Source organism: Maribacter luteus (genome assembly GCF_009674825.1).
Classification (GTDB): Bacteria; Bacteroidota; Bacteroidia; order Flavobacteriales; family Flavobacteriaceae; genus Maribacter_A; species Maribacter_A luteus.
In genome coordinates, this window is record NZ_WKJH01000021.1 from 115,344 (window position 1) to 159,033 (window position 43,690).

General features: G+C 40.5%; 37 protein-coding genes and 2 tRNA genes (1 of these 39 running past the window's edge). 19 read left to right on the plus strand and 20 right to left on the minus strand.

Annotated elements, in window-relative coordinates; genetic code table 11:
- Nucleotides 1–2,219, plus strand: partial view of a phosphoenolpyruvate carboxylase gene (locus GJ691_RS12725; protein ID WP_154367458.1) — the 3' portion only. The gene continues 553 nt to the left of window position 1, outside the view; 2,219 of the gene's 2,772 nt are visible here — the last part of the coding sequence; the start codon falls outside the window, past its left edge; its stop codon occupies nucleotides 2,217–2,219.
- A gap of 35 nt (nucleotides 2,220–2,254) precedes the next feature.
- Here GJ691_RS12725 and GJ691_RS12730 read toward each other — a convergent pair whose 3' ends face one another.
- From GJ691_RS12730 to folE, 6 genes are all read right to left on the minus strand, one after another.
- Nucleotides 2,255–2,782 carry a GNAT family N-acetyltransferase gene (locus GJ691_RS12730; RefSeq protein WP_154367460.1) on the minus strand — a complete coding sequence of 176 codons (528 nt, stop codon included), beginning with the start codon at nucleotides 2,780–2,782 and terminating at the stop codon, nucleotides 2,255–2,257.
- A gap of 4 nt (nucleotides 2,783–2,786) precedes the next feature.
- Nucleotides 2,787–3,281: a DUF192 domain-containing protein gene (locus tag GJ691_RS12735; RefSeq protein ID WP_425481743.1), complete on the minus strand. Its 495-nt coding sequence runs from the start codon at nucleotides 3,279–3,281 to the stop codon at nucleotides 2,787–2,789.
- 32 nt (nucleotides 3,282–3,313) lie between these two features.
- Nucleotides 3,314–4,276, minus strand: coding sequence for a prolipoprotein diacylglyceryl transferase (gene lgt, locus GJ691_RS12740; protein ID WP_154367464.1), 963 nt, complete (start codon nucleotides 4,274–4,276; stop codon nucleotides 3,314–3,316).
- A 242-nt stretch (nucleotides 4,277–4,518) separates the two neighbouring features.
- Nucleotides 4,519–4,758: a membrane protein insertion efficiency factor YidD gene (yidD, locus tag GJ691_RS12745; RefSeq protein ID WP_154367466.1), complete on the minus strand. Its 240-nt coding sequence runs from the start codon at nucleotides 4,756–4,758 to the stop codon at nucleotides 4,519–4,521.
- A 36-nt stretch (nucleotides 4,759–4,794) separates the two neighbouring features.
- Nucleotides 4,795–6,276 (minus strand): cysteine--tRNA ligase, encoded by a 1,482-nt coding sequence (cysS, locus tag GJ691_RS12750; protein WP_154367468.1) that lies wholly within the window; start codon nucleotides 6,274–6,276, stop codon nucleotides 4,795–4,797.
- Nucleotides 6,277–6,291: 15 nt separating this feature from the next.
- The gene (gene folE, locus GJ691_RS12755) at nucleotides 6,292–6,972 is read right to left on the minus strand and encodes a GTP cyclohydrolase I FolE (RefSeq protein WP_154367470.1); all 681 of its coding nucleotides are present in this window, start codon (nucleotides 6,970–6,972) and stop codon (nucleotides 6,292–6,294) included.
- A gap of 133 nt (nucleotides 6,973–7,105) precedes the next feature.
- On the opposite strand from folE, the gene GJ691_RS12760 reads away from it, so the two are divergent.
- Nucleotides 7,106–8,914 (plus strand): T9SS type B sorting domain-containing protein, encoded by a 1,809-nt coding sequence (locus GJ691_RS12760; RefSeq protein WP_154367472.1) that lies wholly within the window; start codon nucleotides 7,106–7,108, stop codon nucleotides 8,912–8,914.
- Between the two features lie 127 nt (nucleotides 8,915–9,041).
- Nucleotides 9,042–10,460: a T9SS type B sorting domain-containing protein gene (locus GJ691_RS12765; RefSeq protein WP_154367474.1), complete on the plus strand. Its 1,419-nt coding sequence runs from the start codon at nucleotides 9,042–9,044 to the stop codon at nucleotides 10,458–10,460.
- Nucleotides 10,461–10,540: 80 nt separating this feature from the next.
- Here the strand turns inward: GJ691_RS12765 and GJ691_RS12770 are convergent, their stop codons facing one another.
- Nucleotides 10,541–12,046 carry an OmpP1/FadL family transporter gene (locus GJ691_RS12770; protein ID WP_154367476.1) on the minus strand — a complete coding sequence of 502 codons (1,506 nt, stop codon included), beginning with the start codon at nucleotides 12,044–12,046 and terminating at the stop codon, nucleotides 10,541–10,543.
- Nucleotides 12,047–12,085: 39 nt separating this feature from the next.
- On the minus strand, nucleotides 12,086–13,411 hold the full coding sequence (locus tag GJ691_RS12775) for a hypothetical protein (RefSeq protein WP_154367478.1): 1,326 nt from the start codon (nucleotides 13,409–13,411) through the stop codon (nucleotides 12,086–12,088).
- Between the two features lie 95 nt (nucleotides 13,412–13,506).
- Here GJ691_RS12775 and proS point away from each other — a divergent pair, with 95 nt between their 5' ends.
- The 4 genes from proS (at nucleotide 13,507) to rpsT (ending at nucleotide 15,649) form a co-directional block, all read left to right on the plus strand.
- Nucleotides 13,507–14,982, plus strand: a complete 1,476-nt coding sequence (gene proS / locus GJ691_RS12780) for a proline--tRNA ligase (RefSeq protein ID WP_154367480.1) — start codon at nucleotides 13,507–13,509, stop codon at nucleotides 14,980–14,982.
- A gap of 167 nt (nucleotides 14,983–15,149) precedes the next feature.
- Nucleotides 15,150–15,221 (plus strand) — tRNA-Glu (locus GJ691_RS12785).
- Between the two features lie 59 nt (nucleotides 15,222–15,280).
- A tRNA-Glu gene (locus tag GJ691_RS12790) sits at nucleotides 15,281–15,355 on the plus strand.
- Between the two features lie 42 nt (nucleotides 15,356–15,397).
- A complete protein-coding gene (rpsT, locus tag GJ691_RS12795; RefSeq protein ID WP_154367482.1) occupies nucleotides 15,398–15,649 on the plus strand; it encodes a 30S ribosomal protein S20 in 252 nt (83 codons plus the stop codon).
- Between the two features lie 767 nt (nucleotides 15,650–16,416).
- On the opposite strand, the gene GJ691_RS12800 is transcribed toward rpsT, so the two are convergent.
- The 5 genes from GJ691_RS12800 to rho all read right to left on the minus strand — a co-directional run bounded on the left by GJ691_RS12800 (nucleotide 16,417) and on the right by rho (nucleotide 21,216).
- On the minus strand, nucleotides 16,417–17,094 hold the full coding sequence (locus GJ691_RS12800; RefSeq protein WP_154367483.1) for a hypothetical protein: 678 nt from the start codon (nucleotides 17,092–17,094) through the stop codon (nucleotides 16,417–16,419).
- Between the two features lie 12 nt (nucleotides 17,095–17,106).
- Complete coding sequence (locus GJ691_RS12805; protein ID WP_154367485.1) at nucleotides 17,107–17,862, minus strand: hypothetical protein; 756 nt, start codon at nucleotides 17,860–17,862, stop codon at nucleotides 17,107–17,109.
- A gap of 123 nt (nucleotides 17,863–17,985) precedes the next feature.
- On the minus strand, nucleotides 17,986–18,675 hold the full coding sequence (locus GJ691_RS12810) for a hypothetical protein (protein ID WP_154367487.1): 690 nt from the start codon (nucleotides 18,673–18,675) through the stop codon (nucleotides 17,986–17,988).
- A gap of 3 nt (nucleotides 18,676–18,678) precedes the next feature.
- Complete coding sequence (locus GJ691_RS12815; RefSeq protein ID WP_154367489.1) at nucleotides 18,679–19,362, minus strand: hypothetical protein; 684 nt, start codon at nucleotides 19,360–19,362, stop codon at nucleotides 18,679–18,681.
- A gap of 210 nt (nucleotides 19,363–19,572) precedes the next feature.
- Nucleotides 19,573–21,216, minus strand: a complete 1,644-nt coding sequence (gene rho / locus GJ691_RS12820) for a transcription termination factor Rho (protein ID WP_154367492.1) — start codon at nucleotides 21,214–21,216, stop codon at nucleotides 19,573–19,575.
- Nucleotides 21,217–21,408: 192 nt separating this feature from the next.
- Between rho and GJ691_RS12825 the strand changes: the two genes are divergently transcribed.
- Nucleotides 21,409–21,819 (plus strand): DUF4293 domain-containing protein, encoded by a 411-nt coding sequence (locus tag GJ691_RS12825; protein ID WP_154367494.1) that lies wholly within the window; start codon nucleotides 21,409–21,411, stop codon nucleotides 21,817–21,819.
- Nucleotides 21,820–21,913: 94 nt separating this feature from the next.
- On the opposite strand, the gene GJ691_RS12830 is transcribed toward GJ691_RS12825, so the two are convergent.
- The gene (locus tag GJ691_RS12830) at nucleotides 21,914–22,408 is read right to left on the minus strand and encodes a metallophosphoesterase family protein (RefSeq protein WP_154367496.1); all 495 of its coding nucleotides are present in this window, start codon (nucleotides 22,406–22,408) and stop codon (nucleotides 21,914–21,916) included.
- Nucleotides 22,409–22,499: 91 nt separating this feature from the next.
- Between GJ691_RS12830 and truA the strand changes: the two genes are divergently transcribed.
- Together truA and GJ691_RS12840 are read left to right on the plus strand one after the other, a co-directional pair.
- Nucleotides 22,500–23,246 carry a tRNA pseudouridine(38-40) synthase TruA gene (truA, locus tag GJ691_RS12835; protein ID WP_154367498.1) on the plus strand — a complete coding sequence of 249 codons (747 nt, stop codon included), beginning with the start codon at nucleotides 22,500–22,502 and terminating at the stop codon, nucleotides 23,244–23,246.
- Entirely contained in the window at nucleotides 23,243–25,009 is a 1,767-nt protein-coding gene (locus GJ691_RS12840; RefSeq protein WP_154367499.1) for an ABC transporter ATP-binding protein, read from the plus strand. Before truA ends, GJ691_RS12840 begins: the two co-directional genes overlap by 4 nt.
- On the opposite strand, the gene cdaA is transcribed toward GJ691_RS12840, so the two are convergent.
- On the minus strand, nucleotides 25,006–25,791 hold the full coding sequence (cdaA, locus tag GJ691_RS12845) for a diadenylate cyclase CdaA (RefSeq protein ID WP_154367501.1): 786 nt from the start codon (nucleotides 25,789–25,791) through the stop codon (nucleotides 25,006–25,008). The two genes, GJ691_RS12840 and cdaA, sit on opposite strands and share 4 nt — an antisense overlap.
- Before the next feature lie 57 nt (nucleotides 25,792–25,848).
- The gene (folP, locus tag GJ691_RS12850; protein WP_154367503.1) at nucleotides 25,849–26,670 is read right to left on the minus strand and encodes a dihydropteroate synthase; all 822 of its coding nucleotides are present in this window, start codon (nucleotides 26,668–26,670) and stop codon (nucleotides 25,849–25,851) included.
- 115 nt (nucleotides 26,671–26,785) lie between these two features.
- On the opposite strand from folP, the gene GJ691_RS12855 reads away from it, so the two are divergent.
- From GJ691_RS12855 to GJ691_RS12890, 8 genes are all read left to right on the plus strand, one after another.
- Nucleotides 26,786–27,331, plus strand: a complete 546-nt coding sequence (locus GJ691_RS12855; protein ID WP_154367505.1) for a DUF1599 domain-containing protein — start codon at nucleotides 26,786–26,788, stop codon at nucleotides 27,329–27,331.
- Nucleotides 27,328–28,422 carry a BT_3928 family protein gene (locus GJ691_RS12860; protein ID WP_154367507.1) on the plus strand — a complete coding sequence of 365 codons (1,095 nt, stop codon included), beginning with the start codon at nucleotides 27,328–27,330 and terminating at the stop codon, nucleotides 28,420–28,422. Before GJ691_RS12855 ends, GJ691_RS12860 begins: the two co-directional genes overlap by 4 nt.
- 15 nt (nucleotides 28,423–28,437) lie before the next feature.
- Nucleotides 28,438–28,962 carry a TlpA family protein disulfide reductase gene (locus GJ691_RS12865; protein ID WP_154367509.1) on the plus strand — a complete coding sequence of 175 codons (525 nt, stop codon included), beginning with the start codon at nucleotides 28,438–28,440 and terminating at the stop codon, nucleotides 28,960–28,962.
- Complete coding sequence (tpiA, locus tag GJ691_RS12870) at nucleotides 28,959–29,708, plus strand: triose-phosphate isomerase (protein ID WP_154367511.1); 750 nt, start codon at nucleotides 28,959–28,961, stop codon at nucleotides 29,706–29,708. Before GJ691_RS12865 ends, tpiA begins: the two co-directional genes overlap by 4 nt.
- Before the next feature lie 75 nt (nucleotides 29,709–29,783).
- Nucleotides 29,784–30,620, plus strand: coding sequence for a 50S ribosomal protein L11 methyltransferase (prmA, locus tag GJ691_RS12875; RefSeq protein ID WP_154367513.1), 837 nt, complete (start codon nucleotides 29,784–29,786; stop codon nucleotides 30,618–30,620).
- A gap of 32 nt (nucleotides 30,621–30,652) precedes the next feature.
- Complete coding sequence (locus GJ691_RS12880; RefSeq protein ID WP_154367515.1) at nucleotides 30,653–30,928, plus strand: ATP-dependent Clp protease adaptor ClpS; 276 nt, start codon at nucleotides 30,653–30,655, stop codon at nucleotides 30,926–30,928.
- Nucleotides 30,929–31,094: 166 nt separating this feature from the next.
- Nucleotides 31,095–32,717 (plus strand): MFS transporter, encoded by a 1,623-nt coding sequence (locus tag GJ691_RS12885; protein WP_154367517.1) that lies wholly within the window; start codon nucleotides 31,095–31,097, stop codon nucleotides 32,715–32,717.
- Nucleotides 32,718–32,824: 107 nt separating this feature from the next.
- Nucleotides 32,825–35,260, plus strand: coding sequence for a glycoside hydrolase family 94 protein (locus GJ691_RS12890; protein ID WP_154367519.1), 2,436 nt, complete (start codon nucleotides 32,825–32,827; stop codon nucleotides 35,258–35,260).
- A gap of 1 nt (nucleotide 35,261) precedes the next feature.
- Here GJ691_RS12890 and GJ691_RS12895 read toward each other — a convergent pair whose 3' ends face one another.
- From GJ691_RS12895 to GJ691_RS12905, 3 genes are all read right to left on the minus strand, one after another.
- Nucleotides 35,262–35,675, minus strand: coding sequence for a DUF6691 family protein (locus tag GJ691_RS12895; RefSeq protein WP_154367521.1), 414 nt, complete (start codon nucleotides 35,673–35,675; stop codon nucleotides 35,262–35,264).
- Nucleotides 35,672–36,238, minus strand: a complete 567-nt coding sequence (locus GJ691_RS12900) for a YeeE/YedE family protein (protein ID WP_154367523.1) — start codon at nucleotides 36,236–36,238, stop codon at nucleotides 35,672–35,674. The genes GJ691_RS12895 and GJ691_RS12900 overlap by 4 nt, the downstream gene beginning before the upstream one ends.
- A 106-nt stretch (nucleotides 36,239–36,344) precedes the next feature.
- A complete protein-coding gene (locus GJ691_RS12905; protein WP_154367525.1) occupies nucleotides 36,345–36,896 on the minus strand; it encodes a hypothetical protein in 552 nt (183 codons plus the stop codon).
- 1,336 nt (nucleotides 36,897–38,232) lie between these two features.
- Between GJ691_RS12905 and GJ691_RS12910 the strand changes: the two genes are divergently transcribed.
- Nucleotides 38,233–40,035 (plus strand): M61 family metallopeptidase, encoded by a 1,803-nt coding sequence (locus tag GJ691_RS12910; protein ID WP_154367528.1) that lies wholly within the window; start codon nucleotides 38,233–38,235, stop codon nucleotides 40,033–40,035.
- A 49-nt stretch (nucleotides 40,036–40,084) separates the two neighbouring features.
- On the opposite strand, the gene GJ691_RS12915 is transcribed toward GJ691_RS12910, so the two are convergent.
- Nucleotides 40,085–42,388 carry a TolB family protein gene (locus GJ691_RS12915; RefSeq protein WP_154367529.1) on the minus strand — a complete coding sequence of 768 codons (2,304 nt, stop codon included), beginning with the start codon at nucleotides 42,386–42,388 and terminating at the stop codon, nucleotides 40,085–40,087.
- Between the last annotated feature and the right edge of the window lie 1,302 nt (nucleotides 42,389–43,690).

Below are 43,690 nucleotides of genomic sequence, written 5' to 3' on the forward strand. Positions count from 1 at the left end.
TATATTTGGAAAAACCCGATGTAGAATCGGAATTGAGAAATATTGTACATTATTTGGTCAATGTATTTCCCGAGGTCATTCCCATCATTGATCAGCGATTAGTACAGGCTGCTCAGATATTGGACATGAATAAGGGAGCAATACAAAGCAGCCATGCCTATCCTAAGATTACTTTTGGTAACTGGGTGGGTGGTGATCGTGACGGCCATCCTTTGGTGACAGCAGATGTAACCCAGAATACTTTACTGCACTTACGGCTCAATGCTTTTGTGGTCATAAGCAGAAAACTAAACGAGTTGGTTAGGCGACTTAGTTTTAGTATTCCTTTGGAGGGTTGCTCCAAACCTTACCAAACCCGTGTCCTAGAGATGGTTTCTGAATTGGGAGACGAAAGAGGAAATAGGGTTTTGGGAAGAAATACAGGGGAAGCGTTTAGGCAAATTATTTCTTTGATGTTGGCGAAATTGCCAGTAGACACAGAACGTGGCCATGCGACCAAATTATCCAATACCAAAGGGGCCTATATACATTCTTCCCAGTTAAGATCCGATCTAGGGTTGTTGCAAAATGAATTGTTAAGTTATGGGGCTAAATCAGTCGCATATGAAGATGTGACTTCCGCTTTGCGTATTGTCGAGGTTTTCGGTTTTCATCTTGCTGCATTGGATATACGTCAAAACAGTACATTTCATGATAAGGCCATAGAGCAGTTACTGAAAGCGGCCCATTGGGAGCAAAGTTCTTTTAGTGAATGGAATGAAGAAAAGAGGACTGCCTTTTTGTTAAAGGAGCTACAGCATGCCAGGCCGTTTGTACACTTTAAAACCCCATTGGATAAGGAGGCCAAAGCGGTTATGGAATGTTATAGAACCATTGAGGAGCATACGGCAACTTATGGTTTTAACTGTATAGGGTCGTTTATCGTAAGTATGACGCGTTCTTTCTCTGATCTAATGACCGTTTATCTCTTGGCCAAGGAAGCCGGACTCACATTTATGTCAGACGATGGATTGGTTTCTAAAATGCACGTGGTGCCGCTTTTGGAAACGATAGAAGATTTAAAGAACGGTCCCGTTATTCTGGCGGAATACTTTTTGAACCCGATTGTTCAGCGTTCTCTAAAATACCAACAAGAGCAACAAGGACTGTCTAGACCTATGCAACAGATCATGATAGGCTATAGTGACAGTAATAAGGATGGAGGTATCATGTCCAGTAATTGGCAGTTGTACAAAGCCCAATACAAATTAGCACAGTTAGGGGAAGAGTATAATATAGACATTCGGTTCTTTCATGGTAAGGGTGGATCTATAAGTAGGGGTTCGGGTCCTACGCATTATTTTATCAAGGCACTTCCTTTTAAATCGCCAAATGGTAATATGCGACTGACAGAGCAAGGGGAGACCATTGCCCAGAAATATGCGCACAAGATGAATGCGGCCTTCAATTTGGAGTTGTTGGTAGCAAATACATTGACTAAAACATTAATGGATAATAATAGTGAGCGTAGCTATCATGAAAATGCAACTATTATCGAGTGGTTGGCCCAAGAGAGTAAAAACCAATATGCAAATCTTATAAATTCTGAAGGTTTTATAGAATATTTTAGGACCGCCACACCTATAGATGCTATTGAAACCAGTAAAATCGGTTCTAGGCCATCAAAAAGGACCGGCGCCAATACCTTGGCAGATTTAAGGGCCATACCTTGGGTGTTTTCTTGGAGCCAGGCGAGCTACCATATGACGAGTTGGTACGGATTGGGGTCGGCCTTGGAAAAATTGAAGACCACAAAGCCATCAGAATATGAAGAGCTTAAAAAAGCCCTGGAAACAGATGCATTTCTTAAATATGTATTTACGAATGTTGACAGTAGTCTTGTTGCAACCGATGAGAAAACGATGGAAATGTATTCTGAATTGGTGCCCAATGCGGAATTAAAGAATAAGTTTTTATCAAAATTCTTGGCAGAGTTGAAATTGATGCATTTTTATATGGATGACCTTACGGGTAAACGAATAGAGGAAAGGAGAAAGGATCTTTACTATTCCAATCACCTAAGGGCTCCTCTGATGGATAGGTTGCATAAAAAGCAGATAGAACTTTTAGGCAAATGGAGGGTAGAAAAAACTGAAAACCCGGAAGCGGCCCAAAAGACCCAGATAGAACTGATGTTGACTATCAATGCCATAGCAGGCGCCAATCGAAATACCGGTTGATCAATGGCTGGATTATTCTTTAAATGTTGAAGCCATTAAGCTTTTTCTACGGTTACCCTGTATATATGAACGGGATTGTCTTTGTAGGTAGTTGTCTTGTCCAATAACATGCCGTTTTTAAGTGCTACTTGTTGGGATGGCTTGTTATCTATATGAATGATCGATATCAATGACTTGGCCAAGTTATGCTCAAAGGCGAAAGATTTGCATTTTATTGCGGCCTCGGTCGCATAGCCCATGTTTCTAAAAGGTCGGAGTAAAGAATACCCGATTTCTAGCTCTTCAATATCATCAACGGTTTGTGTAAGGAGTCCGCATTGCCCAATAAAAGTTCCATTCTCTTTTAGGATAAGGGCGTTCATGTCTCCTAGATTGTTCCTGTAACGATAGAAGGCTTTCTCAAACCAATTTTCACAGGCCTGCACGGGGTTCTTTATTTCTTCGGACCAATATTGAAAACTTGATGGGTCTGAATAGTATGGGAGCCAAAGGTCAAAATCTGAAGGCAATAATTTTCTATAGGTCAATCTTTCAGATGTCTCTCCATGTAAAAGATAATCCATTAGTTTAATCTTTCGTGAACTCGACCCTATCGCCAACCTCTAATAACCATTCTTCCGCAAGACCGGCATTGATTTCCAATGCATATTTTACGGGCACCTGGGATGGCAAGGTTTTTTCGTCAAAAGGTTGGGCATTTTCCTGAAAACTGGCAATCTTCATATTCTCACCGATAAATACGATATCCAAACCGATTTCGGTGTTTTTCATATGAAAGTAATGTTGTCTCACATCAGGAAATATAAATAACATTCCATGGTTTTTGGCCATACTTTTTCGGTACATGAGACCGGTTTCGGTCTCATAATCCGTTTCGGCGATTTCTATGTCCAAATTGGTTAGGACAGAATCGGTCTGCGCTTTGTAAATGGTCAACGTACCCTCTTTGGTAAAAGAGATTTTTTCTGTTTTAATGGTTTTTTTGGTTTCTTCCTTGCAGGAAACGAAAAATACCGAGATACTTAAGAAAAGCAGTAATAAGAGGCTGTGTTTTTTCATCATACAATGTTTGTAAAGGCCAGGTTGAATACCGACTATGAATTTTTGGCACTAGGTCTCAACATAAAATAAAGACCGATTATAATGAAAGGAATGCTTAACCATTGCCCTGTGGATAATAGGCCTAGTGTTTCCTCAAAACCACCCTGACTTTTCTTAACAAATTCTACAAAGAACCTTATGGTCCATAGTATAACCAGGAACAGTCCAAAAAGATATCCCAATTTATCCTTTTTATCGGTTTTCCAATAAAGGAAGTATAATAGGATAAAGAGGAAAATATAACACACCCCTTCGTACAATTGGGCAGGATGTCTATACGGAATCTGATTTAGGTACTCGGCAAATTCAGCTTTATGTGCAATAGCGTCATAAGCGGCATTCACCGTTTTTTCTTTGGTAACGGCCATGGCTTTCTGCGGGTGCATGTCATCGGAATCCCGAATGAACTTGGTGGCGAAAATGAAGGATTCATCGGTAACTTTGCCATTGATCTCTGAATTGAAAAAGTTGCCCAAACGAACAAAAAAAGCTCCGATGGATACGGGTATTACCAATCGGTCCAAAATCCAAAGTAATTTGAATTCAGGAAATTTTCTCGTGTACAAGTACATACCTATGATAACCCCTATTGCAGCCCCATGGCTTGCCAATCCTGTGAAACCAGTAAATTCATAACCATTTATGATCCCGAACAGGGTGCTGCCTGCACTTTCTCGAATGGGTAAAAGTATTTCCGCTATATGATTTTTATAATATGGCCAATCGTAGAAAAAAACGTGCCCTAAACGCGCACCGAGCATTGTGGCCAAAACGGTATGTATGAAAAGCGAATCAAGCTGTTCAACGGACTTTTTTTCGTTGGAGAAAATACGTTTCATGATGAACCACCCCACTGCAAAGGCGATAATCCATAATAAATTGTAATATTTTATCTGAAGGAAACCGATTTTGAACAAAGTATCGTTCGGATTCCAAATGAGGCCTAAAAAGTGCATATGTAAAATTTGAAAAGCTAAGATAATAAAATAGATGGGCTAGACCGCTACGCTTTTAGAAAATAGATATAAGACTGATATTATCATATTAAATTTTTTCCATTTTTGTTATGAGAGTTCTAATTGTTTTCAATTAAGTACTCAAAATAAATCGGGTTACTTTTTTAGGTTGTCCTCAGAAGGAGAGGGTAATTCAGGGTTTTCATATTGGTGCTTGGAACTTGATTTTGGGATTTGTCTTTTTATGGTACGGGGTCGTAACCTTTACCGCCCCATGGGTGACAACTGAAGATTCGTTTTAATGCCAGCCATCCACCTTTGAACAAACCATGCTTTTGTAAGGCTTCTACGGTGTATTGGGAACAGGTAGGGGAGTATCGGCATGTTGCCGGAGTATAAGGGGATATGGCATATTGGTAAAATCGCACCAATAATATAAAAGGGGCAATCAGAATTTTTTTTAAAGTAATTTTCGATGCCATATCCTTATGAAATCGGATTTATTCCTTGTTAAGTGTTCAGGATACGCTGAACGTAGTCCCTTCTTTGCCGTCTTTCAACTGAATTCCCATGGCCGACAACTGGTCACGTATTTTATCGGAAGTCGAAAAATCCCTATTGCTTCGGGCTTCGTTTCGTAGTTCGATCAATAATTCAACAACACCTTGTAGTTTGTTCGAATCTTGGTTACTTTCCGTTTTATGTTCCAAGCCCAATACATCAAATATGAAATCGCTCATGGTTTGTTGTAAAAGGTCTTTGTCAGTTGAGGTTATCTTTTCTTTTCCTTCTTTGATCAGATTGATGTGTTTTACCCCCTCGAATAAATGTGCGATTAGAATAGGTGTATTAAAATCGTCATTCATGGCGTCATAACATTTCTGTCTCCATCCGGGAACATCGAAATCGGATATTGTGTCGGTTTCAAGATTCTTAAGGTTGTCAAAAGCATCCATTAATCTATGGTATCCTTTCTCGGAGGCTAATAGCGCATCATTGCTTAAGTCCAAAATACTGGTATAGTGGGCCTGCATCATGAAAAACCGGACTACGGAGGGCGAGAAAGGTTTACTTAATATGGTGTTTTCCCCTGAGAAAATTTCCCCAGGTAGTATATTGTTCCCCGTGGATTTTGCCATTTTCTTTCCGTTCATGGTCAGCATATTGGCATGTAACCAATAGTTGACGGGAGAATGGCCATTACTGGCTTCGGCCTGGGCAATTTCGCATTCATGATGTGGGAATTTCAAATCCATTCCACCACCATGGATATCGAAGGTTTCCCCAAGATATTTTGTGCTCATTGCCGTACATTCCAAATGCCATCCTGGAAAACCGTCTCCCCATGGGGAAGGCCAGCGCATAATATGTTGCGGCTCGGCTTTTTTCCAAAGGGCAAAATCCTGAGGATTTTTTTTCTCGCTCTGTGCGGCCAATTCCCGGGTATTGGCAATCATGTCTTCCAATTTCCTGCCACTCAATTTTCCATACTCAAATGTGTCATTGAATTTTTTAACATCAAAATAAACGGAACCGTTGATTTCATAGGCATATCCTTTTTCAAGAATTTCTTTTATGATTTCCAACTGTTCTATAATGTGGCCGGTTGCCGTGGGTTCGATACTTGGTGGTAAAAAATTGAATTGATCCAAGATGTAATGAAAGTCAACGGTATAACGTTGTACGACTTCCATTGGTTCAATTTTCTCCAATCTTGCCTTTTTTGCAATCTTATCCTCACCTTCATCCGCATCATCTACCAAATGACCTGCGTCGGTAATGTTACGAACATAGCGGACCTTATAGCCTAAATGACGCAAATACCTGAAAATCATGTCGAAGGACATAAAAGTTCGGCAGTTGCCCAAATGTACATTACTATAAACTGTTGGGCCACAGACATACATGCCTACATGACCTTCGTTTATGGGTTTGAATATTTCCTTTTTACCACTAAGTGAATTGGTGATCTTTAGGGTTTGTTCCTGGTACAATTGCATTTTGGCGAAAGAAGATTAAAACTTTGTTTCTAGATTCAAGTATTCCAAAAATTCGCTTCGAAGGGCTTCGTTTTTGAATTTACCTCCGTATTCCGCGGTTACGGTACTACTTTCTATATCCCTGATTCCTCTGGAATTTACACATAAATGTTTGGCATCGATAACGCAGGCCACGTCTTCAGTATTCAAAACCCTTTGGAGTTCCCGAACTATCTGAATGGTAAGACGTTCCTGTACTTGCGGCCGTTTTGCATAATAGTCTACAATACGGTTCATTTTTGAAAGTCCAACAACATTGCCATTACTGATGTAGGCTACATGCGCCCTACCGACTATGGGCAATAAATGGTGTTCACAAGTAGAATACAGTGTAATGTTCTTTTCAACCAACATTTCACCATACTTATATTTATTGTCAAAGGTAGAGGAGTTGGGTTTTTTCTTCGGGTCTAGCCCACTGAAAATTTCCTTTACGAACATTTTGGCTACCCGGTTAGGGGTGCCCATTAGACTATCGTCTTCCAGGTCAAGGCCTAAAGTGAGCATTATCTCTCGTACGTTGGTCCTTATTCGTTCCATCTTTTCATCATCACTCAATACAAACGCATCCTCACGTAGTGGAGTGTCCTCGGCAGAAGAAACATGGTCGTTTCCCATTTCCTCATATTGCTCTTCCAATGTGCTGTCAATTTTCATTTAAAAAACTTTAAAGAACGGCAAAGATATACATTATATGGCACTTTATAGTTGTATTGACCTAATACACAACATAAATTAGTGTTAAGGGAAATTGCCGGTTATTTTTATGTTCTAGTAGCTTAAACGATGTATGAAGCATAAGGGTATTTGGATTTGTTTAACCTTCATGTTGGGGATTTCCCGTGCTTTCGCGCAGGTAGCTCCCGATTGTGGCAACGCCGTGCCTATTTGTAATAGTACTCCCATAAATGGGGGTACTCAAGGATTTGGGGTCGATGATTTTAATGGGGCCAGAAAGACCGGATGCCTTGAAGCAACTACTACTGGGGCTATAGAATCGAATTCTGCTTGGTATCGTTTTAGGACTGGGGCCTCGGGCCAGTTGGGTTTTAATATTGGCTTTGATGATTCGGAAGACTGGGATTTTGCTTTGTATAAAACGAATGATTGTAATGCTTTGGGTGAACCCGTTCGTTGTAATTTTTTTGATAATAAAGATGAAGATTCCTTTATGGGCGTGGGGGAGGATCCAACCGGTTCCGTAGCAAATCTCCAGTATGAGGATTGGCTCCAGGTAGAAGCGGGGGAGGACTACTATTTAATGATCAATAATTTCAGTAATAACAATTCAGGGTTTTCAATCCAGTTTTCCGGTAGTATTTTTGTAACGAATCCTTATGATGCTTTGGATTGTTCCATAATCAGTAACTTATTGGGGCCTCCCGTGGCTGCCTGTGAAAATGATATCATTACTTTGGACGCTTCTGCCGCAACGGCGGTTAACTACGATTGGTTTCAAGATGTAGGTAGTGGTTTCCAGGCTATTGTAGGTGAACATGGTTCTTTGCTCGAGGTGGTTTCCAATGGTACATATAGGGTCAATGCTGCACTTTCGGACGGTAGCTCAATTGTCAGTGATGTGCAAGTGAGCTTTTCGGCCAATCCTGTTGCGTTTCCCGTAGCCGACGATTCATCATGCTCAGGGGCAACGACCTATGACCTTTCACAAAAGGATATTGAGGTTTTGGGAACCCAGGATCCTTCAGCGTTTATTGTGAGTTACCACACGACCTTGGCTGATGCCGTTAATGGCATTGATTTTTTGCCTAAATCCTTGGAAACAGATAATAGTTCACAGACCATTTATGTGCGGGTCACCTCTTTAAGCAATCCCAAATGTTACGATGCGTCAAAATATTTTCAGTTGACCAATCTTGAATCCCCTGTGATGGATTTTGATACAGAGGTTTTTCTGTGTAATGGAAACCCAAGTATCGTTATAGGGGAAACCACACCTCCAGACCCAAACTATACCTATTTGTGGGATACAGGGGAGACTTCATCCAGTCTTGAGGTTTCTCAAGAAGGGACTTATTTGCTAACGGCAACTAATTCACAGGGAGGATTGTCCTGTAGTGATTCTAGGACTATTGTAGTTGCTAGGTCGGTAACACCTGTAATAACCAATGTGTTGATCGAAGATTTGCAAGCCAATAATAAAGTAACAGTTTTAACGAATGTCACTGAAAATATAGAGTTTCAGTTAGATGAGGGGGATTTTCAAACATCTAATGTTTTTGTCGATGTTTTACCTGGTCCGCATACGATAACCATTAATGATATTAATGGCTGTGGAATGGTTTCCGAGGAGATTGTTGTGGTCGGATTTCAGAAATTCTTTACTCCAAACGGCGATGGTAAAAACGATTATTGGAATATATTGGAGATTTCGGAACTAGAAAACCCTATTGTGAGTATCTACGACCGCTTTGGTAAATTGGTGAAAGTGCTTAATGCAAATACTATAGGATGGGATGGTACATACAATGGGAAAGCACTGCCCTCATCTGATTATTGGTTTAAATTGAGTTATACGGATTCTAGTGGGGAACGGTCCTTCGCAAAATATATCAATAATCACTTTTCTCTTAAAAGGTAGATGCTTGTTAAATGATAATATCCCTGTATTTTATCGATTAACGACATAAAATTCCGTCAAAATATAATAAAATAGGGGTGCTAGAGTTATACTAGTTGTTACTGGTACAATGTTAGCCCCATTTTCTATGCGAACACTCATTTTTGTTTTCTGTTGTTTATTCCTGTCTTATACGGGTTTGAACGCCCAAAACTCCCCGGATTGTAGAAGCGCCATTCCCGTTTGTGCGGATGGGGAACCTATAATGCCTTTTGTGGATGGTAGTGGTGATATCGATGATTTTGATCCCGATGTGATTCGGCAAAGTGGTTGTTTGGAAAAAGGAAGTGTCAGTTCTGCCAATATTGAAAACAACACTTCATGGTTTGTTTTTAGGGCCGGTACCGGTGGTCAAGTCGGTTTTGATATCGAAGCTTTGCCCATTGGAGGAACGGGAACACCTACTGCTGAGTGGGATTTTGCCGTTTATGGTCCTGATGTTGATTGTGCAAGTATCAGTAATGGTACGGCTCAACCAATTCGATGTAACTACGAAGTAAACAATACCAATTTTACGGGTATAGGAGTTAATCCCGAAAACGGCGTTGCCGGAGGCCCCTTTGTAAAAGGTAGCCAGAATACCTATGATGAATGGTTGGATGTAATTCCAGGTGAAATCTATTATATTCTTATCAATAATTTCAATACAAATTTTGATGGTGATCCCGAACAGTTTTCATTGACCTTTACGGGTAGTTCTGTAGATGCAGATCAAGACAACGTACTGGATTGCACCCTTCGGGATGAATTTTTGGGATTGGATATCGTTGCCTGTGAGGGTGATCCGGATATAACCTTGAGTGCCCTTAATTCTCCGGCTGGGCCAGATATAACCAATGTGACATGGACTGTGGATTATGAAGATGATGGTGTAGTGGATGCTACTTTGGCAGATGGCCCTTCGGAAACGGAACTAACGGTTACAAGCCCTAATTCCGGACGTTATTTCGTTGAAATCCAAACCTCTTTGGCAACGGTCATAACCGATGATATATTGATTACCTATTATGGCACCCCGGTTTTGGATGAAGTAATCATACTTGATGATTTGGCCGATAGTAATAATGTAGAGATCGTTGTTATTGGTGACGGTGACTATGAATATGCGATTAACGGTGGTGAATTTCAAGAAAACCCTGTTTTCAATGATGTACCCCCAGGAATTAATTCGGTGATCATTAATGATCTAAATGGTTGTGGAACTACCGAACCGATTGATTTTTTAGTTGTAGGTTATCCTAAATTCTTTACGCCAAATAACGATACGTATAATGATTATTGGAATGTTAAGGGGATAGAGACACTTATAGACCCGGTTGTACATATATTCGATCGTTATGGTAAATTGATAAAACAGTTAGATGCGTCGACCATAGGATGGGACGGAACTTTTAATGGTAAACCCATGCCTTCATCCGATTATTGGTTTAAAATGGATTATTCACGGGATGAGGAAGGTGTTATTGTGGCTAGGACCTTGCGTACGCATTTTACATTGAAAAGATAAAACGCTTTTTACGGATATAAAAAATGCCCTGACGTTCAGTCAGGGCATTTTTGTTTGATAGTGTCTTAATTTATGCTTGGCTAAAAATTCAAAGTGTAACTTAAGGTGATATTTGTATTTTGTTTGTTGATAAGGGCCGGGGTGGGTAGGCCGGTATCGAACAACTGTAGATTATAATCACGTTCGGTCCTGTTATAAGCAAGGTCTAAACGACTGCCTCCGAAATTATAACCAATACCTCCTGAGTAAGCATTTAAATCACCGATATTGTTGCCGTCGGCATACGGACTCTGTTCAAAACGGTAGCCAGCTCTAAGGCTAACACGTTCTATGCGATATTCACCACCCAGCCTAAAAGAGGAAACCCCGTCGAGGTTATTGGCGATTTCTGAATTTACAGTTGAAAAACTGGAATCGCTGGTAGGGCGCAATTCGGCTTGGGACATGTCTTGGTAGTCGTAATCAAAACTAAGAAGTCCGTCCCTACCGAAAATTAAAGCCACACTACCTGTTAATTTAGCCGGCGTCTTAATGGTATATTCTTCAAAAAGATTAATGATGTCATGGTTGATAAAGTTGATTTCACTATCCGCCAAATCAGAATTGATCCGTTGCGATAAATCATCGGTTAATCGATACCATGTAGGGGATTGGTAGCTACCACCGACCCGTATATTCTGGTTTACCTTGGCAATTGCCCCCAAATTAAATGAGAATCCAGAGCCTTCTGTATGTAAAAAGTTTGAAAAATCCGTTCGTTGAATGGCAGATCCCGAATCATAACCGGTTTCCCTGATTTCGTCGAATTGATCATAGAAAACCGTATGGAAATTCAAGGAAGCACCTAAGTAAAGGTTATTTTGGTATTGGGTGGCGAAATTTAAATTGAATTTACTGTTGTAACCAGAAGTGTATCTAGCATAATCTTGATTAACGTTACTATATGAAGCATTTCTAATATAGTCGGTAGTAGTATCATCTTCACCCACGGGATCAATAATACCGCCATAATACCCTAAAAACGCCTGTTGATCGGTAAATCCTTGATACGCACCAATATCCAAATATGCATTTTCTATATATTCCCCATCTTGTATTAATATGGAGTTAAATGGTACTACACCATCAGCATAATTCAAAAAGTAGTTATCTATACCTTGGTCACTTGTACCTGATATCCTATACTCGTCATCAAAACTCTGTACCATGTCATAATTAATGGCAAGGGCCATTTTTTTCCAATCGGAATCATTCCTGCTTTTAAAAACGAAAACACCTCCCACTTGGTTCAGGTTGAAATTGTTTTCATTTGCACTTCTGCCGGTACCGAAATATGTTGCGGTGTTATCCGTATGGTAATTAGATCCTGAAACGGTAAACTGGCTATTGTTGAAAACGGCTGATCCGGCAGGATTGATGTTCAAGGCCGAGAGGTCGCCTCCCAAAGCCCCGAAAGCACCACCCATACCTTGAAAACGGGCAGTCCCTTGCAGGTTTTCCTGACTGTATCGTAATACATCGTTTAAATTCTGTGCACTTGCAACCGTGCAGGCCAGTAGCACTATGAAAGTTAAATATCTTTTCATCGTATATGGTTTTTTATCTCGGTATAATAAATGTCAGCATTAATTTCTTCTTCCACTACTACTACGTGATGAACTGGATGAACGCCCGGATGATGATCTAGAAGAACTTGAAGAGCCAGAACTTCTATAGCTGCTGCTGCTTCGGGAACTACTGCCCGATGATTTATAGCTGCTGCTTCGGCCACTAGAACTACCGGACGACCTGTAACTACTTGATCTTGGAGCTGAGCTTCGGTACGATTGTGAACTTCTTGTACTGCTTCCAGAACTTCTATACGTACGTGACGTTCCTGTACGACTACCTGAACTTCTATATGTAGAGGTTCTTGGTGTTGTGGCTCTTGAAGTGCTGCTTCTTGGGCTAGAACTGTTATAATATCTACTGCTACTGCTCCTAGAAGATGAGTTATATCGTGGTGTGGCCCTTGTGCTCCTACTGGTGCGGTATGCCCTGTTTTGGTCTACACCAACGGTTCTTCGTGCTGTTGAACTGCTTCTGTATGTGCTGGAACTTCGTGTTCCTGTACTGCTTCGAACACCACTTGTCCTAGCTGTTGTACTACTGCTCCTGTATCTTGGAGACGTACCACGTGTATTTACATTTGATCTTGCTCTTAAACTGCGTGCAGAATTGTTGTTTGCAAGGGAGTTGGTATTGTAATAGCCCCTTCTACTCCTGTTCAATGCATAATTCCTATATCTTGAATAAGGCCTATTGTTATATCCATAACCGTAACCATATCCGTAACGGTAGTAAGGGGAATTCCATCCATAACCGTAACGGCCTCCCCAGCCCCAGTTGTTCCAACCCCAACCCCAGTTGTTCCAACCCCATGGGTTATAAAATCCTCCCCATCCGTAATATCCACCATAGCCCCAATTGTTCCACAGCCATGGGTCATTCCATCCCCAGCCATAATTACCATAGAATCCACCATAACCCCAAGTATTCCAATTGTTGCCGTAAATATTGATACTTACATCTGTAGAATTGTCTCCCCAGCCACCATAACCTGCGTAGTCATTTTCGGGTTGATAATAATCGGTTAAGGCTTCGCTTTGAGGAATGCTATCATATTCCGATTCACTGGAATACCCATCGATATCGGTAAACACTTCGCTGTCGAGTATTTCACCATATTCATCGGCTTTTTGCCCAAAGTAATCTTGATATGGGTCGTTGTTTTTTCGTTGTTGAACTTGTTGTGGAGCTCTTTCGACCACTCTAACATCTTCATCTTCATAAATGCCATCATTATCATAATAAGAGGCTTGCTGGTACGAACCACAGGAAACTGCCAAAATGCCCAAAAGGACAAGAAGGGACGCACTGCGGATTCTTGAGAGTGGTAGAGAATGTATCATGGTATCGATTTTTATTGTTGAACATGTTAAAAATAGTTAGTTTTACCGAACTATTTTGATAATAATAACACAAGATTTGTGCCAAACTACATGTAATGGGTAAAAAATTGACTAAGAGAAGTGAGGACTATTCCAAATGGTATAATGAACTCGTTGTTAAGGCTGATTTAGCTGAAAATTCCGGGGTTAGAGGGTGTATGGTCATAAAGCCATACGGTTTTGCCATCTGGGAAAAAATGCAGGCGGCATTGGACAAAATGTTCAAGGAGACCGGACATGAAAATGCGTATTTTCCTTTGTTCATTCCAAAATCGTATTTAAGTAAAGAAGCCAGTCATGTTGAGGGTTTTGCCAAGGAATGTGCGGTTGTTACCCATTATAGACTGAAAAATGCGGAAGATGGCAGCGGTATTATCGTAGATGAGGATGCTAAATTAGAAGAAGAATTAATCGTAAGGCCTACATCCGAGACCATTATTTGGGACACATATAGAAAGTGGATACAATCCTATAGAGATCTGCCCTTATTGATCAATCAATGGGCTAATGTGGTTCGTTGGGAAATGCGTACACGTCTCTTTTTAAGAACGGCGGAATTTTTATGGCAAGAGGGGCATACGGCCCATGAGACGGAAAAAGAGGCTGTTGAAGAAGCTGAACGTATGATGAATGTTTATGCCGAATTTGCCCAAGATCATATGGCCGTACCGGTAATAAAAGGTTTGAAAACAGAAAGTGAACGTTTTGCCGGCGCTGTGGAAACGTATTGTATCGAGGCTTTGATGCAAGATGGAAAGGCTTTGCAGGCAGGGACATCGCATTTTCTTGGACAGAATTTTGCCAAGGCCTTTGATGTGAAATTCGCATCCAAAGAAGGTAAACAGGAGTTTGTTTGGGCAACTTCATGGGGTGTTTCCACTCGTTTAATGGGGGCTTTGGTTATGACGCACAGTGATGACAACGGACTGGTATTACCACCTAAATTAGCACCTATTCAGGTGGTTATCGTTCCTATATACAAAGGGCTTGATCAGTTGGATGCCATATCGGAAAGGGTAAATCCATTGGTGAAGGAGTTAAGGGCCAAGGGTATTTCGGTCAAATATGATAATAGGGATACCTATAAACCAGGGTTCAAGTTCAATGAATATGAATTGAAAGGGGTTCCCGTTCGTTTGGCCATTGGCCAACGCGATATGGAAAACGGAACCTATGAGGTGGCTAGGCGCGATACGCTTGAAAAGGAAACAGTTCCTATGGATGAGGTAATAGCCAAAATCGAATTCCTGATGGATGACATTCAGAATAATATCTATACCAAGGCCTTGGATTACCGAGAGGAGCATATTACCGAGGTAGAAACCTATGAAGAGTTCAAAAAAGTATTGGAAGAAAAAGGAGGTTTCATTTCTGCCCATTGGGATGGCACAACCGCCACGGAAGATAAAGTGAAAGAAGAGACCAAGGCAACAATTCGTTGTATACCGATTGAAGGTGATAAGACCGAAGGCCGATGTATGGTTACAGGTGAGCCATCTGTCAGAAGGGTACTATTTGCCAAGGCTTATTAATTGCATGTATTTTTAAGCAACTGGTTTACCCGTATTTAAGTTTACCATAGCATGTATTTTATAATGAAGAAATACATATATTTGAGATTATGTAAAAAAAATATGTGCAGGTGTTGCGATAGTTAAAAATAATTGTATTTTTGCATCCGCATTTTGTGCAGAGTAATGGTCCGTTCGTCTAGGGGTTAGGACGCCAGGTTTTCATCCTGGTAACAGGGGTTCGATTCCCCTACGGACTACAAGGTTATTTGAAAAGAATTGGGGTAAAAGCGATAATCGAGTTTTTTCCTAATATTAAGGTCCGTTCGTCTAGGGGTTAGGACGCCAGGTTTTCATCCTGGTAACAGGGGTTCGATTCCCCTACGGACTACCAAGTAAAAAGACAATTGTCTTAAAAACATAATTTAAAGAGAAGATGGCAAATCACAAGTCAGCATTAAAGAGAATCAGAAGAAACGAAGCTGTACGTTTACGTAACAGGTATCAGCACAAAACTACCCGTAATGCAATTAAAAAATTACGTGGTGAAGAGAACAAGGAAGATGCTGTGAAAATGTATCCGGAAGTAGTTAGTATGATCGATAGGCTTGCAAAGCGTAATATCATACATACGAATAAAGCGGCGAACTTAAAGAGTAAGTTGGCAAAGCACGTTGCTGCTTTGTAGACTTTATTATCCAATCTATTTAAAAAGCCCAGATGGTAGACCATCTGGGCTTTTTTTGTTTATATACTTTTCGTCGGGTACCTGCGCATTCGTAAGAAACCTACAATAAAGCCAAGATACATCACGGCAATCAAAAAGTGTTGTAGCTGTCTTATATGCAATTCTTGATATAGTGAATAATCCAAATGACCTATAATTAGAATGATGGGGTAAAAAATGTAAAAGACCAGTAAACCTAGACTGATCCATCTTAGCAGTACCGAAAATTTATTGTTTTTTGATGTGCTTGTTTTCGTTTGGGTATAGAATAACAAAATACATAGTATCAATACAAGTGAGCCTATTGATGATGCCCATAATTGGGCATAAAGTATAAATTCCTGAAAAAAAGGATTGATCAGGCTGGTAAGTATAAACAATAATCCACCTATAAGTACAATTGACTTCATTTTCCGATCTGTAAAGGTCTTCCAAAAAATATAATAGAAGTATAGAAAGAACAAGATATCAAAAACATTGTAAATCAAGTTGTTGTAATTAGAATACCCATCCCTTAAGACTATCTGTATATTTTCGAACTCGAAAATTATCAGCCCAAGTATTTCGGTAAGAAAGGTATAGCCTATCAATATAGGCAAGTATTTTAAAACACTATGGTAATACCATCGATATGTATAGACCGACACTGATAAGGCCATGGCGCAAAAGAGCAAAAAATAATATTCCGACAAAAAAGCATCGAGGGTCAAGGCCATTTATTTCAAATTTCAAGAATTTTCAACGGGTCTATATGGTTTCATAAAAATAAAGCCCATTATAAAACACATATACATCGCTACAATCAGAACATAATGTACTTGTCTTAGCTTGAATTTTTCATAACTGGGGTAATCAAAAAATGAAATTATTGAAATTATCGGGAAAAAGATATTGAAAACCAATAGTCCCCCACCGATCCACAAGATCAAATCATGTTTTTTCCCTTTTTGGTTCCAATTCTGACGAAAATATAAATAAACGGCTATAATCAGTACAATAGACCCTATTGTTGAAGCATAAAGTTGTGGGTAGATATATACATTTTGAAAAAAAGGATTGATTAATGCGGATACAAGGTAAACCAAAGAACCATATTTTATAATAGCTTTATGTTCTTTGTTTTTCATCGTTTTCCAAAATAGAAAATAGAAATAGAAGAAAAATACCAAGTCATATACGTTGAAAATGATGTAGTTGGCATATTGGTATTTATTTTCATAGACAATCTGAAAATCTTCGAAATCCCGAATAAAGTATCCTAGTACTTCAGATACTATCGTATAAATAATGATTATAGGAAAGTACTTCACAATACTACTATAATACCGTTTGTAGCGAAGTAATGCTATGATCAATGTAACTCCATAGAGGAGAATGAAATAGTTGTCTTTTAAAAAATCGACCATGTTTAAGAGGGCTTAATTTTCGTTCCATGGCGGTGGGGCGCCCGTTCCTTTGTTCATGGTTAAACTTGTTCCTGAATAGAAAGATGTATTTAAAGCGGGGTTTGTCGTGGTATTTGTTAGGTTTGGAAGAATAGAGGCATGTGCTTTATCTTCCATGCGGTCAGTGGCGCCTATTTCCTGGTTATTTATTTCTCCGAAATTATCTGTAAGTAATATGGCTTGCTCCTCGGTTTTAGTACCTCCGATATAAAATAAATATTCCCGGTCCCCTTTTTTTAAGGTCGGTGAAAGCAACAGTGAGTTCTGTCTAGGATGTAAGACCGAATCTTTATTATCGAAAAAAGATTTGTCCGGGTAATTCGAAAAATAGAATCGCAGGCTCGAAATCTCAACGTTGGCCTTTTTCGCTTCTTGTTCTATATAGGCCAAGTATTGTTTTATGGTTTTGTAATCGTAAGAAACATAACGGGCCACATCAAACTTTTTATCCGAATTGGAGTCTATCGCTTTTGATTTTGCTTTTTTGTGCTGAAGTATTTTTGAATCGTAATGGGCCCTATCTATAGAGTCTTCGTAGTGTTGTATCAAAGGAACGCGACGATCGGTATAGCGATCGTACATTTCTTTGGCTTGGTCTACTTCTACAATTTGTTCGGGTGCCAATACGGTCGGTGGTTCCTTTTCGTCTTTTTCTTCACAACTTGAGAAGGAGAAAAGGATAATGATAAGAGTAATACATGGCGATAATAACTTTTTTATTTTGATCATAACAATGGGTTTTAAAAGTATTAATACTCCAATGGGTAATAGAATTCATAACGATTAAAGGTCTGGTGCAATCCACGGGCCGTAATATGATCCTATTTCAATAGAATCTTGAACATGTGTGTGTCACCTAAATGCGAGCTTTCTGTTCAATAAAAGACCTATGGTCAAAATACTGTACATGATTATAATTAAAATTTTCAAGATCAATGCAAAATGAAATTGGTTCCATATTTCGATTTTGGTATAACCGATAAACAATAGAAAAGGGGAAATGGCATAAAATATAATGAGTGCCATATTTATCCAAAAAACAAGATTGTACGTATTGACCACGTCTATGTTATTTTGCTTTTTTTCAATGAAATTTGTTGCAATACAATAAACCAAAACAAAAGAAGCAATGAAATAAGCATAATAAAGCATAGTGTCCATAGGGTTTTGAAAGATACAACTTATAAGGTAGGCCAATATAGCGAAAGAGGAGGCCCAAGCAATCCTTTTCTTGTTTTCGCTATTGGTAGAAAGTTTCCAATAGGCAAAATAGAAATAAGGGAAAAATACAATATCATAGAGATTATATATTATTTCATTGATGTTACTGTATTTAATATCATTGAAGAGTGAAAAATCCGGGTAGTACTTTATAAAGTAGCCAAGCAGCTCATTCAAAAAAGTGTACGCAATAATCAGTGGAAGATATTTGAAGACCGTTTCAAAATACTTCCTATATGTCTTTACGGAAATCATTAAGGCAATTCCGTAAACAATGAGGAAATAACTACGATGAAATAAATCCAACAACAATTGAGACATAATTTAAAACTCTGACTTAGGAGGCGGGCCACCGTTTCCGCGATTCAATACCAGGCTCGTACCTGCCAATAAACTGGAATTAAGGGTAAAACTAGGAATCATGCTTGCATGGGATTTTATATTTGGGTTCAAAGAATTGGCGCCCATTTCCATTTTATTGTTTTGTTTCCAATCACTAATTAATTTGGCCTTACCGTCTTCACCAATATAAAATCCGTGATTCTCTCCGTTTTTATCCAAGGTTGGAACCATAAAAATGGAGTTCTGTCTGGGATGAACCACTTTTTTTCCATCTGCAAATTTCCCTTCATTCGGATAATTGGCAAAATATAGGCGAAGTTTGGTTACTTCTTTCACTCCGGCTTTTGAGGCTTCATGGTCTACATAAGCAATGTAGTTTTTAATCGTTTGGTAATCGAAATCAACGAACCTTGCCGGTATAAATTCCTTTTCAGGGGCTCTCTGTTCCAGCTCATAATTCTCAATTACCGAAATTCTATGTTTGGTATAGTTGTTATAAATAGAACTTGCCTCATTTAATGAGATTATGTCCTTAGGAGCTTTTACCTCTTTGTTGATAGGGTCTTTTTCTTGCTTTGGTTTCTTTTTTTCATTACAGCTTGCAAGGGTAAACAGCAATGCCGAAAGTGCAAGAATTCGCATCTGATACTTGTAGATAATAATCATATGTAGAAGGTTTAGGTTGTAAAATGTCCATGCAAAAAGGTTGGGGGAGAACGAATTTTGCTTTATAAAGATATTAAAATTAAACTAACGTCAACATGCCGTACTTTCTCTTTTGATGCACGGGATTTGTTGCTGGGATGTATTCATAAAAAAAATCCCATTGGCAAACGGCCAATGGGATTTTAAACGTATTGTGTTTTTTTTGATGGACTATTGGTTCATCGTCATTAAGAACTCTTCATTGTTCTTGGTCTGTTTAATGCGCTGTTCTATGAATTCCATGGCTTCTATAGGGTTCATATCCGCAAGGTATTTACGCAAGATCCACATACGTTGAATCGTGCTTTCGTCCAATAGTAGGTCATCCCTACGGGTACTGGATGATGTAAGGTCGATTGCAGGGAATATTCTTCGGTTACTGATTTTACGATCTAACTGAAGCTCCATGTTACCGGTACCTTTGAATTCCTCGAAAATAACCTCGTCCATTTTTGAACCTGTATCCGTCAAGGCCGTAGCAATGATAGATAAAGAACCACCGCCTTCAATATTACGGGCAGCTCCAAAGAAACGTTTTGGTTTATGAAGTGCATTGGCGTCTACACCACCACTCAATACCTTACCGGAAGCAGGTTGTACCGTATTGTACGCCCTTGCCAATCTGGTAATTGAGTCCAATAGGATAACAACATCATGGCCACATTCAACCAAACGTTTGGCTTTTTCCAAAACAATGTTCGCTACTCGTACGTGTTCCGTTGCCTCTTTATCAAAGGTGGAAGCGATTACTTCTCCCTGGACGTTACGTTGCATATCGGTTACCTCTTCAGGTCTTTCATCAATTAGCAAAACGATCAAGTAAACTTCTGGGTGGTTTGCGGCAATAGCGTTGGCCACATCTTTCAAAAGCATCGTCTTACCTGTTTTGGGCTGGGAGACGATCATACCTCTTTGTCCTTTCCCGATTGGGGAGAACAAATCGATGATTCGTGTAGAAATACTACTCTGGCGATCAGACAGATTAAATTTTTCATCCGGGAACAAAGGGGTCAAATGTTCAAAAGATACACGGTCGCGTACAACTTGTGGATCAATACCATTGATTTTGTTCACCTTTATCAGTGGAAAGTATTTTTCACCTTCTTTGGGCGGACGTACATTTCCTAAAACCGTATCCCCGGTTTTAAGGCCGAACAATCTAATTTGTGATTGTGATACATAAATGTCATCAGGGGATGATAGGTAATTGTAATCTGAAGAACGTAAGAAGCCATAGCCGTCTTGCATAATGTCAAGGACTCCCTCGCTGGCAATGATGCTGTCAAATTCAAATTCGGGCTCTTTGTACCTGTTCTTTAAATCTTTATCAAAATTGCTGTTGCGTTTGTCCTGTCCACCTTTTTGATGGGGAGGCTTTTTCGTATTTTGGTTTTTATGTTGTTGAGGACCTTTTTTGGTATTTTGGCCAGTATTGGGCCTTGGGTTGGGTCTTTTGTTTTCGGGCTGCGGTTTTTTAGAAATGGTTTCATTGGCTTCCACGGCCTCAGGAGCCTTGTTGGCCTCTGGTTTAGTGTTTTCCGATTGGGCCCCTTCCGTTTTTTTGACCGCTGCGACACGGGATCTTTTTGGTCTTTCGGCTGGTTTGCGTGCAACTGGTTTTTTCTCTACAGCATTACTTTCGGTAGGAACTGAAGCAATTCCTTCGGCAGCCTTTGGATTTGCGGCTTGCACATCCAAAATTTGATAAACAAGGTCCAATTTTTTCAAGGATTTGAACTTAGGTACTTTCAATCCTTTTGCTATTTCCTGGAGTTCAGGAAGCTTTTTCGATTTTAAATCTGAAATCTCAAACATTAAGTGTGATATAAATTATACGTCTTTAGACAATTAAGAAGTGTATTGTTATTTGGGTTTACAAGGGGAAGAATCCCCGTTTTGGTAAGTGATATAACGAATAACGAAACAATATTACAAATTATTTTCATTAATACAGGGATATTTTTCAAAAGACATGTATTTTTGCTCTTCAAAATCGTTTTTAGAGCAATGATTCAAAGAATTCAGACCATTTATCTAGTCCTTGTCGCCTTATTGGGTGGTGTGGCTCCTTTTTTGGTTTATCTTTGGTTAGATGCCAATGGCAAGGAATTTTTTGCCCAAAACGACATTATGGTCTCCGTGGCTTTATATTTGACGGGGGCATTGGCTTTGGTAGCCATTTTTTTATATAAGAAGAGACAAAATCAATTTGTGTTGAACAGGTTGAATATGATATTAAATCTTTTTTTACTAGGATTTTTCGTTTACCGATCGCTAAACTTATCCGGAGAGACCTTGGTTTCTGAGAAGGGTATTGGGATGTTGATTCCTGTATTTTCTATCGTTTTTTTGGTCCTTGCCAATAGGGCTATTAAGAAGGATGAAGATCTTGTAAAATCTGTTGATCGTTTGCGTTAAGCCTAACATCTTAGTAGTATTAGTGCGTAAACCCTGATGGAAGCATCAGGGTTTTTTATTTTCCGTTATTCCGGGTTCGGGATTATTTGCGGTATTATCGTTTTTCCAGTTCTATTACCTCCAGATCCTTGATTTCTTTTCCGTCGATTACAAAGCGCAACATGGTACGTACTTGGTGAAAACCATGTTTGCCACATGCACCTGGGTTCATATGTAGAACCCCAAGTTTCTTGTCCATCATGACCTTTAAAATATGAGAATGGCCGCTTATGAAAATTTTTGGCGGATTCGCTTTTATTTCTTTTGATACCAAGCTGTTGTATTTGGGGGGGTAGCCTCCGATATGGGTGATCCAAACATCAACTTCCTCGCACATGAAACGTTGGTGCAAAGGGAATTCCTTTTGAATTATATGGTCATCTATATTCCCATGAACCCCTCTCAAAGGCTTCAATGCCGCAATTGGATCGGTAACTTTTAAACTACCGATATCCCCCGCATGCCATACTTCATCAGCTTGCCGCACATATTTTAAAATGGCATCATCAATATGGCTATGGGTGTCGGAAAGCAAAAGTATTTTGGTCATAAAACTTAAATTAAGCTTAAAAATATGGGATTAGGAACTCTTTTTAGAAGGAACGAAGTATCTTTGGACTCCACAAAAATAGGCGATTCACTTGAGATATTTCATCGTTTTTTCATACTTCGGAAAGTCGTACCATGGTTGGCAAAACCAACCTAATGCCATTACGGTACAAGAAGTTTTTGAAGAAGCGATGTCTAAATTGTTGCGTGAAAAAATAGCTTTGGTCGGTGCCGGTAGAACGGATGCCGGGGTGCATGCCAAACAAATGTATGCCCATTTTGATTTTGATGGGGAAGTGGACAGTGATGTATTGGTTTATCGATTGAATGCCTTTTTGCCGGAGGATATCGCTGTTTCCAAATTGTTTCCAGTAGAAAAAAATGCCCATGCCAGGTTTGATGCCATTGAACGCACCTATGAATATTGGATCGTTCAACAAAAAGACCCTTTTCATATGCATTCGGCCCATTATGTAAAACATCCTTTGGATGTCAATGCAATGAACCAAGCGGCCAAATTATTATTGGACCATGATGATTTTGAGTGTTTTTCAAAATCGAATACCGATGTGCATACCTATTTGTGCGATGTAAAAAAAGCGGAATGGGCCGTGGAGTCCGATAAATTGGTATTTACGATAACCGCAGATCGTTTTCTTCGCAATATGGTTAGGGCCGTAGTGGGAACGCTTCTTGATGTAGGTATCGGGAAAACTGGTTTGGGGCATGTGAATGAAGTTTTAAACGGTAAGGACAGGTCAAAGGCAGGGGCTTCAGTGCCTGCAAAAGGATTATATTTGACCAAGATTATATACCCAGAGCCATACGAAAAAATATGAGTAAAGAATCAGGAAAAGCATTTGATACCGGTTTGTTCAAGCGTTTAATGACGTTTACGAAACCTTATAGGCTAACCTTTTATGGGGTAGCACTTTCCGCTATTTTACTTTCTGTTTTTGCGGTAATGACCCCTTATTTATTACGAATGTTGATCGATGAGGCCATTATTCCTGCCAAGGCCGACAAATTACTTAATCTGTCGGTGATCATGTTATTGGTGTTGCTAGCGCAGGTTACTTTTCAATTGCTCTTTAATTACTATGCGAATTGGTTAGGGGAATCCGTGATCAAGGATGTTCGTATTCGTTTGTTTCGACATATGTTGGGATTTAAAATGACTTATTTTGACAACTCCTCACTAGGGGTATTGGTCACAAGGGCAGTGGCTGATATGCAGCGTATAGGGGAGATCTTCAGCCAAGGTTTTTTCGTTATCATTGCCGATTTGTTGAAAATGCTGGCCGCTGCCGCATTGATGGTTTATTTGAACTGGAAATTGGCCTTGATCGTTTTTTCGTTATTACCGGTCATTCTTTATGCCACGCGATTGTTTCAAAAGGCAATGAAGGTAGCATTTATTGAAGTAAGGGCGCAGGTGGCTAACCTGAATTCTTTTGTACAGGAAAGGATCGCGGGAATGAAAATCGTACAATTGTTTACGCGGGAAAAGATTGAGAGTGATAAATTTCGGGAAATCAACGAAAAGCATAAGCAGGCCTGGTTGAAAACGGTTTGGTACAACTCCATATTCTTTCCCATTGCAGAAATCGTAGGTTCTTTGGCCATTGGTTTGGTCGTTTGGTATGGCGGACTCATGAACGTCGCAAATATTTCGGATAGTGAAGCGGGTACTATATTTGCTTATATTCTTTGTATTGAGATGCTTTTTAGGCCATTACGGCAAATTGCGGATAAGTTCAATACCTTACAAATGGGAATGGTAGCGGCCAATAGGGTATTTTTGATTTTGGACACTGATAGTAAAATGGATGATTCCGGAACGTATGGAGATACCCAAGTTAGGGGAGATATTAAGTTTACCGATGTTCATTTCGGTTATCTAAAAGGAGAGGAAGTGCTTCATGGTATTTCATTCGATGCCAAGGCAGGTGAGACCATTGCCATAGTTGGTGCAACAGGAGCCGGTAAATCAACCATCATAAATTTATTGAACCGCTTTTACGAGATCAATTCGGGACAGATATTGATTGATGGTATTGATAGTAAGGATTATAAATTGGCAGCACTACGTTCACATATTGCCGTTGTACTGCAAGATGTTTTTCTTTTTGCCGATACCATCGTAAACAATATCACCTTGAAAAATGAAAATGTTGGCCTAAAGGATGTTGAGGAGGCGGCCATTCAGATAGGTGTACATGAGTTTATTGAAAGTCTACCGGGTGGATATGAATTCAATGTAAAGGAAAGGGGCTCCATGTTATCCAGTGGGCAACGTCAATTGATAGCCTTTCTAAGGGCATTTGTGAGTAATCCCAGTATCTTGATCTTGGACGAGGCAACATCATCTGTCGATAGTTACTCCGAACGCTTGATCCAGCGTGCCACCGATAAGATTACCGAGGGTAGAACATCCATAATTATCGCCCATCGTTTGGCGACCATTAAAAAGGCCGATAAGATCTTGGTCATGGAAGCCGGTAAAATCGTTGAGTCCGGCACCCATAATGAACTGCTTAAGAAAGGCGGCTATTATAACAAGCTGTATGAAGCCCAGTTTATGGAAGAGGAAGCGGCTTAGGTCAGGTCTTCCTTTATCATATTGCCCAATTCGGCAATATCATTAAAAAGGGCGAATTCCCCATTTTTGATATAGGAAATGTTTCCTGTTTCCTCACTGACCACAAGTGCGAGGGCATCCGTTCTTTCTGTTATTCCTACGGCGGCCCTATGGCGAAGCCCGAACCGTAAAGGAATACTGCGTTCGTTCGATACGGGAAGTATGACACGGGTAGCTACAATATAATTATCTTCGATAACGGCGGCACCATCATGTAAGGGACTGTTTTTAAAGAAAATACTTCGTAATAGGGGTTGGTTTACCTCTGCGTGCATCGTGTCCCCAGATGACTTTATGAAATCGAGCGAATTGTTCCGTTTTATAACGATAATGGCACCGGTCTTGGACCGCCCCATGATCTCACATGCTTCCAGGATGGCGTTTATATCGGTACTGGTCGTATCTCCGTCAGGTTTTAAAAAACGAAAGCGACGTATAAAGTTTCGTTTGTTGGCAAAATTCGTTGACCCGATCATAAGAAGGAATTTTCGGATCTCTTGTTGAAAAACGATGATAAGTGCTATAAGACCCACTTGCATAAAGCCGCCGACCATACTACTGATCATTTCCATATCCAGCAATTCGGTGAGTTTCCAAAAACCCCAAATAATAACGATACCTATGAAAATATTTATGGCTACAGAACCCCGAACGAGTTTGTAGATATAATAAAGAAGTACGGCGACTAAGATAATGTCGAGAATATCGGTAATCTTAAAGTCGAGAAAATTCAAAAAATCCAATCCTAGCCTTTTTTGTAAAATTAGCAAAATTTGACGAACAAAAATCCTTTCAAGGGTTTAGTTCAGTTGTTCGTTCAATTTAACACACTCCACAGCCGCTGCCACATCGTGCACCCTAAGTATTTGAGCCCCTTTTTGCAGGGCAACCATATGTAGTGCTGTTGTGCCGTTCAAGGCTTCTTGTGGTGTGTTTGCAAGTACTTTGTATATCATCGATTTTCTACTGAGCCCAACCAAGAGGGGTAGTTCCAATATCCGTAAGAGGTCCATTTTTTTTAACAGGTCGTAATTCTGCTCCAGCGTTTTGCTGAATCCGAATCCTGGATCAATGATGACATCGTTGATGTGGAATTCCCTCGCCTTGGCGATCCGTTCTGAAAAATACGATAACATTTCCTTTACCAAATTCACGTAATCGGTATGCCGTTGCATGTTTTGGGGCGTACCTTTCATATGCATCATAATGTAGGGGGCTCCATGTTCTGCCACTGTTTGGAACATTTTACCATCTAATTGGCCTGCTGAAATATCATTGATAATAGCTGCGCCTTCACCTAAACAGTTTTTTGCGACTTCACTGCGGAAGGTGTCAACGGATACTATGATATCAGGAAAGGTCTTCGTTACCTTTTGTATTATGGGGACGATCCTTGACAATTCTTCTTCCAAGGGTACTGCATCTGCTCCCGGTCTGGAGCTATATGCGCCAATATCTATAAAAGTAGCTCCCTCGTTCAGCATTTTTTCGACCTGGCCCAAAATTTCCTTTTCATTCCTGTATTTTCCCCCATCATAAAATGAATCGGGTGTAAGGTTAAGTATGCCCATTATTTTAGGTGTGGATAAATCTATAAGCTTTCCATTGCAATTCAAGGTCATACTACAAAGATTAGTGGCAAAGTTGCCGCTATAAAGTTTGATAAACCAACTTTAAAACACGAACTTTGATGTTTCAAATATTTTAGGCGAAATTTACGCAAATTAGTGATACTACATGCAGCAAACTTCCGAACAATACGACGCCGTAATAAAGATATGTAGGGATTTATTCCAGAAAAAGATGAAAGATTACGGCAGTGCTTGGCGTATTCTTAGATTACCTTCCTTGACCGATCAGATTTTCATAAAGGCACAACGTATTCGTGGGCTTCAGGAAAATGAAGTGCGAAAGGTTGACGAGGATGAGCGTTCCGAGTTTGTCGGAATCATCAACTATTCGATCATGGCCTTGATCCAGTTGGAAAAAGGTGTTGTGGACCAGCCCGATTTATCCGAGAAGGAAGCTGTGGAGTTGTACGATAAGCATACAAAAATTACTAAATCCTTGATGGAAGATAAGAATCACGACTACGGGGAGGCTTGGCGAGATATGCGTGTAAGTTCCTTGACCGATCTTATCCTTCAAAAACTTTTACGTGTTAAACAGATCGAGGATAACAAAGGGGCAACCTTGGTCAGTGAAGGTATCGATGCCAATTATCAGGACATGGTAAATTATGCCGTTTTCGCCATGATTCATTTAAAAGAAGGTTCAAAATGAAATATTTAGTTGGTTTTAGTAGATTGTTCGTCGGGTTTTTATTCATTTTCAGTGGTTTTGTAAAACTCAACGACCCTGTAGGTTTTACCTTTAAATTGGAGGAATATTTTAGTGAGGCCGTTCTTAACCTCACTTTTTTATTGCCCTATGCCCTTGGTTTCGCACTTCTTGTTGTGGTCTTGGAAATCTTATTGGGCGTAATGTTATTGTTGGGGTTCAGGATTAGGTTTACTTTATGGAGTTTGTTTTTGATGATCGTATTTTTCGGGTTTTTAACCTTCTATTCGGCGTATTTCAATAAAGTGACCGATTGTGGTTGTTTTGGCGATGCCGTGAACTTGTCACCATGGGGTTCGTTTACAAAGGATATGGTGCTCTTGGTCTTCATCGTTATATTGATTCTAGGGAAAAGATTTATAAAACCCATTTTCGGGCCCAATTCGAGAAGGGTCATTACGGCTTTGGCCTTGGTGTTTTGTGTCCTGTTTGCCTACCATGTTCTGAACCATCTTCCGGTAATCGATTTTAGGCCGTATAAGATCGGCGCCAATATTCAAGAAGGTATGGTAATGCCCGAGGATGCGCAGAAACCTGTTTTTGAGTATGCTTGGAAATTCAATGTGAATGGAGAAGAAGAGGTTGTGGTCACCAATGGGGATTATCCTTCAGTTGATGGGGAGTTCATTGATGTTGAAACCACGGAAATCGTAAAAGGATATGAACCGCCCATACATGATTTCACGATAGAACAAGAAGGGGTAGATTACGCACCTGAGTTATTGGCAGAACCTAAATTGATGATGATTATTTCCTATAACTTGGATAACAGCGATTTGGAAGCGTTTACCGCACTGGCCCAGTTGATACCCAAAGCAAAGGATAAGGGTTATAAGGTAATTGGCATGTCGGCTTCAAGTCCGGAAGAAACCGCAGCCCTAATAAAAAAATATAACTTGGATACCGAGTTTTATTTTACAGATGAGACGGCATTGAAAACCGTAGTACGCTCCAATCCGGGATTACTTACTTTGGAAAAAGGAACCATTACCCAGAAAGTGCATTTTAACGATATGGACGATTTGGTATTTTAATACGGATATAGATACATGACAGCAACAACGATAAGAAAGAAAATAAACAAACTGTACGTGCTTTTGGCCCTGTTTTCGTTTATGGCGATGCAGGCCCAGGAGCATACTTTTTCGAAGGCCGCATTGAACGATGTTTTTTTGGATTTGAAAGGGGATGAGGTCTCTTTTCAGTCCATAATAGAAGCGAATAAAGGCAAAACCGTGCTTTTGGACATTTGGGCCTCTTGGTGTAAAGATTGTGTAGTAGGTATGCCAACGGTAAAAGATTTACAAAAAGATTTTCCCGATGTTGCGGTCGTATTCATTTCCTTGGATAAGAATGAAGCAAGCTGGAAAAAGGGAATAGAAAGATTTAAAATAACGGAAGGGTCACATTATTGGGCGAACGATGGATGGAAATCGGAATTGTTCCAAGATATTGATTTGGATTGGATTCCAAGATATATGGTCCTGGACGCAGAAGGTAATATTAAATTATATAAAGCCATAAAGGCAAGTGATAAAGCGATTGTAGAACAATTAAGAAACAGTAAGTCATGAGAAGTAAAATAGTAGCAGGAAACTGGAAAATGAATAAGAACATGGAAGAAACCGAAGCCCTTTTGGCAGAGGTTTCGGCGAAATTGCCGGACACTACTGCGAAGGTAATGGTAGCCCCGACTTTCGTAAATTTGGCTAGTGCCGTAAACCAGTTGGAGGATTCAACCATAGAGGTTATCGCCCAAAACATGCATTTTGCCGAAAGTGGTGCCTATACGGGTGAAATTTCAGCCGATATGTTATTGAACATCGGTATCAATACCGTTATATTGGGTCATTCAGAGCGTAGGGCCTATTTCGGGGAAACCGATGAGATCCTTGAGAAAAAAGTAAAAGCAGCCTTGGCCAAGAACATGAAAGTAATGTTCTGCTTTGGTGAGGAATTGGCCGATCGTAAATCGGACAACCATTTCAAGGTTGTTGAAAGCCAATTGAAAAATGCACTTTTTGGACTGGATGCCAGTGCTTGGAGCAGCATTATTTTGGCTTACGAACCTGTTTGGGCCATTGGTACGGGTGAAACAGCATCACCTGAGCAAGCGCAAGAAATGCATGCTTTTGTACGTAAGACCATTGCTGCGGCCTTTGATCAGAATATCGCCGATAATGTTTCCATTCTTTATGGTGGTAGTGTTAAGCCTTCCAATGCTGAGGAAATTTTCTCCAAACCAGATGTTGATGGTGGTTTGATCGGTGGTGCTGCATTGGTAGCCGATGATTTCATTGCTATCGTTAAAGCAATCTAAGTTTTTAAAAATACCATTTTATATGCCCCTTAAATTTGTTTTTAAGGGGCATTCTGTTCCTATAAATCCGTACCTATGTCAAACACCGTTTATATTGAATATAATTTTGAGATTGCCCCTTTGCAACCCACATCGGATATATTGATCGCCGAATTGGGTGCAATCGGTTTTGAGAGTTTCGTAGAGCACGAAACCGGTATCCAGGCCTATATTCAAAAAGAGGATTGGCAAGCCGATATGTTGAAAGAAGTCGGGATACTTACAAATCCGGACTTTAGTATTTCATATGGTTTCAAGGAGATAGAACAAGAAAATTGGAACGCCACTTGGGAACGCAATTTCAACCCGATTACCGTTGACAATGAATGTGAGGTACGGGCGCCGTTTCATGAAAAATCCGACGTAACGTATGATATAGTCATTGAGCCAAAGATGAGTTTCGGTACGGGCCATCATGAAACCACCCATATGATGTTGCAATTTATCCTAGCGCATGATTTCAAAGGAAAAACGGTTCTTGATATGGGCAGTGGTACAGGGGTTTTGGCCATTCTTGCCGAAATGAGGGGGGCAATGTCCGTAGATGCCATAGATATCGATAATTGGTGTTATCTGAACGCAGTGGAGAATGTGGAGCGTAATAATTGTAAGCAAATCAAAGTGTATGAGGGTGATGCCTCTTTGTTGAAAGACCAAAAGTACGATGTGATCATCGCCAATATCAATAGGAACATACTACTTGCCGATATTCCGGAATATGCAAAATGCCTGACAAAGGGAGGGCAGCTGTTTTTAAGTGGATTTTATAAGGAAGATATTCCCTTAATCTCCAAAAAGTGCAGTGAATACGGACTCAATTTTGAAAAAAATCTTCAAAAAAATAATTGGGTTGCAGTAAAATATGTACTTTAGGGAGTGTTATTCCGATATTAAAAAATTGAATTATGAGCACTAAAGAAAAAATTTCGGAAGAATTACTGCTCGAAGAAGAAACAGTAAAGCAAAACGAAATTGTACTTTTTAATGACGAGGTAAATACCTTCGATCACGTTATCGATACCTTGATCGATGTTTGTGAACATACTCCCGAACAGGCAGAACAATGCTCTTTGATTGTTCACTATAATGGGAAATGCACCGTAAAAACCGGTGAATATAAAGATCTTGAACCGCGTTGTAGTCGGTTGCTTCAGGCAGGTTTAAGTGCAGAGATCGTATAGAAAAAAATACTTCAAAAAACTAAGACAGAGGGTTTTATATACTTTCTTGGTCTTATCACGCCTTTTATCCAAAGTGCTTACATTTTAGCGCACTAAAAGATTATTTTGCATTAGTAGGGGCTTTCACGATTGATTATTTTTATCACTTAATCAATTCAAAAAGAGCATGGCTACATTTGAGAGAATTTCCATTAAGGAAAAAATAGGGTATGCCTTAGGGGATGGCGCCGCGAATATCGCATGGCGTGGAGTAGCCACTTTTCTGTTCATTTTTTATACCGATGTGTTCGGATTGAGCCCTGTTACCGTTGGGGTGTTAATGCTGGTGGCCCGTTTTAGCGATGGTATCAGCGATGTACTTATGGGGATCATCGGGGACCGTACGACCTCTAAATATGGCAAATTCCGTCCTTGGATCTTATGGACGGCCATTCCATTGGCCGCTATCCTGTCCCTCTTGTTCACCAGTCCGGATTTGGGCGAGACCGGTAAGATCGTCTATGCCTATATTACCTATATCTTTTTCACCTTGATCTATACGGCGAACAATGTCCCTTACGGAGCTCTGATGGCCGTTATGACCGGGGATGACAAGGAGCGTACCAGTTTGGGGTCTTATCGTATGGTCGGTGCTTTCGGTGGTGGCATGTTGGTCCAAGGGGCCTTATTGTTCTTGGTTGCTTATTATGGCAACGTTGATCCTACTATCTCCATTGATCAACTGGAAGATGAAAAATATAAGGTCGTTGTTTCAACCCATACCGATGTTGAGAACGTGAACATAAAAACGGAAGATGGAATCGCCAATTTCACATGGGACGATAGGCAAATGGTCTCTGGGGAAAATGCACCTACCCATGGTAAAAGTTTCTCTATGAAGGCCAATGAGGACTATACTTTTATTGTTGAGGGGGAACAAAACCTGACCAAGGACAAGATCACCATCATCGACCAAAAAAGAGGGTATAGTAATTCTATGTACCTCATGTCGGTCTTTTTGGCCATTTTAATGTTCCTGACCTTCTATTCCACCAAAGAGAGAATACAACCACCCAAAGAACAAAAAAACAACCTGAAACAGGATTTCAAGGATCTTATAGCCAACAAACCATGGTTGGTGTTATTGGTGATCGGACTGTTGTTCAACGTCTATAATTCCATAAAACAAGGGATTGTCATTATTTACTTTACGCATTATTTGAATAATCAACTTTTGGGTGCCTCTTTCTTGATCGGTCTTATGATCGCCTCGGTACTTGGGGCCATGGCAACGTCTCCCTTGGGCAAGAAATTCGGTAAACGCAACCTGTTTATTTATGCCTTACTTTTTTCCGGTGGGGTAAATGCCCTATTGTTCTTTTGCGGACCCGAAGATATTACCGCGATATTTACTATTGGTATTATCTCCGAATTCGCTGCTGCCATCTTCCCGACCTTGTTTTTTGCCATGTTGGGCGATGCCGCGGATTATTCCGAGTTCAAAAATGGGCGAAGGGCAACGGGACTTATCTATTCCGCAGGCTCGTTCGCTACCAAATTCGGTGGTGGTATTGCCGGGGCGATTATCGGTATGATCTTGGGTGCATTTCATTATAGCGGACAAGATGCCAGTTCCATTGAAGGGGCCATTCCCGGTATTATCATGTTGATGAGTTGGGTGCCCGCATTGATTACCGTGCTGGCAGCAGGATTAATGCTCTTATACCCCTTGACCCAGAAAAAGCTAGATGAGATCACCCTGGAACTTCAAAACAGAAGACTTCAAGAAGAAAAAATAATAGAACAATAATTTAACGAGCAAATCGCCCCGAATCGTAATGTTTCATTACAAAAGCGATAAGGGGGTATTTTCTCGAGGTAGAACAGAAACACAGTCATTAACTTTAATATAAACATATGAAATACGGTCATTTTGACGATGCGAACAGGGAGTATGTGATTACGAACCCACAGACCCCTTACCCATGGATCAATTATTTGGGTAATGAGGATTTCTTTTCCTTGACTTCCAATACCGGTGGTGGATATACTTTCTATAAGGATGCCAAATTTAGGCGTTTAACACGATACAGATATAATAATGTACCTATCGATGATGGGGGGAAATATTTTTACATTAAGGATGGGGATACCACTTGGTCACCTGGTTGGAAACCCATGAAAACACCTTTGGATAGCTATGAATGCCGTCATGGGATGAGCTATACCAAATTCAATAGTTCAAAGAATGGGGTAGAGGCACAGATTCTTCAATTTATTCCTTTGGGATTTTGGGGAGAGCTTCAAAAAGTATCCTTGAAGAACACTTCTTCGGAAACCAAAAAACTGAAATTGTTCTCATTTGTCGAATGGTGCCTGTGGAATGCCGAGGACGATATGACGAACTTCCAACGTAACTTTTCCACCGGGGAAGTAGAGATCCAGGATTCAACCATTTACCACAAGACCGAATTCAAGGAAAGACGTAACCACTATGCTTTTTATAACGTGAATGCCCCTATAGATGGGTATGATACCGATCGCGAATCGTTTTTGGGATTGTATAACGGGTTTGATAATCCCGATGTCGTTAACGACGGAGCTCCAAAGAACACCGTGGCCCATGGTTGGTCGCCTATCGCATCTCACTATATTGAGGTGGAATTGCAACCGGGCGAATCCCGCGATTTTATCTTTATGTTGGGCTATGTTGAGGTAGCTCCCGAAGACAAATGGGAAAGCAAGGCGGTCATCAATAAGAAGCCTGCCAAGGAAATGATGGCAAAATTCGATACCGTGGAAAAAATTGATGCGGCCTATGGGGAACTGCGGGCCTATTGGGACCGACTTCTGGGCAAGATCAATATAGATTCCGGGGATGATCGCTTGGATCGTATGGTGAATATCTGGAACCAATACCAATGTATGGTCACCTTCAATATGTCGCGCTCCGCTTCCTTCTTTGAATCAGGAATAGGTCGTGGTATGGGCTTTAGGGACTCCAACCAAGATTTGATCGGTTTTGTACACCAAATTCCGGAACGTGCCAGGGAACGTATCTTTGATATCGCATCTACACAGTTCGAGGACGGTTCGTGCTACCACCAATACCAACCCTTGACCAAAAAAGGGAATTCGGCCATTGGGGGCGATTTTAACGACGATCCTTTATGGTTGATTTTATCCACTACCGAATATATTAAGGAAACAGGGGATTTTTCCCTGTTGGATGAAATGGTGCCTTTTGATAACGATGCATCACGCGCCAAACCGCATTTCGACCATTTAAAAGCTTCTTTCTACCATGTGGTGAACAATTTGGGACCACACGGCTTACCGCTTATCGGGCGTGCCGATTGGAACGATTGTTTAAACCTGAATTGTTTTTCCGAAGATCCAAACGAATCTTTCCAGACCACAGGGAATAAAAAGGGAAGTACAGCGGAATCACTTATGATTGCCGGACTTTTCGTGGTTTACGGAAAGGAATATGTAAAACTGTGCAAACGCATAGGGAAGGATGTCGAGGCCCAAGAAGCCGAAAAGCATGTAGATGCCATGATCGAAGCCGTTAAGAAAGATGGTTGGGACGGTGATTGGTACCTAAGGGCCTATGATTATTATGGGAAAAAAATAGGATCCAACGAAAACGAGGAAGGCAAAATCTTTATCGAATCACAAGGATGGTGTACCATGGCCGGGATCGGACAGGAAGAAGGGATGGTAGAAAAGTCGTTGAATGCGGTAAAAGAGCATTTGGACTGTGAATACGGAATCGTATTGAACAGTCCCGCTTTCACCAAATACTATATTGAATATGGGGAGATTTCGACCTATCCCGCCGGTTATAAGGAAAACGGGGGCATCTTCTGTCATAACAACCCATGGATCATGATCGGGGAAACCGTTTTGGGCCGAGGAGACCAAGCCTATGAATACTACACCAAAATTGCCCCCAGTTTCTTAGAGGATATTTCCGAACTGCATCGTGTGGAGCCCTATGTATATTGCCAAATGATCGCCGGTAAGGAAGCATCCAAACCCGGGGAGGCCAAAAACTCCTGGTTGTCGGGAACAGCTTCGTGGAACTTCTTTGCAATCACCCAATACATCCTCGGTGTAAAAACCGATTATGACGGATTGGTCATTGATCCCTGTATCCCTTCAAAATGGGACGGATTTAAAATGACACGGGAATATCGTGGGGCCACCTATAATATCGAAGTACAGAATCCCGAGCATATCAGTAAGGGCGTAAAACGCATCTTGGTGAACGGTTCGGAAATCGATTCGAAAATAGTTCCCATATTAGAGGCTGGAAAAGAACATTCTGTACAGGTGATCATGGGATGACCTAATGCGGTAGCTTATCCTTGATCACCCCGTAAACGAAGGTGCCAAGGAGGGCCGCAGCGATTACAATGAGCATGCTGAAGACGCCTGCTCCCACCAAAATGTACATGGGTCCTGGACATGCACCTGCCAGGGCCCATCCCAATCCGAAAATACTACCTCCCAGAAGATAACGGGTAAACCCCTTTTCCTTGGGGTTGATGTTTATTTTGTGTCCCTCTATGTTTTTGAGTCCACTTCGTTTCATCAATGCTACCCCGATGACCCCCAAGAATACGGCCGATCCTATGATGCCGTACATGTGAAAGGACTGGAATTTGAACATTTCATAAATACGGTACCAAGAGACCGCTTCGGACTTTACCAATATGATTCCGAAAACCATACCGACGAATAGATATTTCAATAATTTCATGATGCCTTGAATATTAGGGGTAAGATAAAGTGTGTCATGATCAGACCACCGATAAAAAAGCCGATAACGGCCACTAAGGAAGGTTTTTGCAGATTGCTCAATCCCGAAATGGCATGGCCAGAGGTGCAACCTCCGGCATAGCGGGTACCGAAGCCGACCAAAAAGCCTGCGATTATCAAGACAGACATCCCCTTAACGGTAAAAACCGCACTCCAATCATATATTTCCGGGGGCAAAATGGCTGCACCGGCATTATGGAACCCCATGGTTTCCAAATCGTTGATCGTTTCGGGTGAAAGTGCTATGTTAGACCCATCGGATAGGAAATTCACGGCAATAAATCCCCCTAAGATGGCCCCAAGGACGACCACTAAATTCCAACGTTGGGCCTTCCAATCGAACTTAAAGAAATCGGCATATTTACCCGCCCCACCGATACTACATAAGGTTCTAAGGTTCGATGACATACCGAACGATTTGCCGAAGTAGAACAGCAATAGCATAACGAAAGTGATCAATGGCCCGGTGACATACCACGGCCAAGGTTGAAGAATTATTTCCATTCCAAAGTTTTTGCAAATATAAACGAATGGATTTATTCGGTTTTTTTAGAGGAACCTTACACTTTTAAGCGGTTAATCGTGATGGGGAATGTTATAGGTTCACATCTTAGTTTACTATTTCTTCCAAAAATATAATTCCGGCATGCTTTGATGTTTCTATAATAATTCCTTTGGCATTTAGTAGTTCTGGTTTTTCAGATTTTTTAAAGAGGTGTTTTTTAATTTTGCTGTCATTTTTTTCAAAATGCAATACAGTATCTAACCCTTCTAGGTTTTCTGCAACCTTTTTACTTAAATTTTCAACCTTAACGACTTTGAATTCCCCCCTGATTTTTTCTTTTTCCTTCAAATCTTTTTTTGTGGAATGCACATACGCAAAATAGGTGAATACAATAGCCAATATCACGAGTAAAAGAACAATACCGATCATTGTTGGGTTTTCATACATTGGTTCGGTGACGTCTTCTAATTTTCTGATTCCTTGTTTCTTATCGAAAATTTTTATGAAGTTCCATAATTCAGGTGGGGCCATTAAAGCGGAAATTCCTAGAATAGGAGCAATTATTGCCGTTTTTTTAAATTTAGCATTGCCTTCTTCATATTCCTTTTCAACTTTTTTTAATTCTTCTGGCGTTATTGGTAATGTAGAATTGTTCATGGGCTATTATAATGACAAAATTGTATGGTTATAAAACGAAGCTTCATTTAAAATAGTATGGATTGAAGATTCACTTTACTTGAATAGGGTGGGTTAGGGTCCGGTTAATGTTTTATTTGTATTAAATGTGCTTTTTAAACACACATATTGTTCCTCAAACATTTGTCAATAGCTTCCAATATTTTGAATGGCCTATTTTTATTTTCGAAGTAAATCGAGGAATTTCCACATGGGCAATAGGAAGGCGTCCATAGAGCATTTCACGATAGTGAAAGCGGTCTGGACGCTGTGGCAGTGGAAAATCCGTAGATTTTAAGAAAAGGAAAATCAGCCTAGCGGTTTTAATTTTTTTTAGGCAATGCAAAGAAGAAAAGAAACTGAAATTGAAGCGATGAGTAAATTAATTTATCTGACGTTGGTAGAAGTAATAACCTTCTTAGACAAGAACCAAAATTCGAATCTATTTTCAATGTCCTTTCATTTTCTTTACTTGTCTAAAGAAAACGAAACAAAAGAAACGACACTCCTTCGTTAGGTGCTCACAAAATAGAAGGAATTTTGTGACCGCCGCTAGGGCCTAAATTATTTCCAAGGCTTCAATAATTCTTTACGGCCCTATTGCCTGCACTACAGAAGGAGATCGACCCCGAAATGTACCATCTCAAGTTTCGGACAGTTCGTTATAAATCAATGCCCCATTCGGTTTTAAAAGCTAATCGAAGGGTTTCCCGGCCTATTTTCAATTTCGTAGCAAATCGAGGAATTTCCACATGGGATGTAGGAAGGCGTCCATAGAGCATTTCACGTTAGTGAAAGCGGCCTGGACGCTGTGGCAGTGGAAAATCCGTAGATTTCAAGAAATGGAAAATCAGCCTAGATTTTTTTGGATACTTTTTTCATCAATGGAAAAAAGTATTGAAAGAAAAAGTTGAATAAATTGGTTAATTCCCCTGCAACTCCAGTATTATATATACTAAACTTTTGCGATTGTCCCATTAATAAAACGGCATAAGATCTTGGCTTTTCCACGTTGATTTTGGTAAGCCATACAAATCACATAAGAACTTGTCATTTCGACAGAGTGTGGAACGAGCGACGAGAAATCCCATACTCCCATTCTAGTGTGATTCCTCTTCGTACCTCATTCGGAATGGCACACCGATTTTAAAAAGAATGCCAGCCTTGCAAATCAAAGTTTTCATTTGGTTGGGAAGTATATCAAAAAGTTTTTTGCCCTATTTTATTTTCGTAGTGCATATAATAGTCGGCAAAGCACCCTTACCCTATTCCAGTTGCCTGTTTTAAATAGTATATTCGTCCTATTAAAAATATAGTAATGAAATTCCTCTTTCCCATTTTCCTATTTGGCAGTATGTTGTGTGCCCAAACAAACCATTACGAAATCTCTTTTGACAATGCCGTACACCACGAAGCGGTGGTACAGGGTACATTCCCGGAGCTGAAAACCGATACCGTGGCCTTTCGTATGAGTCGTTCTTCCCCTGGGCGCTATGCGCTACATGAGTTTGCGAAGAACGTGTACGATTTTAAGGCGACCGATAGCAAGGGCAAGGCTTTACATGTGTTGCGCCCTGATCCGTACCAATGGCAGGTATTAGGTCACGATGGCCTTATTACCATTCAATATACCCTGTTTGCCAATCGAGGTGGGGGAACCTATTCCCAGGTGGATGAAACCCATGCCCATTTGAACATCCCGGCGACCTTTATGTACGCCCCTACCTTGGAAGACCGGAAAATAGAGGTGGATTTTAAGGTGCGGAAGGATCTGAACTGGAAGGTAGCTACACAATTGCCCTTGGTTTCCGGCACTACCTATTGGGCCCCGGATCTGTATTATTTTATGGATAGCCCTACCGAGATAAGTGATTTTTCGGTTCGGGAATTTGAGGTGGAGGACCACGGTAAAAAACAAAAGGTACGCTTTGTACTCCACCACAACGGAACGGAGGAGGAATTGGATGCCTATTTCGAGAATGTAAAGAAAGTAGTGCTTGCCGAACGGGAGGTCTATGGCGAACTGCCTGCATTTGATTATGGTACCTACACTTTTTTGGCCTGTTATATCCCCAATGCCTCAGGTGATGGTATGGAGCATAGGAATTCCACCATTCTAACGAGTACGCGAAGTCTGGCCAACGGTGGGGCGAAAAGGAATATCGGTACGGTGTCCCATGAATTTTTCCATGCGTGGAATGTAGAGCGCATACGTCCGAAAGGGTTGGAGCCTTTTGATTTTGAAAAAGCCAATATGAGCGGTGCCCTTTGGTTTGCCGAAGGTTTTACCAGTTATTATACCCAACTGAATCTGTGTAGGGCGGGCATTATTTCGCCGAAAAAATATGTCGAAGGCATTTCGGGCACTTTTAACTATGTTTGGAACTCCCCAGCAAGGCGATTTTTCAATCCGGTCGAGATGAGTTACCAAGCACCCTTCGTAGATGCGGCCACTTCGGTAGATCCCGTGAATAGGGAGAATACGTTTATTTCCTATTATTCCTACGGAAGTGTGTTGGGCCTTGCGCTGGACCTATCGCTACGGGAAGAAAAATTGAACCTCGACGATTTTATGAAACAGGTTTGGAACACCTACGGAAAATCGGAGATTCCCTATACTTTGGGAAACCTTCAACTAGCGTTGGCCGATTATGCAGGTCGCGATTTTGCCGATACTTTTTTTGATAATTACATCTACAAGAGTGGCATGCCTGACTACAAGGTGCTTTTAAACGCTGTGGGGGTTACCTTGGCACAAAATGCGGAGAAACCTTATTTTGGGGCCGCTGTGGCATTGAATGGGGATGGACATGGGGAAATACGCTCCAACCCTAAAATAGGTACACCTGCCTATGTGGCCGGATTGGACAAAGGGGATGAGATCACCATAATCAACGGGGAAGGTTTTCCTGACGGACAGCAATTCAGTGCCTATATTAAAGGACTTCAAGTAGGGGATACCCTAAAGGTCGTTTTTAACCGGTACAACGTTCAAAAGGAAACCAACGTTGTATTAGCGCCGAACCCTAACTACCGTATTTTTCTATCGGAAAAAGAAGGGACCAAGGTTTCTAAAAAGCAGTTACAGCTAAGAAACGAATGGCTTAAGACCCATGAGTAGGGTTTACATGTATGACTTTAACAATGTTTTCAACGATATAACTTCGGTATTACTTTTTAATCCATAAAGGTGTTCCGTCTTCCCACTTATTATGTGATAACCTAAATTTCTTCCCATCAGTTAATCTGATGGCCGAAATTTCACCATACATCTGGGGACTGAAAATGAAGGGTTGTATCAAAGGTTGCTCGTCATTGATTCCGAATTCTTCCGTGGTGTATATAAGCCACTCCCCATCGGGAGAAAAATGCGGATGTGCTTCCTGTCCGGAAAAAGTGGTTAACTGTCTTGGTTCGCTCCATCCATCGTTGACCCTTTCAACCATATAAATATCCATGGTTTTTACAATACCTTCTTTATCGATGCCATTCACGTCGGAACAATAGGCTATTTTGTTTCCATCATATGAGATCGCAGGGAAGGCTTCCTTGTCCGGACTATCGGTGATATTGGTCGTATTTCCATTTTCTTCAAAATAAATATCCATATTGCCGGTTCTTCCACTACGAAAAACCATAACCGTATTGTCTTCGGAATAATCGGCGAATCCGGTGTTGCTTTCCAAATCGGTAACATTTTCCAATGATTTGTTTTCCAGGTGATAGCGATAAACACCGCCCTTTGCTTCCGGACTCCTTCTAAATCCTCCTACTGAAAATTGGAGGTACTTACCATCTGGAGTAACTTTGGTATCGATGATATTCGAAAACTGCGGGTTAAAGTCGGGGTCAGGTTTAAAGTTGAACAAGTGCTTTATTTCATTGGTCGTGTAATCAACGGCATAAAAATCTTTTTCAGTATTAAAAAAGGAGGACAACATAAGAGCCGCATATAAAACAAGCAAACCATAGGGAATGAACATAAAAGCATACAATCTATATAAAGGGGCAATGGGTTTATAATGTTTCTTTTTTTGCGTAAAGCGGTAATATGACAATGCCCCTAAAAGTAAAAGTAGCGCCCCAAAAATGAATAAAAACGGCTTCACTTTATTTAGGGGGAGCAGGTAGGTAAACAGCTGGTCATCGGTATACTTTATAAAAAACATGACAAGGGCAAGGGCCACTACCGAAAAAACAATATGTTTCCAAAAGGGAATGGTCTTCCTTTTTTTAATGCTTTTATAGATTCCGAAGATGAACCAAAAAATGGCGAGAAAGGGCAGTAACAAAATAACATAGGCAAAGGGGGAAAGGGCTTCCTGAAAATTGTTGACCTCGGAAACACCATATACGATCTTCCCATCTGGTGTTGCCGGGGCGGCAAAAGAGCGCCTAACCCCATATAATGAAAGAGCTTTGTTGGGTAGGTCGTTTATACGTTGGGGGCTGTTCTTGACCAAAAGGTCGCCCCTAAAATCGTTGATGTTCGTTGGTTCCCGTGGTGGTGTCTCCCCACCATGGTAGAGCATGATGCCCGAATCGTGGTAGTCTACATTCAACATATTCATAGGTTGTACCCAAGTAGAATCTATTTTTTGTGTTTTTGGATCGAGTCCAAGGATGGAAAACCCATTCGGTTGCTCTAGAAAGCCTGTGAATAGAATATCGCCATTGGGTTTTAATATAGGGGATAAACAAGAATAGCCATCCGGGGATATTTGCTCGGCATGCGTACCGGTATTGGACATCTTGTAAAGCTTGAAGGTTTTATTTCCGCTGGCAAAAAGATAATCGGCAGAATAATACAAGATTTCCCGGTCATCTTGTGACCACACGGGGCTACCCTCCCAGTTTTCGGAATAAGTGAGTCTTTTTGTATCGCCACCATTGGCGTTCATGACATAGATATCCCCTGTACGTTGCAAGGAGAAAACCAATCTTGGATGCGGTTTTGTTTCATGTGCCCGATCACTTGAAAAAGCGATTTTTTTCCCGTCATGGGAAAACCTAGGTCTAAAATCCCCACCCTTACTGTTCGTGAGATTCACGGCCTCGGAAATATCCAGGGTGTCGGAAGGTGAAAAAGGAAGTTTATAAATGTCCGAGTTTCCCTCGTGGGTAGATACAAAGACCATCCATTTGCCGTCAGGTGAAAAATCGACCTGATCTTGCATGGAATTACTGCTTACCAAAAGGCGTGGAAGGGAATCTCCCTCGGTACTTTTGCGAAACAATTGTGGGCGACCGTTGCGTTCCGAGGTAAAGACCACCCATTTGCCATCAGGTGAAATTTTGGCGTCATAATCCAGACTTTCGTGTTTCGTGAATTTTGAAAAGTTTTTGCCATCGTCTTTGGATAAGTAAATATCCCATCCTTGCGGCCTAAAGGAAGAATAAAAGACTTTCTCTTGGGCCGGTGCAAAATTTGCGAAAATGAAGAGAAAGATAATGAGTAAGGTTGGTTTTTTCATATCCTACAGGTTGTGGATAAAAGATAAAGGGGGAAGACTTGTATCCTTTTTTTGGCTCTTCTTAAATTTCCAATAAAATATGCAGATTAGCAATTCTAATAGGATGAATCTGAAAAATAACCGATAAAGTGCTGTAGATTAAGTAATTGTGATAGTTCGGGAAAAGTAAAACCCCTATAAAATATTTTTCTGAACTTCAATAATTCTTTACGGCCCTATCGCCTGCACTACAGAAGGAGGCCGACCTCGAAATGTACCATCTCAAGTTTCAGGCAGTTCGTTTTAAATCAATATCTCCATTTGGTTTTAAAAGCTAATCGAAGGGTTTCCCGGCCTATTTTCAATTTCGCAGTAAATCAAGGGATTTACACATGGGCAATGGGAAGGCGTCCATAGAGCATTTCACGCTAGTGAAAGCGGCCTGGACGCTGTGGCAGTGATTTTTATTTGCTTTTCTCAATGTGGATCTTAACAAACTGGCCATGCTGCGGCTGGCTCCTTTAAACCAAGGTATATTATACCTTAGTTTTTCGGCCCTGTTTCTTTTTTTGGCAATGCAAAAAAGAAAAGAAGTTGAAATTAAAGCGATGGGTAAATTAATCGATCTGTCATTGGTGTGAAAAAGGAGCTTCTTGGACAATAACCATAATTCGAATCTATTTTCAATGTCCTTTCATTTTACTCAAGTGGTTATTATTTGTTTTTAATAGGATTTCGTGAATCTTCGATTTCTTTACTTGTCTAATGAAACCGACGCAGGAGGTTCATGAATACCTTATTTTAAAATAGGCAAGCAATGAATAAAACGAAATCTAAAATATACGAACCTTTATATTCATAAATTAAATGGACCTTCCATGTTAAGAATAGTATTTCCAATTTATATTATAGTTCTTTCATTTTCTTTACTTGTCTAAAGAAAACGAAACAAAAGAAACGACACTCCTTCGTTAGGTGCCCACAAAATAGAAGGAATTTTGTGACCGCCGCTAGGGCCTAAATTATTTCCAAGGCTTCAATAATTCTTTACGGCCCTATCGCCTGCACTACAGAAGGAGATCGACCTCGAAATGTACTATCTCAAGTTTTGGACAGTTCGTTTTAAATCAATGTCTCCATTTGGTTGGCAAGTTTATCTAAAAGTTTTTCGGCCCTGTTTTTTTTTGGCGATGCAAAAAAGAAAAGAAGTTGAAATTAAAGCAATGAGTAAATTAATCGATCTGTCATTGGTGTGAAAAAGGAGCTTCTTGGACAATAACCATAATTCGAATCTATTTTCAATGTCCTTTCATTTTACTCAAG

What these genes read in the sequence shown, in the direction of transcription:
- GJ691_RS12910 (WP_154367528.1), top strand. Translation starts at nt 38,233, where the DNA reads ATGAAATTCCTCTTTCCCATTTTCCTATTTGGCAGTATGTTGTGTGCC.
- GJ691_RS12855 (WP_154367505.1), top strand. Translation starts at nt 26,786, where the DNA reads ATGCAGCAAACTTCCGAACAATACGACGCCGTAATAAAGATATGTAGG.
- GJ691_RS12775 (WP_154367478.1), bottom strand. Translation starts at nt 13,411, where the DNA reads ATGATACATTCTCTACCACTCTCAAGAATCCGCAGTGCGTCCCTTCTT.
- GJ691_RS12830 (WP_154367496.1), bottom strand. Translation starts at nt 22,408, where the DNA reads ATGACCAAAATACTTTTGCTTTCCGACACCCATAGCCATATTGATGAT.
- GJ691_RS12915 (WP_154367529.1), bottom strand. Translation starts at nt 42,388, where the DNA reads ATGAAAAAACCAACCTTACTCATTATCTTTCTCTTCATTTTCGCAAAT.
- GJ691_RS12810 (WP_154367487.1), bottom strand. Translation starts at nt 18,675, where the DNA reads ATGTCTCAATTGTTGTTGGATTTATTTCATCGTAGTTATTTCCTCATT.
- rpsT (WP_154367482.1), top strand. Translation starts at nt 15,398, where the DNA reads ATGGCAAATCACAAGTCAGCATTAAAGAGAATCAGAAGAAACGAAGCT.
- GJ691_RS12860 (WP_154367507.1), top strand. Translation starts at nt 27,328, where the DNA reads ATGAAATATTTAGTTGGTTTTAGTAGATTGTTCGTCGGGTTTTTATTC.
- GJ691_RS12730 (WP_154367460.1), bottom strand. Translation starts at nt 2,782, where the DNA reads ATGGATTATCTTTTACATGGAGAGACATCTGAAAGATTGACCTATAGA.
- lgt (WP_154367464.1), bottom strand. Translation starts at nt 4,276, where the DNA reads ATGCACTTTTTAGGCCTCATTTGGAATCCGAACGATACTTTGTTCAAA.
- GJ691_RS12900 (WP_154367523.1), bottom strand. Translation starts at nt 36,238, where the DNA reads ATGGAAATAATTCTTCAACCTTGGCCGTGGTATGTCACCGGGCCATTG.
- rho (WP_154367492.1), bottom strand. Translation starts at nt 21,216, where the DNA reads ATGTTTGAGATTTCAGATTTAAAATCGAAAAAGCTTCCTGAACTCCAG.
- GJ691_RS12800 (WP_154367483.1), bottom strand. Translation starts at nt 17,094, where the DNA reads ATGGTCGATTTTTTAAAAGACAACTATTTCATTCTCCTCTATGGAGTT.
- GJ691_RS12895 (WP_154367521.1), bottom strand. Translation starts at nt 35,675, where the DNA reads ATGAAATTATTGAAATATCTATTCGTCGGTATGGTTTTCGGAATCATA.
- GJ691_RS12815 (WP_154367489.1), bottom strand. Translation starts at nt 19,362, where the DNA reads ATGATTATTATCTACAAGTATCAGATGCGAATTCTTGCACTTTCGGCA.
- GJ691_RS12825 (WP_154367494.1), top strand. Translation starts at nt 21,409, where the DNA reads ATGATTCAAAGAATTCAGACCATTTATCTAGTCCTTGTCGCCTTATTG.
- GJ691_RS12765 (WP_154367474.1), top strand. Translation starts at nt 9,042, where the DNA reads ATGCGAACACTCATTTTTGTTTTCTGTTGTTTATTCCTGTCTTATACG.
- GJ691_RS12840 (WP_154367499.1), top strand. Translation starts at nt 23,243, where the DNA reads ATGAGTAAAGAATCAGGAAAAGCATTTGATACCGGTTTGTTCAAGCGT.
- proS (WP_154367480.1), top strand. Translation starts at nt 13,507, where the DNA reads ATGGGTAAAAAATTGACTAAGAGAAGTGAGGACTATTCCAAATGGTAT.
- folP (WP_154367503.1), bottom strand. Translation starts at nt 26,670, where the DNA reads ATGACCTTGAATTGCAATGGAAAGCTTATAGATTTATCCACACCTAAA.
- tpiA (WP_154367511.1), top strand. Translation starts at nt 28,959, where the DNA reads ATGAGAAGTAAAATAGTAGCAGGAAACTGGAAAATGAATAAGAACATG.
- GJ691_RS12885 (WP_154367517.1), top strand. Translation starts at nt 31,095, where the DNA reads ATGGCTACATTTGAGAGAATTTCCATTAAGGAAAAAATAGGGTATGCC.
- cysS (WP_154367468.1), bottom strand. Translation starts at nt 6,276, where the DNA reads ATGCAATTGTACCAGGAACAAACCCTAAAGATCACCAATTCACTTAGT.
- folE (WP_154367470.1), bottom strand. Translation starts at nt 6,972, where the DNA reads ATGAAAATTGACAGCACATTGGAAGAGCAATATGAGGAAATGGGAAAC.
- GJ691_RS12770 (WP_154367476.1), bottom strand. Translation starts at nt 12,046, where the DNA reads ATGAAAAGATATTTAACTTTCATAGTGCTACTGGCCTGCACGGTTGCA.
- GJ691_RS12905 (WP_154367525.1), bottom strand. Translation starts at nt 36,896, where the DNA reads ATGAACAATTCTACATTACCAATAACGCCAGAAGAATTAAAAAAAGTT.
- GJ691_RS12735 (WP_425481743.1), bottom strand. Translation starts at nt 3,281, where the DNA reads ATGATGAAAAAACACAGCCTCTTATTACTGCTTTTCTTAAGTATCTCG.
- GJ691_RS12760 (WP_154367472.1), top strand. Translation starts at nt 7,106, where the DNA reads ATGAAGCATAAGGGTATTTGGATTTGTTTAACCTTCATGTTGGGGATT.
- GJ691_RS12880 (WP_154367515.1), top strand. Translation starts at nt 30,653, where the DNA reads ATGAGCACTAAAGAAAAAATTTCGGAAGAATTACTGCTCGAAGAAGAA.
- prmA (WP_154367513.1), top strand. Translation starts at nt 29,784, where the DNA reads ATGTCAAACACCGTTTATATTGAATATAATTTTGAGATTGCCCCTTTG.
- GJ691_RS12890 (WP_154367519.1), top strand. Translation starts at nt 32,825, where the DNA reads ATGAAATACGGTCATTTTGACGATGCGAACAGGGAGTATGTGATTACG.
- GJ691_RS12865 (WP_154367509.1), top strand. Translation starts at nt 28,438, where the DNA reads ATGACAGCAACAACGATAAGAAAGAAAATAAACAAACTGTACGTGCTT.
- yidD (WP_154367466.1), bottom strand. Translation starts at nt 4,758, where the DNA reads ATGGCATCGAAAATTACTTTAAAAAAAATTCTGATTGCCCCTTTTATA.
- GJ691_RS12805 (WP_154367485.1), bottom strand. Translation starts at nt 17,862, where the DNA reads ATGATCAAAATAAAAAAGTTATTATCGCCATGTATTACTCTTATCATT.